At 72.5% G+C, this 56,952-nt stretch carries 50 protein-coding genes (1 of these 50 cut by a window edge); 21 read left to right on the top strand and 29 right to left on the bottom strand.

Translation table 11 applies throughout. From position 1 onward, the window contains the following. A protein-coding gene (locus ACZ7H1_RS16555) for a protein kinase domain-containing protein (RefSeq protein WP_470787284.1) crosses the window boundary here: on the top strand, positions 1–583 show its 3' portion. It extends 1,583 nt beyond the left edge of the window; the window shows 583 of its 2,166 coding nt (coding positions 1,584–2,166); the start codon falls outside the window, past its left edge; its stop codon occupies positions 581–583. Between the two features lie 103 nt (positions 584–686). On the opposite strand, the gene ilvD is transcribed toward ACZ7H1_RS16555, so the two are convergent. The 4 genes from ilvD to ACZ7H1_RS16535 all read right to left on the bottom strand — a co-directional run bounded on the left by ilvD (position 687) and on the right by ACZ7H1_RS16535 (position 6,051). Then, positions 687–2,537 (bottom strand): dihydroxy-acid dehydratase, encoded by a 1,851-nt coding sequence (gene ilvD, locus ACZ7H1_RS16550; protein WP_470787282.1) that lies wholly within the window; start codon positions 2,535–2,537, stop codon positions 687–689. Positions 2,538–2,633: 96 nt separating this feature from the next. Then, complete coding sequence (locus ACZ7H1_RS16545; protein ID WP_470787280.1) at positions 2,634–3,248, bottom strand: TetR/AcrR family transcriptional regulator; 615 nt, start codon at positions 3,246–3,248, stop codon at positions 2,634–2,636. Next, positions 3,245–4,078 carry a sugar phosphate isomerase/epimerase family protein gene (locus tag ACZ7H1_RS16540; protein ID WP_470787279.1) on the bottom strand — a complete coding sequence of 278 codons (834 nt, stop codon included), beginning with the start codon at positions 4,076–4,078 and terminating at the stop codon, positions 3,245–3,247. The genes ACZ7H1_RS16545 and ACZ7H1_RS16540 overlap by 4 nt, the downstream gene beginning before the upstream one ends. 1,043 nt (positions 4,079–5,121) lie before the next feature. Continuing rightward, on the bottom strand, positions 5,122–6,051 hold the full coding sequence (locus ACZ7H1_RS16535; protein WP_470787278.1) for a Ppx/GppA family phosphatase: 930 nt from the start codon (positions 6,049–6,051) through the stop codon (positions 5,122–5,124). A gap of 152 nt (positions 6,052–6,203) precedes the next feature. Here ACZ7H1_RS16535 and ACZ7H1_RS16530 point away from each other — a divergent pair, with 152 nt between their 5' ends. Then, on the top strand, positions 6,204–6,998 hold the full coding sequence (locus tag ACZ7H1_RS16530) for a DUF3109 family protein (RefSeq protein WP_470787322.1): 795 nt from the start codon (positions 6,204–6,206) through the stop codon (positions 6,996–6,998). 161 nt (positions 6,999–7,159) lie between these two features. On the opposite strand, the gene ACZ7H1_RS16525 is transcribed toward ACZ7H1_RS16530, so the two are convergent. Continuing rightward, a complete protein-coding gene (locus ACZ7H1_RS16525; RefSeq protein ID WP_470787276.1) occupies positions 7,160–9,007 on the bottom strand; it encodes an RNA polymerase sigma factor in 1,848 nt (615 codons plus the stop codon). A gap of 217 nt (positions 9,008–9,224) precedes the next feature. On the opposite strand from ACZ7H1_RS16525, the gene radA reads away from it, so the two are divergent. Next, a complete protein-coding gene (radA, locus tag ACZ7H1_RS16520) occupies positions 9,225–10,679 on the top strand; it encodes a DNA repair protein RadA (RefSeq protein ID WP_470787275.1) in 1,455 nt (484 codons plus the stop codon). A 112-nt stretch (positions 10,680–10,791) separates the two neighbouring features. Beyond that, the gene (gene disA, locus ACZ7H1_RS16515) at positions 10,792–11,916 is read left to right on the top strand and encodes a DNA integrity scanning diadenylate cyclase DisA (RefSeq protein WP_470787273.1); all 1,125 of its coding nucleotides are present in this window, start codon (positions 10,792–10,794) and stop codon (positions 11,914–11,916) included. 93 nt (positions 11,917–12,009) lie between these two features. Here disA and ACZ7H1_RS16510 read toward each other — a convergent pair whose 3' ends face one another. Then, positions 12,010–12,867 carry a hypothetical protein gene (locus ACZ7H1_RS16510; RefSeq protein WP_470787272.1) on the bottom strand — a complete coding sequence of 286 codons (858 nt, stop codon included), beginning with the start codon at positions 12,865–12,867 and terminating at the stop codon, positions 12,010–12,012. A 167-nt stretch (positions 12,868–13,034) separates the two neighbouring features. Here ACZ7H1_RS16510 and ACZ7H1_RS16505 point away from each other — a divergent pair, with 167 nt between their 5' ends. The 6 genes from ACZ7H1_RS16505 to cseC all read left to right on the top strand — a co-directional run bounded on the left by ACZ7H1_RS16505 (position 13,035) and on the right by cseC (position 18,069). Beyond that, the gene (locus ACZ7H1_RS16505; RefSeq protein ID WP_470787271.1) at positions 13,035–13,646 is read left to right on the top strand and encodes a phosphatase PAP2 family protein; all 612 of its coding nucleotides are present in this window, start codon (positions 13,035–13,037) and stop codon (positions 13,644–13,646) included. A gap of 31 nt (positions 13,647–13,677) precedes the next feature. After that, on the top strand, positions 13,678–14,667 hold the full coding sequence (locus tag ACZ7H1_RS16500) for an HhH-GPD family protein (protein WP_470787321.1): 990 nt from the start codon (positions 13,678–13,680) through the stop codon (positions 14,665–14,667). Between the two features lie 173 nt (positions 14,668–14,840). Further along, the gene (locus ACZ7H1_RS16495; protein WP_470787270.1) at positions 14,841–15,401 is read left to right on the top strand and encodes a SigE family RNA polymerase sigma factor; all 561 of its coding nucleotides are present in this window, start codon (positions 14,841–14,843) and stop codon (positions 15,399–15,401) included. Positions 15,402–15,436: 35 nt separating this feature from the next. Next, positions 15,437–16,048: a hypothetical protein gene (locus tag ACZ7H1_RS16490; RefSeq protein ID WP_470787268.1), complete on the top strand. Its 612-nt coding sequence runs from the start codon at positions 15,437–15,439 to the stop codon at positions 16,046–16,048. A gap of 9 nt (positions 16,049–16,057) precedes the next feature. Further along, entirely contained in the window at positions 16,058–16,759 is a 702-nt protein-coding gene (gene cseB / locus ACZ7H1_RS16485) for a two-component system response regulator CseB (protein WP_470787266.1), read from the top strand. After that, positions 16,756–18,069: a two-component system sensor histidine kinase CseC gene (gene cseC / locus ACZ7H1_RS16480; RefSeq protein ID WP_470787265.1), complete on the top strand. Its 1,314-nt coding sequence runs from the start codon at positions 16,756–16,758 to the stop codon at positions 18,067–18,069. Before cseB ends, cseC begins: the two co-directional genes overlap by 4 nt. A gap of 839 nt (positions 18,070–18,908) precedes the next feature. Here the strand turns inward: cseC and ACZ7H1_RS16475 are convergent. After that, entirely contained in the window at positions 18,909–20,381 is a 1,473-nt protein-coding gene (locus ACZ7H1_RS16475) for an MDR family MFS transporter (RefSeq protein ID WP_470787319.1), read from the bottom strand. A 192-nt stretch (positions 20,382–20,573) separates the two neighbouring features. Here ACZ7H1_RS16475 and ACZ7H1_RS16470 point away from each other — a divergent pair, with 192 nt between their 5' ends. Continuing rightward, on the top strand, positions 20,574–21,155 hold the full coding sequence (locus tag ACZ7H1_RS16470; protein ID WP_470787263.1) for a TetR/AcrR family transcriptional regulator: 582 nt from the start codon (positions 20,574–20,576) through the stop codon (positions 21,153–21,155). A 2-nt stretch (positions 21,156–21,157) separates the two neighbouring features. Here ACZ7H1_RS16470 and ACZ7H1_RS16465 read toward each other — a convergent pair whose 3' ends face one another. Then, positions 21,158–21,760, bottom strand: a complete 603-nt coding sequence (locus ACZ7H1_RS16465) for a M23 family metallopeptidase (RefSeq protein WP_470787261.1) — start codon at positions 21,758–21,760, stop codon at positions 21,158–21,160. Positions 21,761–22,089: 329 nt separating this feature from the next. On the opposite strand from ACZ7H1_RS16465, the gene ACZ7H1_RS16460 reads away from it, so the two are divergent. Beyond that, a complete protein-coding gene (locus tag ACZ7H1_RS16460; protein WP_470787259.1) occupies positions 22,090–25,179 on the top strand; it encodes an NACHT domain-containing protein in 3,090 nt (1,029 codons plus the stop codon). Between the two features lie 79 nt (positions 25,180–25,258). Here the strand turns inward: ACZ7H1_RS16460 and ACZ7H1_RS16455 are convergent, their stop codons facing one another. Beyond that, positions 25,259–27,778 carry an ATP-dependent Clp protease ATP-binding subunit gene (locus ACZ7H1_RS16455; RefSeq protein WP_470787257.1) on the bottom strand — a complete coding sequence of 840 codons (2,520 nt, stop codon included), beginning with the start codon at positions 27,776–27,778 and terminating at the stop codon, positions 25,259–25,261. A gap of 449 nt (positions 27,779–28,227) precedes the next feature. Between ACZ7H1_RS16455 and ACZ7H1_RS16450 the strand changes: the two genes are divergently transcribed. Continuing rightward, positions 28,228–28,875 carry an SCO3374 family protein gene (locus ACZ7H1_RS16450; RefSeq protein WP_470787256.1) on the top strand — a complete coding sequence of 216 codons (648 nt, stop codon included), beginning with the start codon at positions 28,228–28,230 and terminating at the stop codon, positions 28,873–28,875. On the opposite strand, the gene ACZ7H1_RS16445 is transcribed toward ACZ7H1_RS16450, so the two are convergent. From ACZ7H1_RS16445 to ACZ7H1_RS16400, 10 genes are all read right to left on the bottom strand, one after another. Then, the gene (locus ACZ7H1_RS16445) at positions 28,851–29,192 is read right to left on the bottom strand and encodes a histone-like nucleoid-structuring protein Lsr2 (RefSeq protein WP_470787254.1); all 342 of its coding nucleotides are present in this window, start codon (positions 29,190–29,192) and stop codon (positions 28,851–28,853) included. The two genes, ACZ7H1_RS16450 and ACZ7H1_RS16445, sit on opposite strands and share 25 nt — an antisense overlap. Positions 29,193–29,355: 163 nt before the next feature. Then, entirely contained in the window at positions 29,356–29,925 is a 570-nt protein-coding gene (locus ACZ7H1_RS16440; RefSeq protein WP_470787253.1) for an amino-acid N-acetyltransferase, read from the bottom strand. Positions 29,926–29,934: 9 nt separating this feature from the next. Further along, positions 29,935–30,480 (bottom strand): BlaI/MecI/CopY family transcriptional regulator, encoded by a 546-nt coding sequence (locus ACZ7H1_RS16435; protein WP_470787252.1) that lies wholly within the window; start codon positions 30,478–30,480, stop codon positions 29,935–29,937. 107 nt (positions 30,481–30,587) lie between these two features. After that, positions 30,588–30,767, bottom strand: coding sequence for a hypothetical protein (locus ACZ7H1_RS16430; RefSeq protein WP_470787251.1), 180 nt, complete (start codon positions 30,765–30,767; stop codon positions 30,588–30,590). A gap of 14 nt (positions 30,768–30,781) precedes the next feature. Next, positions 30,782–31,399 carry a hypothetical protein gene (locus ACZ7H1_RS16425; protein WP_470787249.1) on the bottom strand — a complete coding sequence of 206 codons (618 nt, stop codon included), beginning with the start codon at positions 31,397–31,399 and terminating at the stop codon, positions 30,782–30,784. Between the two features lie 92 nt (positions 31,400–31,491). Beyond that, entirely contained in the window at positions 31,492–32,301 is an 810-nt protein-coding gene (locus tag ACZ7H1_RS16420; RefSeq protein ID WP_470787247.1) for a type III pantothenate kinase, read from the bottom strand. Then, a complete protein-coding gene (gene nadC, locus ACZ7H1_RS16415; protein ID WP_470787246.1) occupies positions 32,301–33,284 on the bottom strand; it encodes a carboxylating nicotinate-nucleotide diphosphorylase in 984 nt (327 codons plus the stop codon). Before nadC ends, ACZ7H1_RS16420 begins: the two co-directional genes overlap by 1 nt. 2 nt (positions 33,285–33,286) lie before the next feature. Continuing rightward, the gene (locus ACZ7H1_RS16410; protein ID WP_470787244.1) at positions 33,287–34,990 is read right to left on the bottom strand and encodes an L-aspartate oxidase; all 1,704 of its coding nucleotides are present in this window, start codon (positions 34,988–34,990) and stop codon (positions 33,287–33,289) included. After that, positions 34,987–35,994, bottom strand: a complete 1,008-nt coding sequence (panC, locus tag ACZ7H1_RS16405; protein WP_470787242.1) for a pantoate--beta-alanine ligase — start codon at positions 35,992–35,994, stop codon at positions 34,987–34,989. The genes ACZ7H1_RS16410 and panC overlap by 4 nt, the downstream gene beginning before the upstream one ends. Next, positions 35,991–36,941: a Rossmann-like and DUF2520 domain-containing protein gene (locus ACZ7H1_RS16400; protein ID WP_470787240.1), complete on the bottom strand. Its 951-nt coding sequence runs from the start codon at positions 36,939–36,941 to the stop codon at positions 35,991–35,993. Before ACZ7H1_RS16400 ends, panC begins: the two co-directional genes overlap by 4 nt. Positions 36,942–37,053: 112 nt before the next feature. Here ACZ7H1_RS16400 and ACZ7H1_RS16395 point away from each other — a divergent pair, with 112 nt between their 5' ends. Continuing rightward, positions 37,054–38,259: a threonine aldolase family protein gene (locus tag ACZ7H1_RS16395; protein ID WP_470787239.1), complete on the top strand. Its 1,206-nt coding sequence runs from the start codon at positions 37,054–37,056 to the stop codon at positions 38,257–38,259. A gap of 320 nt (positions 38,260–38,579) precedes the next feature. Then, positions 38,580–40,136 (top strand): M28 family metallopeptidase, encoded by a 1,557-nt coding sequence (locus tag ACZ7H1_RS16390; RefSeq protein ID WP_470787237.1) that lies wholly within the window; start codon positions 38,580–38,582, stop codon positions 40,134–40,136. A gap of 84 nt (positions 40,137–40,220) precedes the next feature. Here the strand turns inward: ACZ7H1_RS16390 and ACZ7H1_RS16385 are convergent, their stop codons facing one another. Beyond that, positions 40,221–41,225: an SAM-dependent methyltransferase gene (locus ACZ7H1_RS16385; protein WP_470787235.1), complete on the bottom strand. Its 1,005-nt coding sequence runs from the start codon at positions 41,223–41,225 to the stop codon at positions 40,221–40,223. A gap of 107 nt (positions 41,226–41,332) precedes the next feature. Between ACZ7H1_RS16385 and ACZ7H1_RS16380 the strand changes: the two genes are divergently transcribed. Then, positions 41,333–42,535 (top strand): sensor histidine kinase, encoded by a 1,203-nt coding sequence (locus ACZ7H1_RS16380; protein WP_470787234.1) that lies wholly within the window; start codon positions 41,333–41,335, stop codon positions 42,533–42,535. A gap of 3 nt (positions 42,536–42,538) precedes the next feature. Beyond that, positions 42,539–43,216, top strand: coding sequence for a response regulator transcription factor (locus ACZ7H1_RS16375; RefSeq protein ID WP_470787233.1), 678 nt, complete (start codon positions 42,539–42,541; stop codon positions 43,214–43,216). A 57-nt stretch (positions 43,217–43,273) separates the two neighbouring features. Here the strand turns inward: ACZ7H1_RS16375 and ACZ7H1_RS16370 are convergent, their stop codons facing one another. Further along, positions 43,274–44,656 carry a PH domain-containing protein gene (locus tag ACZ7H1_RS16370; protein ID WP_470787231.1) on the bottom strand — a complete coding sequence of 461 codons (1,383 nt, stop codon included), beginning with the start codon at positions 44,654–44,656 and terminating at the stop codon, positions 43,274–43,276. Continuing rightward, positions 44,653–45,144: a PH domain-containing protein gene (locus ACZ7H1_RS16365; RefSeq protein WP_470787229.1), complete on the bottom strand. Its 492-nt coding sequence runs from the start codon at positions 45,142–45,144 to the stop codon at positions 44,653–44,655. Before ACZ7H1_RS16365 ends, ACZ7H1_RS16370 begins: the two co-directional genes overlap by 4 nt. Before the next feature lie 31 nt (positions 45,145–45,175). On the opposite strand from ACZ7H1_RS16365, the gene ACZ7H1_RS16360 reads away from it, so the two are divergent. Next, the gene (locus ACZ7H1_RS16360; RefSeq protein ID WP_470787228.1) at positions 45,176–46,318 is read left to right on the top strand and encodes an NADH-quinone oxidoreductase subunit D; all 1,143 of its coding nucleotides are present in this window, start codon (positions 45,176–45,178) and stop codon (positions 46,316–46,318) included. A 34-nt stretch (positions 46,319–46,352) separates the two neighbouring features. Next, positions 46,353–46,562, top strand: a complete 210-nt coding sequence (locus tag ACZ7H1_RS16355) for a hypothetical protein (protein WP_470787227.1) — start codon at positions 46,353–46,355, stop codon at positions 46,560–46,562. Between the two features lie 33 nt (positions 46,563–46,595). Here the strand turns inward: ACZ7H1_RS16355 and ACZ7H1_RS16350 are convergent, their stop codons facing one another. Next, positions 46,596–47,504: an NAD(P)-dependent oxidoreductase gene (locus tag ACZ7H1_RS16350; RefSeq protein ID WP_470787226.1), complete on the bottom strand. Its 909-nt coding sequence runs from the start codon at positions 47,502–47,504 to the stop codon at positions 46,596–46,598. A gap of 120 nt (positions 47,505–47,624) precedes the next feature. On the opposite strand from ACZ7H1_RS16350, the gene ACZ7H1_RS16345 reads away from it, so the two are divergent. Next, positions 47,625–48,245, top strand: coding sequence for a TetR/AcrR family transcriptional regulator (locus ACZ7H1_RS16345; protein ID WP_470787224.1), 621 nt, complete (start codon positions 47,625–47,627; stop codon positions 48,243–48,245). A 56-nt stretch (positions 48,246–48,301) separates the two neighbouring features. Here ACZ7H1_RS16345 and ACZ7H1_RS16340 read toward each other — a convergent pair whose 3' ends face one another. The 5 genes from ACZ7H1_RS16340 to ACZ7H1_RS16320 form a co-directional block, all read right to left on the bottom strand. After that, the gene (locus ACZ7H1_RS16340) at positions 48,302–48,793 is read right to left on the bottom strand and encodes a peptidylprolyl isomerase (RefSeq protein WP_470787222.1); all 492 of its coding nucleotides are present in this window, start codon (positions 48,791–48,793) and stop codon (positions 48,302–48,304) included. A 115-nt stretch (positions 48,794–48,908) separates the two neighbouring features. Next, positions 48,909–49,952 carry a hypothetical protein gene (locus ACZ7H1_RS16335; protein WP_470787221.1) on the bottom strand — a complete coding sequence of 348 codons (1,044 nt, stop codon included), beginning with the start codon at positions 49,950–49,952 and terminating at the stop codon, positions 48,909–48,911. Positions 49,953–50,047: 95 nt separating this feature from the next. Then, entirely contained in the window at positions 50,048–51,028 is a 981-nt protein-coding gene (locus ACZ7H1_RS16330; RefSeq protein WP_470787220.1) for an ABC transporter substrate-binding protein, read from the bottom strand. A gap of 47 nt (positions 51,029–51,075) precedes the next feature. Beyond that, positions 51,076–51,738: an ABC transporter permease gene (locus ACZ7H1_RS16325; RefSeq protein WP_470787218.1), complete on the bottom strand. Its 663-nt coding sequence runs from the start codon at positions 51,736–51,738 to the stop codon at positions 51,076–51,078. A gap of 3 nt (positions 51,739–51,741) precedes the next feature. Continuing rightward, on the bottom strand, positions 51,742–52,425 hold the full coding sequence (locus ACZ7H1_RS16320) for an ABC transporter permease (protein WP_470787317.1): 684 nt from the start codon (positions 52,423–52,425) through the stop codon (positions 51,742–51,744). A 145-nt stretch (positions 52,426–52,570) separates the two neighbouring features. On the opposite strand from ACZ7H1_RS16320, the gene ACZ7H1_RS16315 reads away from it, so the two are divergent. After that, positions 52,571–53,548 (top strand): ABC transporter ATP-binding protein, encoded by a 978-nt coding sequence (locus tag ACZ7H1_RS16315; protein WP_470787216.1) that lies wholly within the window; start codon positions 52,571–52,573, stop codon positions 53,546–53,548. Positions 53,549–53,624: 76 nt separating this feature from the next. Here ACZ7H1_RS16315 and ACZ7H1_RS16310 read toward each other — a convergent pair whose 3' ends face one another. Further along, positions 53,625–56,915 (bottom strand): S8 family peptidase, encoded by a 3,291-nt coding sequence (locus ACZ7H1_RS16310; protein WP_470787215.1) that lies wholly within the window; start codon positions 56,913–56,915, stop codon positions 53,625–53,627. Between the last annotated feature and the right edge of the window lie 37 nt (positions 56,916–56,952).

Genomic DNA, 56,952 nt, shown 5'->3' with positions numbered 1-56,952 from the left:
GGCGAACGGCACGTCCACGCAGGTCCGGGCCGTGGACACGGCGACCGGCTCGGTCCGCTGGCACCTGCGGATCCCCGGGACGCTCACCCCGATCGGCACCGGCGACGGCGCCCTCTTCCTCCAGCGGACCGACCTGGACGAGCTCACCGACGCCGTGGTGCGCCTGGACCTGGGATCCCGCCGGGTCCGCCAGGTGGTCCTGCCGCTCAAGCTCGACCAGGCGCAGGCGACGACCGGCCCGGACGGGACGGTGTACCTCTTCGCCGCCGGGGGCGCGCTGGTCGCCGTACGGACGGACGGCGCGCCCGCGGAGCGGTGGCGGCTGGAGACGTCGGTGGCCCGCGGCTCCCGGCCGGTCTTCGCGGACGGGCGGGTGTACCTGACCGCCGCCGACGGGAGGCTGCTCGCGGTGGACGCGACGGCCGGCAGGCTGCTCGGGCAGACCGGACCGCGGATGGACGGCGGCCGCTACACCTTCACCGCGATGGTGCCGGCGCCGCTGCCCGCGGCCGGCCGGGTCTTCGCCGGCGCCCCCGACGGATCGGTCTTCGCGGTGGCCGGCCGGGACCCGGCGGCCTGGTAGCACGAAGGAGCCGGCCCCATTGGGACCGGCCCCTCCCCCGACTACGGGCGCCCGGCTACGTGCGTCCGGCGCAAACGATCAAGGGCAACCCAACGCTCGTGCTTCAGCCGAGCAGGGAGACGTCCCGCACGGCGCCCCGGTCCGCGCTCGTCGCCATCGCCGCGTACGCGCGCAGCGCCGCCGAGACCGTACGTACCCGGTCCTTCGGCGCGTACACGCCGCCCAGCGCCTCCCGCCGCGCCGCCAGCGTCTCGTCGTCGACGAGCAGCTCGATGGAGCGCTTCGGGATGTCGATGCGGATCCGGTCGCCGTTCTCGACGAGCGCGATCGTGCCGCCCGAGGCCGCCTCCGGGGAGGCGTGGCCGATGGACAGGCCGGACGTACCGCCGGAGAAGCGGCCGTCCGTCACCAGCGCGCAGGTCTTGCCGAGGCCGCGGCCCTTGAGGAACGACGTCGGGTACAGCATCTCCTGCATGCCGGGGCCGCCCTTGGGGCCCTCGTAGCGGATGACGACCACGTCGCCCGCGGTGATCTGCTTGGAGAGGATCTTCTCGACGGCCTCGTCCTGGGACTCGCAGACGACGGCCGGGCCCTCGAAGGTCCAGATGGACTCGTCGACGCCGGCGGTCTTCACGACGCAGCCGTCCTCGGCGAGGTTGCCGCGCAGGACCGCGAGGCCGCCGTCCTTCGAGTACGCGTGCTCGACCGAGCGGATGCAGCCGCCCGCGGCGTCGAGGTCGAGGGTGTCCCAGCGCTCGGACTGGGAGAAGGCGGTCGCGGAGCGCTTGCAGCCGGGGGCCGCGTGCCACAGCTCCATGGCCTCGGCCGAGGCGGTGCCGGAGCGGGCGTCCCACTCGGCGAGCCAGTCGTCGAGGTTGTCGGAGTGGACGGAGGTGACGTCCTTGTTGAGGAGCCCGCCGCGGTGCAGCTCGCCCAGGATGGCGGGGATGCCGCCGGCCCGGTGGACGTCCTCCATGTAGTACGTACCGCCGGGGGCGACGTTCGGGGCGACCTTGGCGAGGCACGGCACGCGGCGCGAGACCTCGTCGATGTCCTTGAGGTCGTAGTCGAGTCCGGCTTCCTGGGCGGCGGCCAGCAGGTGCAGGATCGTGTTCGTCGAGCCGCCCATCGCGATGTCGAGGGCCATGGCGTTCTCGAAGGCCGCGCGGGAGGCGATGTTGCGCGGCAGGACGGACTCGTCGCCGCCCTCGTAGTACCGCTTGGTGATCTCCACGACCGTACGGCCGGCGTCTTCGTACAGCGCGCGGCGGGCGGTGTGGGTGGCGAGGACGGAGCCGTTGCCGGGCAGCGCCAGGCCGATGGCCTCGGCCAGGCAGTTCATCGAGTTGGCGGTGAACATGCCGGAACACGAACCGCAGGTCGGACAGGCGTTCTCCTCGATACGGAGGATGTCCTCGTCCGAGACGTTCTCGTTGACGGCGTCGACGATGGCGTTGACCAGGTCGAGCTTGCGGACGGTGCCGTCGACGAGGGTGGCCTGGCCGGCCTCCATCGGGCCGCCGGAGACGAAGACCACCGGGATGTTGAGGCGCATCGCGGCCATCAGCATGCCCGGGGTGATCTTGTCGCAGTTGGAGATGCAGATCAGCGCGTCGGCGCAGTGGGCTTCCACCATGTACTCGACGCTGTCCGCGATCAGGTCGCGCGAGGGCAGCGAGTAGAGCATGCCCGCGTGGCCCATCGCGATGCCGTCGTCGACCGCGATGGTGTTGAACTCGCGCGGGATCGCGCCCGCCTCGCGGATCGCGTCGGAGACGATCCGGCCGACGGGGGCGAGGTGCGTGTGCCCGGGCACGAACTCGGTGAAGGAGTTGGCGACCGCGATGATCGGCTTGCCGATGTCCTCGCTCGCTACGCCCGAGGCGCGCATAAGGGCGCGCGCGCCCGCCATGTTGCGGCCGTGGGTGACGGTGCGGGACCGGAGCTCGGGCATCGGGTTCACTCCCCATGAGACACGGATCTGACGCTTACGAGCCTACGCTCACCCTCCAAGATCTGGACAGCCCGTCCGGATGCCGGGACGGAGGGATCACCCTTCGGTCAGGTACCGCTGGAGCGTCGGGGCGACCATGGCGACGATCTCCTCCGGGTCGGCGGAGGCGAGCGGCTCGACCTGGACGACGTACCGCAGGATCGCGATCCCGACCATGTGCGAGGCGGCGAGCTCGGCCCGGAAGGTGGGGTCGGGTACGTCGAGGTCCTGCGCCACCCGCTCCAGCAGCCGGCGCAGCACCAGGCGGCGCAGCACCTTCGCGGCCGCCTCGTGCGTGAGCGCCGAGCGGATCACGGCGAGGAGCGGGGCGCGGGTGGCCGGGTTCTCCCAGACGCCCAGGAAATAGCGGGCCAGCCGCTCGCCGATGCCGTCGGGCCCTTCGCCCAGGAGCGCGGGGACGAGCAGGGCGGGCTCCATGCTCATCTCGACGGCGGCCTCGAAGACCTCTTCCTTGGTGCCGAAGTAGTGGTGCACGAGGGCCGGGTCCACTCCGGCTGCCTTCGCGATGCCGCGTACGGACGTCTTGTCGTAGCCGCGCTCGGCGAACTCGTCGCGGGCGGCGAGACGGATGCGCTCCTGCAGGCCGCCGGGGGCGCTCTCGGCCTCGGCGCGCGAGGGACGGCCGCGGCCGCGGCGGGGCTGGGCGGTCACGGGCGGGGCACCCGGGGGGTGCGCAGCGCCGACGCGAGGTGGAGCCGGGTGAAGGCCAGGGCCTCGGCGAGATCGGCTTCGCGCTCGGCGGCGGACATCGCGCGGCGGGTGTTGACCTCGATCACGATGTGCCCGTCGAACCCGCCCAGCGCAAGGCGCTCCAGCAGCTCCGCGCAGGGCTGCGTGCCGCGGCCGGGCACCAGGTGCTCGTCCTTGGCGGAGCCGTTGCCGTCGGCGAGGTGGACGTGCGCGAGGCGGTCGCCCATCCGGTCGATCATCGCGGTCGCGTCGACGCGCGAGGTCGCGGTGTGCGAGAGGTCGACGGTGAAGTGGCGGTAGTCGTCCTTGGTGACGTCCCAGTCGGGCGCGTACGCGAGCATCTCGCGGTCGCGGTACCGCCACGGGTACATGTTCTCCACGGCGAACCGCACGTCGGTCTCGTCGGCCATCCGCCAGATGCCCTGCACGAAGTCGCGGGAGTACTGCCGCTGCCACCGGAACGGCGGGTGCACGACCACGGTGGACGCACCGAGCTTCTCGGCGGCCGCCTGCGCCCGCTGGAGCTTGGTCCACGGGTCGGTGGACCAGACCCGCTGCGTGATCAGGAGGCAGGGGGCGTGGATCGCGAGGATCGGGACCTGGTGGTAGTCGGAGAGCCTCCGCAGGGCCTCGATGTCCTGGCTGACGGGGTCCGTCCAGACCATGACCTCGACGCCGTCGTAGCCGAGGCGCGCGGCGATCTCGAAGGCCGTCGCCGTCGACTCCGGGTAGACCGAGGCCGTGGAGAGGGCGACCTTCGCATCGGGGATGCGCACGACTCGTTCTGCCACGCAGACAGGGTACGGGCCCCCGCCGCCCCCCTGCGCTCGCCCTCCCACCGGTCCGCTGCGCTCGGCTCGGGCGGGCGTCATCGGCCCGGCCGCGGGCCGCCGGGGCTGCGCCCGCGCTCCGCGCGGGCCGGGATACCCACCCGCACCACCCGTGCGGCCGAGTGGGCACGGCTGAGGTCCCGCAGTGGGAGGCCACCCACCGCCGCCGACTTCCCCGCCGTGCACCCGACCACCCTGCGGCCTGACGACCGCCCCACCGAGCTCTACTGCTGACAAGCGCCCGCCGCCGGACGACCACGGCTGTCCAGCGGCCGCTGCCGGCCTATGCCCGGCCACAAACAGCCCGGCCGCCGCCGAAACGAGAAGAGCGCGTAGCGATCGATGGCGGCCTATGCCCAACCACGGCCGGTCCGGAGGCCGCCGATCGGCCGCGGCCGTGTAGCGATCTGCCGCGTGCCCTTCCGCCCGAAGGGCGGGCCGCGCCCCCGACCCCGCTCCACGGGCCCAGGGGGACCGGCACCGGGCCCCGTCCCCCCTGCCGTCCCTCCCCCTCCGGGGGATGCTCGCAAGTCTGTGGACTTCCGGGACGGGACGGGCGGTCAAGGGTGGAGCGAAGCGGAATCGCGAAGCGACGCGACGACGAGGAACGAGGAGGAGCGCCCTTGAGGGCACGGCCCGGCACGGACGGACACTCAGACATGCGGGCAGACCACGGAGAACCCCGCCACCCCGACCCACCGCAAACCCGCCCCCGCCACCGCCCAGCCGTCACGCTGACCGCAGCACACCTCGGCTCCGCCGAGTGCCGATGCCCCGGACCCGCCTCCGGGGACCGTCAGGAGCCGGCGCGGCACCGACCCCCGACTGGCCATCGTGCCGGCTGCCGGTCGGGCCGGACCCGCCGAGGGGCCAGTGCCCCACCACCGGCAGACAGCAGCCCGCGCGCGGGAGAGGCCGGCCCGACAAGCCCTGCCTCCCCTGCCTCCCCTGCCTCCCCGGCTCCCCCTGCCTCCCCCGTCTCCCCCTGCCTCCCCCGTCTCCCCCTACTCCGGCAAGTGGTCCAGCCTCCGGAGGATGAGGCCCTCGCGGAGGGCCCACGGGCAGATTTCCAGTTCGTCGACCTGGAAGAGGTCCATCGCCGCCTCCGCCACCAGCGCACCCGCCAGCAGCTGCCCCGCGCGCCCTTCCGAGACCCCCGGCAGGGCCGACCGCTGGGCCACCGTCATCGCCGCCAGCCGCGGCACCCACTCCTCCAGGGCCTTGCGGCTCAGCTCCCGCTGTACGTACAGCCCCTCCGCCGAGCGGGCCGCGCCCGCGATGCGGGCGAGCTGCTTGAACGTCTTCGAGGTGGCCACGACGTGGTCCGGCGACCCGAAGCGCGCGAATTCGCCGACCGTACGGGCGATCTGCGCCCGCGCGTGCCGCCGCAGGGCCTTCACGTCGGCGGGGTCCGCCGGGTCGCCCGGCAGCCAGCCCGCGGTGAGCCGGCCCGCGCCCAGCGGCAGGGAGACCGCCGCGTCCGGCTCCTCGTCGATGCCGAACGCGATCTCCAGCGAGCCCCCGCCGATGTCGAGCACCAGCAGCCGCCCCGCGGACCAGCCGAACCAGCGGCGTACGGCCAGGAAGGTCAGCCGGGCCTCCTCCGGACCGCTGAGGACCTGGAGGTCGACGCCCGTCTCCTCGCGTACGCGGGCCAGCACCTCGTCGGCGTTCGTGGCCTCCCGTACCGCGGAGGTCGCGAAGGGCAGGACCTCTTCGCAGCCCTTGTCCTCGGCCGCCTGCACGGCTCCCGCGATCACCCCGACGAGCTTGTCGATGCCGTCGGGACCGATGGCGCCGTTCCCGTCGAGCAGCTCGGCGAGACGCAAATCCGCCTTGTGCGAGTGCGCGGGCAGGGGGCGCGCGCCGGGGTGCGCATCCACCGCCAGCAAGTGAATCGTGTTCGAACCCACATCAAGGACACCGAGTCTCATAGACGGAAACGCTACTGCGACTCGGTACGGACGCCCGCCACTCGGGGGGTATGGATGCCGTAAGGCCCGCTTAGGCTTGTGTTGTGCCAAATACGAAGAAGGCCAAGCAGCCGAAGTCGGCCAAGCCCTCGAAGCAGAAGGGCGACGCCGAGGTGTCCAAGGCGTCCAAGGCGTCCAAGGCGGGCAAACAGTCCACCGTGAGCGACGAGGTGGAGATCGACTTCCCCCGCGCGTGGGTGGAGTTCCCTGATCCGGGCGACGACGAGCAGGTCTTCCGGTGTGACCTGACCTGGCTGACCTCCCGCTGGACCTGCATCTTCGGCAGCGGCTGCCAGGGCATCCAGGCCGGCCGGGCCGCCGACGGCTGCTGCACGCTCGGCGCGCACTTCTCCGACGAGGACGACGAGAAGCGGGTCGCCGAGAACGTGGCCCGCCTCACGCCCGAGCTGTGGCAGTTCCACGACGTCGGCACCGACACCGGCTGGGTGCAGAAGGACGACGACGGCGAGCGGCAGACCCGGCGCTGGGAGGGCTCGTGCATCTTCCAGAACCGCCCCGGCTTCGCCGGCGGCGCCGGCTGCTCGCTGCACATCCTGGCCCTCCGCGAAGGCCGTGAGCCGCTGGAGACGAAGCCCGACGTGTGCTGGCAGCTCCCGATCCGGCGTACGTACGACTGGATCGACCGGCCGGACGACACCCGCGTGCTGCAGGTGTCGATCGGCGAGTACGACCGGCGGGGCTGGGGTCCGGGCGGTCACGACCTGCACTGGTGGTGCACGTCGGCCACGTCGGCGCACGGAGCGGGCGACCCGGTCTACGTCTCGTACCGTCCCGAGCTCACCGAGCTGATGGGCAAGGCGGCCTACGACAAACTCGTCGAGCTGTGCGAGCAGCGCCTGGCCTCGCTGCTGCCGATGGCCCCGCACCCGGCGGATCCGCGCGACTGAACCCGCACCACCGGCGCCGGGGGGCGCCCCCCCCCCCCCCCCCCCCCCCCCCCCCCCCCCCCCCCCCCCCGTGCCCCCCCCCCCCCCCCCCCCCCCCCCCCCCCCCCACCGGCACCGGCACCGGCAGCCCGCACCGCCCCACCCCGCCACCCAGCCCCTCCCTACGGCGTCCCCCCGGGCGGGGTCCCGTCCGAGGGGGAAACCGTTCCTTCTGTGGCCGTGGGTGTGGGCGTCGGAGTCGGCGTCGGCCCGCCCGTCGGGGTCGGCGTGGGCGTCGGCGTGGGAGTGGGCGTCGGGGTCGGCGTGGGGGTCGGAGTCGGCGTCGGCCGGTAGGTCGGCCGGTCCGTGGGCGGGTTCGGCGGGCGGGGCGGGGTCGCGCCGCGGCCCTCCACCGAGATCACCGCACCGCCCGGGTCCACCCCGACCCTCGCGCTCCAGGGCCCGGCCGGTTCGGCCGTGTGATCGACGGTGATGCGTACGGTGAACGTTTCGCCAGGCCGGAGCACCCCCGAGGAACGGCTCGCCCACAGCCAGGGCGCGTCCGACCACAGGTGCCAGGAAACGGGCGACCCGCCGGAGGCGCTGAGCACGACCAGCGTGGTGCCGCCGTCGGAGAGCGCGTCGACGGTGAGCCGCCCGGGGCCGCGGCTGCCCGGGGGCGCGGGCTCGGCGGGCGCGCCGGTGCTGATCACTTCGACGGACACGTCGGGACTCCGGCCGACGCCGGTGAAGCGGGGGTCGGGGCGGGTGCGGGCATTGCCCGCGTTCTCGTAGGCCTCGTACGGTCCGCCCGCCGCGCGGGGGTGCCCCTCGCTCTCGCTCGCGGAGATCCGGGTGGTGCCCGGACCGCTCTCGCCGGTCACGGGGGCTGCCCGGTACGCGGCCCACAGCGCCAGGACCGGCGCGGCGACGACGGTCGCGACCACGGTCGTCGTGACCGCCCGGGCCCGCAGCCGGTCGCGGCGGGCGGCCCGGTCCCGGGGGTCCACGGGGAAGCCGGTGCGGTCGAACCGGGGGCCCGCTCCGCGCGAGCGCGGGACCCGCAGCCGGGCGAGGTGCACGGCCGACCGGGGCGCGGGGACGAGCGGCAGCGAGGCCGTACTGAGTCCGCCGGAACCCGGCCAGGGGCCGCCCGCGCCGACGCGCTCGGCCACGCGGCGGCAGCGCGGGCAGTCGTCGACGTGCCGGACCAGTTCGGCGCGCAGGGCGGTGGACAGGAGGAGCTGGCTGTCGCCGGTGAGCCGGGAGACCTGGGGGCAGCTGCCGGTTTCGACGACGGCGAGGGCTGCGCGGGTGCGTTCCACTTCGCAGGCGGCGCCCGCGAGGAGGTCGCGGGCGGCGGCGGAGGTCAGCCCGAGGACGGCGGCGACCTCGGGAACGGCGAGGCGGTGGCGGACGGCGAGCTCGAGGGCCTCGCGCTGCTCGGGGGTGGTGCCGGCGGCCTCGGGCCAGGCGAGCCGGGCCAGTTCCGCCTGCCGGACCCCGGGCCCGGCTGCGGCTCCCGCCCCGCTCCCCGCGCTCGAACCAGCCGAACCAGCCGAACCAGCCGAGCGGGCATCAACCGCACCCGAATCTCCCGAACCGCCCGGATCACCCGCCGAGGGCCGTGGGGGCGCCTGTGCAGGCGCATGGGCCGAGACCGGGGTGCGGGCGTGCTCCCGGGTGCGCTCCGGCGCACGCCGGGCGCCATGCGCCCCCGGCCGGGTCCGCCGCTGCTCCGCGAGCTGCCGCAGGCAGGCCCAGCGGGCCAGCGCGTACAGCCAGGCACGGTGGCCGCCCGCGTCTTCCGGGCAGCGTCCGGCCTGCCGTTCGGCCACGGCCAGGACGTCCGCCAGGGCGTCGGTGGCCACGTCGTGGTCGCACAGCACCGACAGGCAGTACGTGAACAGACCATCCAGATACGGCTCGTGGCGGGAAGGGGGCGGCTGATCCGCGCCGCGGGGCGCAGGCCCGTGCGCCCGGTGTGCGCCGGTGCTCGGCGCGGGGTGCCTCTGGCTGCTGCTTGTCACTCGGTGACCGTAGGTGCCGCGCAAGGGACACCCCGGAAGCCTTCAGCACTTTTAATTCTTACGGGTGAACAGATCGCACAAAAGAGGGCACGGCTCGTTGACACCTTCACCGCGGCCCCCCCCTCCGAGCGACCGCGGCCCCCCTCCAAGCAGCCGCGGCGCCCCCTCCGGACGCCGGGCCGGCCGCGCTGTCAGCCCCGCCCGCTACGGTTGCGGCATGGCTGCCCGTACATCCCGTTCATCCGCCAAGGACCGGCCGTCCTACCGCTGCACCGAGTGCGGCTGGACCACGGCCAAGTGGCTCGGCCGCTGCCCCGAGTGCCAGGCCTGGGGGACGGTCGAGGAGCAGGGCGTGGCCGCCGTGCGCACGACCGCGGCCGGCCGGGTCTCCACCGCCGCCGTGCCCATCGGCCAGGTCGACGGGCGGCAGGCCACGGCCCGCAGCACCGGCGTCGACGAGCTGGACCGGGTGCTGGGCGGCGGGCTGGTGCCCGGGGCGGTCGTACTGCTCGCGGGCGAGCCGGGCGTCGGCAAGTCCACGCTGCTGCTCGACGTGGCGGCGAAGGCCGCCAGTGACGCGCACCGCACGCTCTACATCACGGGCGAGGAGTCCGCGAGCCAGGTCCGGCTGCGCGCCGATCGCATCAAGGCCCTGAGCGACCACCTCTACCTCGCCGCCGAGACCGACCTGTCGGCCGTCCTCGGGCACCTCGACGCGGTGAAGCCGTCCCTGCTGATCCTCGACTCCGTGCAGACGGTGGCCTCCCCCGAGATCGACGGCGCCCCCGGAGGCATGGCCCAGGTCCGCGAGGTCGCGGGCGCCCTGATCCGCGCGTCCAAGGAGCGCGGCATGTCGACGCTCCTGGTCGGCCACGTCACCAAGGACGGGGCGATCGCCGGTCCGCGTCTGCTGGAGCACCTGGTCGACGTCGTCCTGTCCTTCGAGGGCGACCGGCACGCCCGGCTGCGCCTGGTCCGCGGCGTCAAGAACCGGTACGGCGCGACGGACGAGGTCGGCTGCTTCGAGCTGCACGACGAGGGCATCACGGGGCTGGCGGATCCGAGCGGCCTGTTCCTGACCCGGCGGGCCGAGGCGGTGCCCGGCACGTGCCTGACGGTGACGCTGGAGGGCCGCCGCCCGCTGGTCGCGGAGGTGCAGGCGCTGACCGTCGACTCGCAGATCCCCTCGCCCCGGCGCACCACCTCGGGACTGGAGACCTCCCGGGTCTCGATGATGCTGGCCGTGCTGGAGCAGCGCGGCCGGATCAGTGCGCTGGGCAAGCGGGACATCTACAGCGCGACGGTCGGCGGCGTGAAGCTCTCGGAGCCCGCCGCCGACCTGGCCATCGCCCTGGCACTGGCCTCGGCGGCGAGCGACACCCCGCTGCCGAAGAACCTCGTCGCGATCGGCGAGGTGGGCCTCGCGGGCGAGGTCCGCCGGGTGACGGGGGTGCAGCGCAGACTGGCGGAGGCGCACCGGCTGGGCTTCACGCACGCACTGGTTCCGGGCGATCCGGGCAAGGTCCCTGCGGGCATGAAGGTCGTCGAAGTGGCCGACATGGGAGACGCCCTGCGGGTGCTTCCGCGCAGGCCGGCCCGCGGAAGGAGTGCCTCCGCGGAAGGGGGCGGCGGAGGGTCCGCGGAGGGTTCCGCGCGGGCCGACCACCGGTAGCCACCACGGGGGCACAGTGGGCGCCGGTAGACTTTGTGCTGGTCCGCCCGCCCGTACGCACGTCCTGGTGCCCCCGGTGCCGGGCGGCGACACCCGCGACCGGAGGAGTGCAGTGGCAGCCAAGGACGGGGCAGCAGCATCCGGGAAGTCCGGCGCGAGCTCCAGACACGAGGCGCTGATGCGTGCCTCCCTGAGCGCGGTCGCCCCTGGTCAGGCCCTGCGTGACGGCCTGGAGCGGATCGTCCGGGGGAACACCGGCGGCCTGATCGTCCTGGGGATGGACAAGGCGGTCGAGTCGATGTGCACCGGCGGTTTCGTCCTCGACGTGGAGTTCACCGCGACCCGGCTGCGGGAGCTGTGCAAGCTCGACGGCGCGCTCATCCTCGACAAGGACATCACCAAGATCCTCCGGGCCGGTGTGCAGCTGGTCCCGGACGCGTCGATCCCCACCGAGGAGACCGGCACCCGGCACCGTACCGCCGACCGCGTCTCCAAGCAGTGCGGCTTCCCGGTCGTCTCCGTGTCCCAGTCGATGCGTCTGATCGCCCTGTACGTGGACGGCGAGCGCCGGGTCCTGGAGGAGTCCGGGGCGATCCTGTCCCGCGCCAACCAGGCCCTGGCCACCCTGGAGCGGTACAAGCTGCGCCTGGACGAGGTGGCGGGCACCCTGTCGGCGCTGGAGATCGAGGACCTGGTGACGGTCCGCGACGTGACGGCGGTCGCGCAGCGGCTGGAGATGGTCCGCCGGATCGCGACCGAGATCGCCGAGTACGTCGTCGAGCTGGGCACGGACGGCCGGCTGCTGTCCCTGCAGCTCGACGAGCTGACGGTCGGCATCGAGCAGGAGCGCGAGCTCGTGATCCGGGACTACGTGCCCGAGCCGACGGCAAAGCGTTCCCGCACCGTCGACGAGGCGCTGGCCGAGCTGGACTCCCTGACCCACGCCGAGCTGCTGGAACTGCCCATCGTGGCGCGGGCCCTGGGGTACACGGGCTCGCCCGAGACCCTCGACTCCGCCGTCTCGCCGCGCGGGTACCGGCTGCTGGCGAAGGTGCCGCGGCTGCCGGGCGCCATCATCGAGCGGCTGGTCGAGCACTTCGGCGGACTGCAGAAGCTGCTCGCGGCGAGCGTGGACGACCTGCAGACGGTGGACGGCGTCGGCGAGGCCCGCGCGCGCAGCGTGCGCGAGGGCCTCTCCCGGCTGGCCGAGTCCTCGATCCTGGAGCGGTACGTCTAAGGGCTGTCCCGTGCAGCACGTCCCGCGTCCCGCGATAGCCGAGCGGTGGGGCCGGCGACGGCCGAGGGCCGGCGAGGGTCCCGCCCGGCCGCGTCAGTCCTTCTCCAGCCGGAAGGACACCGTCAGGTCCTTCATGCCCGGCGCCTTCACCTCGACGATGTACGTGCCCGGCTGGGCCGCGCCCGGCGGCGGGGTGGCGCACCGGGCGGCGCTGGCCTTGCGGTTCCACTCCACGGCGTGCGTGACCGAGGACTTCGACGGCACGCGCAGGAAGACGTTGCCGGCGCCCGCGGGGCAGTCTGCGGAGGACCACATCGGCGCGTCCGCGCCCGCCCTGGTGATCGTCAGCACCGCCGTCTTCGGACCGAGGTCCATCTTGCAGGTGGAGACGGAGTTGTTGCTCGCGATGATGTCGAAGCGCGGCAGGTCGGTGAGCTCGTAGTCGTTCTTCGCGCTCTCGATCCGCCACTCCACCGCACCGGGCGCGCAGTTGGGCACCGGGGAGTTCGCGGGGACCTGGGCGCCGCCGTCCGAGCCGCTCGATCCGCCGGAGGCGCCGGCGGGCGTGCCGCCCGGGTCGCCGTTCTTGCCGGTGCCCGTGCCGGCATCGGCGCCGCCGTCCGCGCCCGTGCCCGCCGCGCCGCCGGTCCCGGCGTCCGTGCCGCCGTGGTCGCCGCCGCTGCCTCCGGAGCCCGTACCGCCCGACTCGTCGCGCCCACCCGGGTACCGACTGATCGCCGAACCGGAGGGGTTGGGACCGGGGCCGATCGAGCCGCCCGATTCCCGACCGGGGTTGGTCCCCTTGGCGTCCGTACTGCCCGTTCCGCCACTGGAACTGACGGCCCATACGGCGAGCAGCGCGAGCAGCGCCATGACGGACGCGAGGACGGCCCTCCGGCGCCAGTAGATGGAGGAGGGGAGCGGTCCGACCGGATTACGCAGAGATCCCACGGAGGGAACTTTACGAGAGATCAGGTGCCGATCCGCGCCCCACCCGCCGCGCGGTGGCCATGTTTTGCCGGTTTGCCGATCATCATCCCGCGACCGGGCCCCTGAGCGGCGGGAATACACCTGGGGTTGGATGCAAGGCTTAAACATATTTACGTAGGGTCTACCTGGTGAACACCTCGGACCTGTACCGCGACGTGACGGATTTCGCCCACTCCACCCCGGGCTGGGTGCAAGCGGCCGTCGAGATATGGACCGAGGCCGGCATCGTGCTCTTCGGCCTCCTCTTCATCGCCGTGTGGTGGCGGGCCCGCCGCCTGGACGACCAGACGCTGGCCCTCGCGGTCCTCGCCCCGCTCGCGACGGCCTTCGGATACGTCGTCTCCGAACTGCTGAAGTCCGCCGTGCAGGAGGAGCGTCCGTGCCGCGCGGTGGCGGGGGCGCTCACCTCACTGGCCACCTGCCCGCCTTACGGCGACTGGTCCTTCCCGAGCAACCACTCCGCCATCGCGGGCGCCTCCGCGATCGCCCTGGCCATGGCGGTGCCCCGGCTCACCCTGCTGACCGTCCCCATGGCGCTGCTCCTGGCCTTCTCCCGCGTCTTCCTCGGCGTGCACTACCCGCACGACGTCGCGGTCGGCCTGCTGCTCGGCGGCGCGGTCACCGCCCTCGCCGTCGTGGCCCTGACCGGCCCCGCCGGTACGATCGTCCGCTCGGTCCGCGCGAGCGGGGTGTCCGGGGCCGTGTGGTTCACCGGTCCGGGGCCCGCGCGCCAGGGGTGAAACGTGCCAGGATGCGTCTGTCATGACTGCGATGCCTGCCACCCCCGCCACCGTCAGCTCCCACGCCTCCGCCGGCTCCTCCGCACCAGCAGCACCGGGGACACCTGCAACACCGGGAACACCAGCAGTACCGGGCGTGCCCGCCGACCCCGCCGTCCTGCACGAACCCGTCGTCGCCTGGTTCGACGAGCACGCCCGGGACCTGCCCTGGCGCCGCCCGGAGGCCGGGCCCTGGGGTGTCATGGTCAGCGAGTTCATGCTCCAGCAGACTCCCGTCGCCCGCGTCCTCCCCGTGTACGAGCAGTGGCTGGCCCGCTGGCCGCGCCCCGCCGACCTGGCCGCCGAACCCCCCGGTGAGGCGGTACGGGCCTGGGGCCGGCTCGGCTACCCGCGGCGCGCGCTGCGGCTGCACGGCGCGGCCGTCGCCATAACGGAACGCCACGGCGGCGACGTCCCGCGCGACCACTCCCAGCTGATCTCCCTGCCCGGCATCGGCGAGTACACGGCCGCCGCGGTCGCGTCGTTCGCGTACGGGCAGCGGCATGCGGTGCTGGACACGAACGTCCGCCGCGTCTTCGCCCGCGTGGCCTCCGGGACGGAGTACCCGCCGAACGCCACCACCGCGGCCGAACGGCGGCTGGCCCGGGCGCTGCTGCCCGAGGACGAGGAGACCGCGGCCCGCTGGGCGGCCGCCTCCATGGAACTCGGCGCGCTGGTGTGCACCGCCAAGAACCCGGACTGCGCCCGCTGCCCGGTCGCGGGCCGCTGCGCCTGGCTGCTCGCGGGCAAGCCCGCGCACGACGGACCGCCGCGGCGCGGGCAGACGTACGCCGGCACGGACCGCCAGGTGCGCGGCAAACTCCTCGCCGTACTGCGGGAGGCCCTCGGGCCGGTGCCGCAGTCCGTCCTCGACACCGTCTGGGACGAGCGGGTGCAGCGGGCCCGGGCGCTGGACGGGCTGGTCGCGGACGGGCTCGTGGAGCCGCTCGCCGGGGGGATGTACCGGCTGCCGCTCGGCTGACGGTCCCGTACCGTGACCGGCCTGCTACCCGGCTCCGACCGGGCTGTTACACAACCTATGGCCGTCCGTGCGCACTCCGACGTCTGGCTCGCACAGCCTCGTGACAACGCCTCCGTACCTTCGAATCCGTGAGCAGCGGAACGGATGCGGTAACGGAACGGAGGCGGTCTGAGATGGCGCACGGCGAGGTGCTCGAGTTCGAAGAGTACGTCCGCACCCGTCAGGATGCGCTGCTGCGCAGCGCCCGGCGCCTGGTTCCGGACCCGGTGGACGCACAGGACCTCCTGCAGACCGCGCTGGCCCGCACGTACGGCCGCTGGGACGGCATCGCCGACAAGTCCCTGGCCGACGCCTACCTCCGCCGCGTCATGATCAACACGCGCACCGAGTGGTGGCGCGCCCGCAAGCTCGAAGAGGTCCCGACCGAGCAGCTCCCCGACGCGAGCGTCGAGGACGGTGCCGACCAGCGCGCCGACCGCGCCCTGCTGATGGACATCCTCGGAGTTCTCGCTCCCAAGCAGCGCAGCGTGGTCGTGCTGCGACACTGGGAGCAGATGAGCACCGAGGAGACGGCCGCGGCGCTCGGAATGTCGGCAGGTACCGTGAAGAGCACGCTGCACAGGGCACTGGCCCGGCTCCGCCAGGAGCTGGAGAGCCGGAACCTCGACATGCGTGCCCTGGAGCGCGGAGACCACAACGTTCATCACGAGGGGCGGGAGCGGTGCGCGGCCTGAGCGGCAGACGCCTCGGCGGAGGCTCTCTGACAGTCATGTCGGCGGGGACGGTCGTCCTCGCCGGCACTGTGCTGTTCACGGTCGCCTGTTCTTCGGGGGGTGCGGGCCTCAAGGACGAGGGACCCGCCCGTTCGGAGCAGGCGGCGAAGTCGGTGCCGACGCCGGGCATTTCGCGCCCCCCTGCCTTCAAGAAGGTGGACGCGGTGGCGCTGGTCAAGGCGGACCCGAAGGTGAGCACCGAGGTCAAGCGCGACCTGAAGCCGTGCGTGGGCACGGAGTACCCGGTCGACGTGACGTACGGGAAGGTCACCGCGAACTCCGCCGAGGACGTGGTCGTCAACGTGCTGTCGTGCGCGGACGCCGTCGGGGTGGGCTCGTACGTGTATCGCAAGACCGGAAGTTCGTACGAGAATGTGTTCGCGGACGAACAGCCTCCGGTCTATGCCGAGATCGACCGGGGCGATCTCGTGGTGACCAAGCCCGTGTACGGGAAGAGCGACGCGCTCGCCTACCCGTCGGGGGAGGACGTGATCACGTACCGCTGGGCAGGGGACAGGTTCATCGAGCACGACCGCGTGCACACGGACTACAGCAACACGGCCGACGGCGGGGGCCAGCCCGCCCCGGCCGTCACACCGAAGAACTGAGGCAGTCGGATGGCCGAGACCCATGTGCTGTTTGTGGAGGACGACGACGTCATCCGCGAGGCCACGACCCTCGCGCTGGAGCGCGACGGGTTCCTGGTCACCGCGATGCCCGACGGACTCTCAGGGCTCGAGTCCTTCCGCGCCGACCGCCCCGACATCGCGCTCCTGGACGTGATGGTCCCCGGTATGGACGGCGTGAGCCTGTGCCGCCGCATCCGTGACGAGTCCACCGTTCCCGTGATCATGCTGTCGGCGCGCGCGGACTCCATCGACGTCGTCCTCGGCCTGGAGGCCGGTGCGGACGACTACGTCACCAAGCCGTTCGACGGGTCGGTCCTCGTGGCCCGGATCCGCGCGGTGCTGCGACGCTTCGGCCACGCCGGTTCGGCCGGACAGGCGGCCGACGACGAGCTGGCCGGCGAGCGGGGGGTGCTGACCTTCGGGGACCTCGAGGTCGACACCGAGGGCATGGAGGTGCGGAAGGGCGGGGCGCCCGTCGCGCTCACGCCGACCGAGATGCGCCTGCTGCTGGAGTTCTCCTCGGCGCCCGGCACGGTCCTCTCCCGCGACCGGCTGCTGGAACGCGTCTGGGACTACGACTGGGGCGGCGACACCCGCGTGGTGGACGTCCACGTCCAGCGCCTGCGCACCAAGATCGGGCAGGACCGCATCGAGACGGTCCGCGGCTTCGGATACAAGCTCAAGGCATGAGGCGGATCACCCTCCGCACGGGAATCCGCTGGAAGATCAGTTTCGCCATCGCCGCGGTCGGCGCGCTGATCGCGACGGCACTGAGCCTGGTGGTGCACAACGCCGCCCGGGTCTCCATGCTGGAAAGCGCCCGTGAAGTGCAGATGGAGCGCGTGCAGTTCATCTCGCGCAGTGCCGAGGTCACCAAGAAGCCCCCGCTGTGGGCCAAGGTCAACGACCCCGACCTGCCGCGCGAACTCCGGGACAAGGCCCGCTCGGGCCGCCGCGGCTCGTACGTGCAGGAGCACAAGAACGCCGCGCCCGAGGTCTGGGCGGCGGTGCCGGTGGGCAACGGCCAGATCCTGTCCGTGCACACCAGCTTCGTCGTGAACGCCAACATGATGCGGGACCTCGACCAGGCCCTGATCGCGGGCTCGCTGGCCGTGGTCATCGCCGGGTCCGCCATCGGCGTGCTCATCGGCGGGCAGATCTCCCGCCGGCTGCGCAAGGCGGCCGTGGCCGCGGGCAAGGTGGCGCAGGGCAACACCGACGTGCGGGTACGGGAGGCCGTCGGCGGGGTCGTACGCGACGAGACCGACGACCTGGCGCGCGCGGTCGACGCCATGGCCGCTGCGCTCCAGCAGCGGCTGGAGGCGGAGCGGCGGGTCACCGCGGACATCGCGCACGAGCTGCGGACGCCGGTCACCGGGCTGCTCACGGCCGCGGAACTGCTGCCGCCGGGCCGGCCGACCGAACTGGTCCGGGACCGGGCCCAGGCGATGCGGGCGCTGGTCGAGGACGTCCTGGAGGTCGCCCGGCTCGACAGCGCGTCCGAGCGGGCGGAGCTCCAGGACATCGCGCTCGGCGAGTTCGTCTCGCGGCGGGTGGCCGCGCTGATGCCGGACGCGGTCGTACGGATCGTCGCGGACGAGATCGTCTCGACGGACCCGCGCCGCCTGGAGCGCATCCTCGGCAACCTGCTCGCGAACGCGACGCGTTACGGCAAGCCGCCGGTGGAGGTCGACGTCGAGGGCCGGGTGGTCCGGGTCCGCGACCACGGCCCGGGGTTCCCGGAGGCCCTGCTCAAGGAGGGGCCGAGCCGCTTCCGAACGGGGTCCTCGGACCGGGCGGGTGTGGGGCACGGGCTGGGCCTGACCATCGCGGCGGGCCAGGCCCGGGTACTGGGCGCGCGGCTCACGTTCCGCAACGTGGCCGCGCCGGGCGGCACCGAACGCGCGGGCGCGTCGGCGGGCGCGGTGGCCGTCCTCTGGCTCCCGGAACACGCCCCGACGACGACGGGCAGCTTCCCGATCATCCAGCTGGCGGAGTAGGGCGGGGTCGGGGCCCCGCTGGGTCCGCCCTTCTCCCCCGAGCGGGCTGCTGTCTGCCGGTGTTTGCCCGCCCGCCTCCCCGGGCGGTCTGGCTTGTACGGCAGTCGGCTCGACGGTGGGGCGGGGTCGGTGCCGCGCCGGCTCCTGACGGTCCCCGCAGGCGGGTCCGGCGCATCGGCACTCGGCGGAGCCGAGGTGTGCTGCGGTCGGCGTGACGGCTGGGCGGTGATGGGGGCGGGTTTGCGGTGGGTCGGGGTGGCGGGGTTCTCCGTGGCCTGCCCGCATGTCTGAGTGTCCGTCCGTGCCGGGCCGTGCCCTCAAGGGCGCTCCCTTCGGTCGCGTCGCTTCGCGATTCCGCTTCGCTCCACCCTTGACCGCCCGTCCCGTCCCGGAAGTCCACAGACTTGCGAGCATCCCCCGGAGGGGGAGGGACGGCAGGGGGGACGGGGCCCAGAGCTGGTCCCCCTGGGCCCGCGCAGCGGGGACGGGGGCGCGGGGTGCCGCCCTCCGGGCGGAAAGGCACGCGACAGATCGCTACACAGCCGCGGCCGACTGGCGGCGGCCGGGCTGTCTGTGGCCGGGGAGCCTGGGCTGGCCGGCGGCGGACGCTTGTCGGCAGCAGAGCTCGGTGGGGCGGCCGTCAGGCCGCATGAAAGAGGGCTGGACGGCGCGAAAGCCGCCGACGGCGGGCGACCGCCCACTGGGAGACCTCAGCGTTGCCCTCCCGGCCGCACGGGTGGTGCGGGTGGGTATCCCCAGCCCGCGCGGAGCGCGGGCGCAGCCCCCACCGGCCCCGGCCGGACCGGTACCGCACCCCACCCTCCAGGCCAAGCGCAGCGCTACGGCGCGTCCGGCGTCGGTGTCGCGCCTCGGAGGGGGACCTCCTTGACGAACCAGGCTGCGGCGAAGCCGAGGACCGCGATCGCCGCGCCCAGGAGGAACGCCGCGTGCGTGCCCGAGGCGACGGCGTACTGGTACGCCTCGCGGACCGCCTCCGGCAGTTTCGCCAGGCTCGCCGCGTCCAGCTGCGCCGAGCCGCCCGTGGCGCCTGCGCCCGCGGTGCCGAGCCGCTCGGTCATGGCGTCCTGGACCCGCGTCGTGAAGAGCGAGCCCATCAGGGCCACGCCGAAGGAGCCGCCGAGGGTGCGGAAGAGGGTCGCCGAGGAGGACGCGACGCCCATGTCCTTCATCTCGACGCTGTTCTGCGCGACGAGCATCGTGATCTGCATCAGGAAGCCGAGCCCCGCGCCCAGTACGGCCATGTAGAGGCCGGAGACCAGGCGGGTGGTGCCGGTGTCCATGCCGGCGAGCAGGTAGAGGCCGATCACCATGAGCGCGCCGCCGGCGATCGGGAAGACCTTGTACTTGCCGCTGTTGGTCGTGACGCGGCCCGCGATCAGCGAGACGGCCATCATCGACAGCAGCAGCGGGAGCAGCAGCAGGCCCGAGTTGGTGGCCGAGGCGCCCTGGACGGACTGCTGGAACAGCGGCAGGTAGAGCACGCCGCCGAACATCGCGAAGCCGGTCAGGAAACCGATCACGGACATCAGGGTGAAGTTGCGGCTGCGGAAGATGTGCAGCGGGAGCACCGGGTCGGCGGCCCGGCGTTCCGCGAACAGGAACGCGACGAGGGAGACGACGCCGACGGCGACGAGTCCGAGGACCTGCGCGGAGCCCCAGGCGTACTCCGTACCGCCCCAAGTGGTGACGAGCACGGTGGAGGTGATGGCGACGGTCAGCAGTGCCGCGCCCAGGTAGTCGATCCTGCCCTTGCCGGCTTCCTTCTTCGGCAGGTGCAGCACCGCCGAGACCATCGCGAGGGCGACGGCGCCCAGCGGCAGGTTGATGTAGAAGGACCAGCGCCAGCCCATGTGGTCGGTGATGGTGCCGCCGACGAGCGGGCCGCCGATCATGGCGAGGGCCATGACGCCGGCCATCATGCCCTGGTACTTGCCGCGTTCCCGCGGCGGGATCAGGTCGCCGATGATCGCCATGACGCCGACCATCAGACCGCCGGCGCCCAGGCCCTGGACCGCGCGGAAGCCGATGAGCTGACCCATGTCCTGGGCCATGCCGCTGAGGGCCGAGCCGATCAGGAAGATCACGATGGAGGCGAGGAAGGCGCCCTTGCGGCCGTACATGTCGCCGACCTTGCCCCAGATGGGGGTCGAGGCGGCCGTGGCCAGGGTGTAGGCGGTGACCACCCAGGACAGGTGCGCGAGGCCGCCCAGTTCGCCGACGATCGTCGGCATCGCCGTGCCGATGATCATGTTGTCCAGCATGGCGAGGAGCATGGCGATCATGAGTGCCATCAGCACGACGCGGACGCTGCGGGGCTGGGCGGCCCCCTCGCCCGCTTCGGCTTTCGCGTGCTGTTCCGTCCCGGTGACGCTCAACGTTCCCACTCCCCTGGCACTTACTTGCCGCCCGGCTAGTTCACTACACTGGGGAAGGTAGACGCCCTACTAGCCGGGCGTCAAGTAAGTTTCCGACTCGGGAGAGCCATGCCCAGCAGCACGCCGCAGCCGCGCCGCGGGAACACCCGCCAGCGCATTCAGGACGTCGCCCTGGAGCTCTTCGCCGAGCAGGGGTACGAGAAGACTTCGCTGCGCGAGATAGCGGAACGGCTGGAGGTCACGAAGGCGGCGCTCTACTACCACTTCAAGACCAAGGAAGAGATCCTGATCAGCATCTTCGAGGACAAGACCCGTCCCATCGACGAGCTGATCGCCTGGGCCGGGGGCCAGCCGCGCACCCTGGAGACCAAGCAGGAGATCGTGCGCCGCTACCACGCCGCACTGATGGGGGCGTCGGACCTCTTCCGGTTCATGCAGGAGAACCAGGCCACGGTCCGCGAGCTGAGCATCGGCGAGAGCTTCAAGGAGCGGGTGGTCGGCCTCATCAAGCTGATCCAGGAGCCGGACTTCGCGATGACCGACCGGGTCCGCTGCGTGAGCGCGCTGTTCACGATGCACGCGGGCGTGTTCTTCATGCAGAACGTCGAAGGCGACCCGGAGGAGAAGCGTGCCGCTGTCCTCGAGGTCGCCATCGACATGGTGACGCAGGCCCATCACGGGCGTGCGTAGCGTCAGAACTTCACGCCTTCGGCGCGCAGGAAGCTCATCGGGTTGACGGCAGAGCCGTAGTTCGGAGTGGTCCGGATCTCGAAGTGGAGGTGCGGGCCGCTGGAGTTGCCGGTGTTGCCCGAGAGGCCGATCCGCTGGTCGGTGGTGACCTTCTGTCCGATCCGGACCTGGACCTTCGACAGGTGCGCGTACTGCGAGTACGTGTTGTTGCCGTGCTTGATCACGATGGCGTTGCCGTAGGCCGGGCCGTCGCCGGCGCCGTTCGGGCCCGCCTTGACCACGACACCGCTGTGCACGGCCTTGACCGGGGTGCCGACCGGCACCGCGAAGTCCTGGCCGGAGTGCTTGTGGGCCCACATGCTGCCGCCCTTGCCGAAGGTCGCGGAGAGCACGTAGCGGTCGACCGGGTCGGCCCACGCGGGCGCCTTCGCGGCCTTGGCCGGCTGAGCGGCTGCGGCGGGCTTGGCGGCTGCGGCGGATTCCGCGGCGAAGGCGTGACCGGCGCCGAGCGCCATCACGGCCCCGAGCCCGGCGGCCACGACGGCGGTGCGGGTACGGAGGGCGGAGGCGGGACGACGGGCACCGGTACGGACGCTCTTCGACATGCGGAAACCAATCACGAGGCAACAGGGGCAGGCATCAGCCCGGCACGATGGCGCACTGTTCGGCGCGGATGCCGGGCTGGCTCATCCTTGGTAACCCGCACTCCCCGGACTTCCCAAACGTCCCATTTACTACGGAAGGCCGTAGATGCCTCCGGGGAATTCAGCCCTGTTGACGGCCTCCTTGCGGGGTGACAGGACCCCCTCCACCCCCGCGCGGATCTACTAAAATAGGTAGTACGTCCGATTTGCCCTGTGCGGCTTGTCACCGCTCCCGGACCGGGCTGTCCGTTTCGGAAGCAGCGAAATGTGACCGTCGCTACGCTCCCGTCGTGGACCCCGCGCAGATCGGCATCCGGCTCGCATCGAGCGTCATGGCCCCCCTGATCAAAGGGCTGTTCCGTACCGAGGGCGCGGGCGCGGGGCTGGTGGACCGCCCCGTGCGCATCTCCTCGTACCTCTCCCTCCGCGAGAAGCGCACCCTCACCGAGGAGGACCTGCGTCGGCTCTCCCGCGAGCTGGTCGGGCGCGCGCTGCGCGCCCCCGGCGAGCGCCCGTTGCCCGCGGGCGAGGAGGCCGGGGTCGCCGAGGCCCTCACCCAGACCCTGCACGCGCTCGGCGACCTGACCCTGACGGACGCGGAGGCGGTCGAGCTCGGCCACCGGGCCCTCGCCGCCCGGCTGCGCGCGGCCGCCCCCGACCCGGGCCTGTCCCGGGACGCCGGGTACTTCTTCGAGCGCCTGCTCGACACCACCTGTCTGCACGTCCTGCACTTCTTCACGCAGCGCTCGGCGTTCGTGGCCTCCAGCCTGGTCCACCAGACCCGCCGCCAGGCCGAGCTGATCGACAAGGTCGACCAGCTGATCGCCCGCGTCCCCCGCCAGGACGCCCGCGACGCGGACTTCGAGCGCCGGTACCTCGCCTACGTCGTCCGCCGCCACAGCAGCCTGACCATCTTCGGCATCGACCTCGCGCCCGGCTCGGCACGCTGGCCCCTGGACGCCGCCTACATGAGCCTGGAGGCCACCCCCCGGCCCCCGCGGCAGCTGCGCGGGCTCGCGGACCACTGGCCGGAGGGCGACCAGGCCCGCTTCTCCCCCGCCCGCCCGGCACCCCGCCCCGCCGACCTGGCCCTCGCCGAGCACGAACGGGTGCTGCTGCGCGGCGACGCCGGCTCCGGGAAGACCACGCTCATCCAGTGGCTGGCCGTCTGCGCCGGCCGCCCCGCGACCGGCGACCGGATGGGGTACGTACGCGACCGGATCCCCTACGTCCTGCCGCTGCGCACCCTGACCCGGCACGGCGAGCGGCTGCCGGCCCCGCGCGCCTTCCTGAGCGCCGTGGGCTGCTCCCTCGCCGGCGACCAGCCCGAGGGCTGGGAGGCCCGGGTGCTGGCGGCCGGCCGCGGGCTGATCCTGATCGACGGGATCGACGAGATCCCCGAAGCGGAACGGGCCGCCACGCGCGACTGGCTGACCGACCTCACCGCCACCTACCCGGGCAACCGCTGGCTGGTGACCTCGCGCCCGTCGGCCGTACGGGAGGACTGGCTGCAGGACGAGTCCTTCGCGGAGCTGACGCTCTCCCCGATGACGCTCGCGAACGTCCAGGACTTCATCGAGCGGTGGCACGCGGCGGCCGCCACCGGAGACGGGGACGGGGACGACGGCGAGCTGACCGGTTACGAGACCCAGCTCAAGGAAGCCGTACGGACCAAGCCGGACCTCGGCCGACTCGCCACCAACCCGCTCATGTGCGGGCTGATCTGCGCCCTGCACCGGGACCGGCGCGGCTTCCTGCCGCTGGGCCGCATGGACCTGTACACCGCCGCGCTGTCGATGCTGCTGGCCCGGCGGGACCGGGAACGCCGCGTCCACGCGGCGGAGCTGCGCGAGGAGCCGCAGCTGCAGCTGCTCCAGCGGCTGGCCTACTGGCTGATCCGCAACGGCCGTACCGAGATGGACCGGTCACGGGCCGAGGCCCTGATCGCCGAGGCCCTGCCCGCGGTACGCGAGGCCGCGGACGCCCTCGGGGACGCCCGCGGGGTGTACGCCCACTTCCTGGCCCGCAGCGGCCTGCTGCGGGAGCCCGTGCCGGGCACGGTGGAGTTCGTCCACCGCACCTTCCAGGACTTCCTGGGGGCGCGCGCGGCGGTCGACGAGGGCGGGTTCGGGGAGCTGGCCGGGCACGTCGGCGACGACCAGTGGGAGGACGTGATCCGCATGGCGGTGGCCCAGGCACGGCCGCGCGAGCGGGCGGACCTCTTCCGGGCCCTGCTGGCGGACCCGGGCGACCGGGCGGCCCTGCTGGCGTTCTCCTGCCTGGAGCACGCGGCCGAGCTGGACCCGGCGGTCCGGGCGGAGGTGGAACGGCGCGCCCGCGCGCTGCTGCCGCCGGCGAGCCCCGAGCGCGCCGAGGAACTCGCCAAGGTGGGCCCGCTGCTGCTGGACCTGCTGCCGGGCCCGGACTGGCTGAGCGCTTTCGATGCCGAGAACGTGGTCGTCGCCGCCTCTCACGTCGTCTCCGAGCGCACGCCGCCCTTCCTGGCCCGCTTCTGCACCCACCCCGCCGTGGGGGTCCGGAACCGGCTCGTAGAGGCGTGGGGCCGCTTCGACGTCCAGGAGTACGCGCGGGAGGTCATCGCGCGGATCGACCCCGAGGACGTGACCTTCACCGTCGGCTCGGACGAGCAGTTGGCTGCCCTGATCGCGCTCGGCCCCGGAGGACTGGACGCCCTGGACGCCCATGGGCCGATCTCCCCGCGCCTGTTGGCCGAGTACACCGGCATCACGCCCCTGCGGGAAGTGTGCCTGCGGAGCAACAGCCTTCTGACGGACCTGTCGTTCCTGCGGGGCCAGAGCACACTGGCCGAACTGGAGATCACCGATTGCGATGCGCTGCGTGACCTGACACCGCTGGCAGGTCTGCCGCTCGAAACCGTCTACTTCAACGTCGACCGCCCCGATCTGGCCGTACTGGCCGCATTGCCGAGACTGCGGCGGCTCGCACTCAGCCTGGCGGGAGTGGAGTGGTCGCTGAACGCACTCGCGGACACCGCCTCACTGCGCACCCTCACCCTCAGCGGGGTGGGCCTGACGGACGGCCTGGCGGGTGTCTCCCGGCACTCGCACCTCGCGGTCGTACACCTGGGCCGCCGGTCGAGCCCACGAGACGCCTGCGACTGGGAGCGGCTGGCCGGGCTGCCGGCGCTGGAGCAGCTCGACGTCACGACTGACTCCCTGCTCTGCGCGCCACCCGGTCTGGCCCTGGGCGTCAGCAAGCTGTTCCTGACGTACCCGACGGACGACGAGGCAGCCCTCGCCCGGGTCCCGGCGCTGTTCCCGCGCCTTGCGCACCTGTGGGTGGCCGGGCAGCAGGAGCTCGGCGACCTGCCGGACTCCGTCACCGTCCGCCGGTTCTGACCCTCCGGGGACGGGAAAGGGGCGGCCCCGGAACCTTTCGGTCCCGGGGCCGCCCCTTTGCCCAGCGCCTGGCGCGTGGTCACGCGCCCTTGCTCAGGTCCGGGCCGGAGCCCGTCGCCTCGATCGGGGGGACGTCCGGCAGAGCGGACTTCTCCTCGCCGCGGAAGGTGAACTTGGCGGATTCGCCCTCACCCTCCGTGCCGACGACCACGATGTGACCGGGGCGCAGCTCACCGAAGAGGATCTTCTCGGAGAGGATGTCCTCGATCTCGCGCTGGATCGTGCGGCGCAGCGGACGCGCACCCAGGATCGGGTCGTAGCCGCGCTTCGCGAGCAGCAGCTTCGCCTCGCCGCTGAGCTCGATGCCCATGTCGCGGTCCTTGAGGCGCTCGTCCACCTTGGCGATCATCAGGTCGACGATCTGGATGATGTCTTCCTGGCTGAGCTGGTGGAAGACGACCGTGTCGTCGACACGGTTGAGGAACTCGGGCCGGAAGTGCTGCTTGAGCTCCTCGTTGACCTTCGCCTTCATCCGGTCGTATCCCGTCTTGACGTCGCCCTGGGCGGCGAAGCCCAGGTTGAAGCCCTTCGAGATGTCCCGCGTACCCAGGTTCGTCGTCATGATGATGACGGTGTTCTTGAAGTCCACCACGCGGCCCTGGGAGTCGGTCAGGCGGCCGTCTTCCAGGATCTGCAGCAGGGAATTGAAGATATCCGGGTGCGCCTTCTCGACCTCGTCGAAGAGGACGACGGAGAACGGCTTCCGGCGGACCTTCTCGGTCAGCTGGCCGCCCTCTTCGTAGCCCACGTAACCGGGGGGCGAACCGAAGAGACGGGAAACCGTGTGCTTCTCGCTGAACTCCGACATGTCGAGGGAGATCAGCGCGTCCTCGTCGCCGAAGAGGAATTCGGCGAGGGTCTTGGACAGCTCGGTCTTACCGACACCGGACGGGCCGGCGAAGATGAACGAGCCGCCGGGGCGCTTCGGGTCCTTCAGACCCGCACGCGTACGCCGGATCGCCTGGGAAAGCGCCTTGATGGCGTCCTTCTGGCCGATGACGCGCTTGTGGAGCTCGTCCTCCATGCGCAGCAGCCGGGAGGACTCCTCCTCGGTGAGCTTGAAGACGGGAATGCCGGTCGCGGTCGCGAGGACCTCGGCGATCAGATCGCCGTCGACCTCGGCGACGACGTCCATGTCGCCGGCCTTCCACTCCTTCTCCCGCTTGGTCTTCGCCGCCAGCAGCTGCTTCTCCTTGTCGCGGAGCGAAGCTGCCTTCTCGAAGTCCTGGGAGTCGATGGCCGACTCCTTGTCGCGGCGGACGCCGGCGATCTTCTCGTCGAACTCGCGGAGGTCCGGCGGCGCGGTCATCCGGCGGATGCGCATCCGGGAGCCGGCCTCGTCGATCAGGTCGATCGCCTTGTCCGGGAGGAAGCGGTCCGAGATGTACCGGTCGGCCAGCGTGGCCGCCTGGACGAGGGCCTCGTCCGTGATGGAGACACGGTGGTGGGCCTCGTAGCGGTCGCGCAGACCCTTGAGGATCTCGATGGTGTGCGGCAGCGAGGGCTCGGCGACCTGGATGGGCTGGAAGCGGCGCTCGAGGGCCGCGTCCTTCTCCAGGTGCTTGCGGTACTCGTCGAGCGTGGTCGCACCGATGGTCTGGAGCTCGCCGCGGGCCAGCATCGGCTTCAGGATCGAGGCCGCGTCGATGGCGCCTTCCGCGGCACCCGCACCGACGAGCGTGTGGAGCTCGTCGATGAACAGGATGATGTCGCCGCGGGTGCGGATCTCCTTGAGGACCTTCTTCAGGCGCTCCTCGAAGTCACCGCGGTAGCGGGAGCCGGCGACGAGCGCACCGAGGTCGAGGGTGTAGAGGTGCTTGTCCTTGAGGGTCTCGGGCACCTCGCCCTTGACGATGGCCTGGGCCAGGCCCTCGACGACCGCCGTCTTGCCGACGCCGGGCTCGCCGATGAGGACCGGGTTGTTCTTCGTACGGCGGGACAGCACCTGCATGACCCGCTCGATCTCCTTCTCGCGCCCGATGACCGGGTCGAGCTTGGATTCGCGGGCCGCCTGGGTGAGGTTGCGGCCGAACTGGTCGAGGACGAGCGAGGTCGAGGGGGTGCCCTCGGCCGGGCCGCCTGCCGTGGCCGTTTCCTTGCCCTGGTAGCCGGAGAGCAGCTGGATGACCTGCTGCCGGACTCGGTTGAGATCGGCGCCCAGCTTCACGAGGACCTGGGCGGCCACGCCCTCGCCCTCGCGGATCAGGCCGAGCAGGATGTGCTCGGTGCCGATGTAGTTGTGGCCGAGCTGAAGAGCCTCGCGGAGCGAGAGCTCCAGGACCTTCTTCGCCCGCGGGGTGAAGGGGATGTGCCCGGACGGGGCCTGCTGGCCCTGGCCGATGATCTCCTCGACCTGCTGGCGAACAGCCTCGAGCGAAATCCCGAGGCTCTCCAGGGCCTTAGCGGCGACACCCTCACCCTCGTGGATCAAGCCCAGGAGGATGTGCTCGGTGCCGATGTAGTTGTGGTTGAGCATCCGGGCTTCTTCCTGAGCCAGGACGACAACCCGCCGCGCGCGGTCGGTGAACCTCTCGAACATCGTTATTCGCTCCTCAGAGCGGTCGGGCAGTTCGGGGTCGGTCCCCGCCCTGTCCTTCCGCATGCTAGTCCCGCGGGGCGGGACAGCTCATTCCAACTGCCGACATCCGTCCCCGGCTCACCCCACTCGGTGGGGTAAATCCGCGTTGCACAGCCGACAACTGCTCCAACCCGATGGTGCGAGACGATGTTCCCGCAGGCCAGACAGATACCCGTCCCATCACTACGCCGATGGCGAACGGGAGCCGGTCAAATCAGCGTGTCGCCCCGATCCACTAGGAATGTCTTACCCGTAAGCACTGACAGTCCATGCCCCCCGCACCGGTCTCCTCCGCTACGGGCGAACACGCTTGCGCCCCGAATGCGTCCCTCCGCTCGGCGGAGGTTTACGCTCCGCATTGATGCGGGGACGGTGCGTAACTCCAGCCGGTTTCGAGAGTTTCTCCGGTCATGGCGCTGACCGTCCCGCTCCTGAGGGCTCCGCAGGACCCGTCCGATCCGGCCGGGGAGTCCGGGGAGTCCGGGGAGTCCGGGGCCGGTGGTTCCGGTCCGCTCGATCCGGTGGCGCGCTGGTACGCGCACCGGCTCGGCTGGCCCGTCACTGCGGGTACGCCGGTGCAGCTGGTGACCGGCGTGCGGTTCGACGTGCTGGAGCTGCCTGCCTCGGCCGGCCTCGCGGTGCTGCGTCGCGGGGTGGCGACCGGACCCGTCGCGCTCATGGGGCGCCGGATGCGGATCCTGCTGGCCGCGGGCGCCGCGGACGAGCTGGAGGGGCTGCTCGACTGGCTGGAGTGGGGCGGGGTGGCCCTCGACCTGACCGCCCTGGGTGCGGGCGGGCGGATCACCGCTCCGGCACCTCCCGGCGCCCCGGAGCGGGCCGGGGACGGTTCTCAGGGGGCCGCCGTGTGGCTGCGGCCCCCCGAGCCGGGGTGTGAGGCACTGCTGCCGGCCCTGACCGCCCTGGGGCGGCCGCCCGGCGCCGGGTCTCCCTCGGGAGCACCCGATCTCGTACGGCTGGTCGGCGCGGCGGCGACGGAGTGCCACCGGGCCCGGCTGCTGCGTACGCGGCTGGATCAGCCCTTGGGCCTGTTCTCGTAGGCCTCGCGAATCTCGGCGGGCACGCGGCCGCGGTCGTTCACGTTGAAACCGTTGGCCTTCGCCCAGGCGCGGATCTCGGCAGTGTCCGAGCTTCCGCCGACGGCGACGCGCCCCTTCGCGGCACGACCGGTCGCGGCACGGCCACCGGTGCGGCGCCCGCTCTTGGTGTACGGCTCGAGCAGGCCGCGGAGCTTGTCCGCGTTGGCGGTGGTGAGGTCGATCTCGTAGGTCTTGCCATCCAGAGCGAACGTCACGGTCTCGTCCGCCTCGCCACCGTCGAGGTCGTCGACAAGAAGGACCTGAACCTTCTGTGCCACCGGATTTCCTTTCATCGAAAATGCAGTACGCGGAAAGGAAACCGCTTTTGCTGGAAAAACACAAACCCCCGAGAGAGGTTCAGGGCCTCAACGGGACGGGAAACGTACGCGATTCGGACATAGGCCACAGGCGGGTCCGGCGCCGAAATAACGGGCCGAACGATCAGAGGTGCAGAAGCATCCGGCTGTTGCCCAGGGTGTTCGGCTTCACTCGTTCGAGACCCAGGAACTCTGCGACGCCCTCGTCATAGGAACGCAGGAGCTCGCTGTAGACATCGTGGCCGACCGGGGTCTCACCGATCTCGACGAAGCCGTGCTTCGCGAAGAAGTCGACTTCGAAGGTGAGGCAGAATACCCGGCTCACCCCGAGCTCGCGGGCGGTCTCCACCAACTTGCCGAGGAGCCGGTGCCCCACTCCGGCGCCCTTCAACTCGCGGTCGACGGCGAGAGTGCGGACTTCGGCGAGGTCTTCCCACATCACGTGGAGAGCCCCGCAGCCGACCACGCGGCCGTCATCCCCGGCTTCCGCGACCCAGAACTCCTGGATGTCCTCGTAAAGGGTCACGGGTGCTTTGTCGAGCAGGATCCGCTCGTGAACGTACTGATCGAGGAGCCGGCGCACCGCGGCCACATCACTGGTGCGCGCCCGGCGGATCGTCACTGCTTTTGCATTTGCACCGGGAAACCGGCGCGGAAGCGAATCGTCTTGGGGGTTCGGATGCTGTGCGGCCATGAACGGACGCTATCGCCCCGCAGGCCTCGGGCCCTCATCGGCATCCCCCTTCGGGGGCCCGGCCCGGCCGGGCTTCGGGGCGTCCCCTGCGGGAGCCTGCGGGGCGGGCCCCGGGGCGGGTTCCGGAGAAGCTTCCGATGCGGGTTCCGGTACGGGTTCCGGTGCAGGTTCCGGCGAACGTTCCGGTGCGGGCTCCTGCGGCTGAACGATTCGCACGGCATCCCGGAGGGCTTCGCGCTGTTCCGCCGACATCATCCCGAAGAAGGCGACCAGGGCAGCGGCCGGGTTGTCGCTCGTGGCCCAGGCTTCGTTCATCAGTGCGGCCGAGTAGGCGGCGCGGGTGGAGACCGCCGTATATCGATAGGCGCGGCCTTCCGCTTCCCTGCGGACCCAGCCCTTCTGATGAAGATTGTCCATAACGGTCATGACCGTGGTGTACGCGATGGACCGTTCCTGCTGGAGGTCTTCCAGCACTTCCCGGACAGTCACCGGGCGGTTCCACTGCCACACCCGGGTCATGACGGCGTCTTCGAGTTCTCCCAAGGGGCGAGGCACACCAGCACAATAGTGTGAGATGTCCTAAATCGCCCGGCTATTCGCGCGTCTCCCCGCAAAAAACGGGCGCACGGCCCGAAAGGAGCCGCACGCCCGGGGGCACTGCTTCAGGAAGTGCTGTTATTGGAGGCCTGCCGGGCCGACTCGGCACGGGCGAGCACGGCGTCGACCGCCGCGTCCTCCTTGGCCTTGTTCGAGCCGCCCTGGCTCTTCACGATCGTCACGACAAGTGCGATGAACAGAACGGCCATCATCACGGGGGGCACGAGCGCGGAAACGTAGTCCATGCCCTTCAGCCTAGCTACCCGGCCGCACGCGTGGACGGCGGGGGCGTGGGCTTGCGGCGCGGCGGGAAGACCTCGCCGGGGGTCGGGATCGGGCGGTCCGGCCGGTCGGGGCGCGGCGCCGCCGGCTCCTGCGGTGCGGGCTTGGCGGGCGCGGGCCGGTCCGCCTCGCCCTCGCGTCCCCCGCGCAGGGCCAGCAGGCGGGTCCGGGGCGCCGGGGCGGTCGGTCCCGGCCGGGTGCGCAGGGAGCGCTCGGCGAGGCTCTGGCAGCGCTCCAGGAGGGCCGCGGCGACGGGGTTGCCGCGCAGGGCGCGCAGGGCGGCGAGGTCGTCGGGTGCGGGCTGGTAGCCGGCCGCGAGCGCGTCCTGGAGCAGTTCCAGGTATCCGTGGAGGCTGCCGGGGAGGGCGTCGCGGTAGCGTCCGAGGTCCGCGAGCAGGAATTCTCTGAGGCGCCCGGCCTCCCGGACCGCTTCGTCGACGGACTGTGCCAGGCGCAGGCAGTCCTGGACCTCTCTGGCCGTGAGGGCCGCCCGGTCGGTGTCGGAGTGGAGAGCGTGGGCGAGGGAACGCCGAAGCACGTGCAGCTCAGCAGCGCTGAACGCCATGCCGCCGCGGGATCCGTAGGGCGTGGGCATGGCCAGAAGATACGCGCTAATCGGACAAAATCCCCTGATGTGACCCTCGACCGGCGCGCCGCCGGACCGGGGCCCGGCGGCGCGCGTACGTCCTACGAGAACGACGGGACGTTGCGTTCGTAGACCAGGCGCAGGCCGATGAGGGTGAGCCAGGGTTCGTGGTCGTCGATGGTCGCGGCCTCGCCGAGGACTACCGGTGCCAGGCCGCCCGTCGCGATCACGCGGACGTCGGAGGGGTCGCCGTCCGGCCCGGCCAGCTCGCGCCGCATCCGGGTCACGACCCCGTCGACCTGCCCTGCGAACCCGTACACGACTCCGGACTGCATGGCCTCGACCGTGCTCTTGCCGATGACGTTGCGCGGGCGGGCCAGCTCGATCTTGCGGAGCATGGCACCGCGGGCGCCGAGGGCCTCCATCGAGATCTCGATGCCCGGGGAGATCACTCCGCCCGTGTACTCGCCGCGCGAGGAGACCGCGTCGAAGGTGGTGGCCGTGCCGAAGTCGACGACGATCGCGGGGCCGCCGTAGAGCTCGACGGCCGCGACGGCGTTGATGATGCGGTCGGCGCCGACTTCCTTCGGGTTGTCCATGAGGATCGGCACGCCCGTCTTGATGCCGGGCTCGACGAGCACGGACGGCACGTCGCCGTAGTAGCGGCGGGTGACCTCGCGCAGTTCGTGGAGCACCGACGGGACCGTCGAGCAGATGGCGATGCCGTGGACGCCGTCGCCCAGCTCGTCGCCCAGCAGCGGGTGCATGCCCATCAGGCCCTGCATCAGCACGGCCAGTTCGTCGGCCGTGCGCCGCGGGTCGGTGGAGATGCGCCAGTGCTCGACGATCTCGTCCCCGTCGAACAGGCCGAGCACCGTGTGGGAGTTGCCCGCGTCGATGGTCAGCAGCATCAGCGTGCCGCCTCGCGCAGGTCCAGGCCGATGTCCAGGATCGGGGAGGAGTGCGTGAGGCCGCCGACGGCCAGGTAGTCCACGCCCGTCTCGGCGTACGCGCGCGCGTTCTCCAGGGTGAGGCGGCCGGAGGACTCCAGGACGGCGCGGCCCTTGTTGTGCCCGCGGTTGAGGGTCACCGCCTCCTCGGTCTCCAGCGGGGTGAAGTTGTCGAGGAGGATCAGGTCGGCGCCGGCGTCCATGACCTCGCGGGCCTGGTGGAGGGTGTCGACCTCGACCTCGACGGGCAGTTCCGGGAACAGCTCGCGCACGGCCTTGAAGGCCTGGGCGACGCCGCCCGCGGCGACCACGTGGTTGTCCTTGACCAGGGCCGCGTCCGACAGGGACATGCGGTGGTTGACGCCGCCGCCGCAGCGGACCGCGTACTTCTCCAGCGAGCGCAGGCCGGGGGTGGTCTTGCGGGTGTCGCGGACCTTGGCGCCGGTGCCCTCCAGGGCGTCCGCCCAGGCGCGGGTGGCGGTGGCGATGCCGGAGAGGCGGCACAGGATGTTCAGCGCGCTGCGCTCGCCGGTCAGCAGGTCGCGGGTGCGGGCGGTGACCGAGAGGAGGACCTGGTCCTTCTCCACGCGGTCGCCGTCCTCGGCGAGCCGCTCGACCTCGAAGGCGTCCTCGCAGACGACGGAGAGGACGGCCTCGGCGATCCGCAGGCCGGCGACGACGCCCGCCTGGCGGGCGGTGAAGTCCGCGGTGGCGACGGCGTCTTCGGGAACGGTGGCGACCGTGGTCACGTCCACGCCGCCGTCGAGGTCCTCGGAGATCGCCATGTGCGCGATGTCCTCGACCTCGATGGGGTCCAGGCCGGCGTCGGCCAGCAGCTGGGCGAGGGCGGGGTCGAGGCCGCACTCCGCGGGCTCGCAGGCGCAGTCGTCGCCGCAGCCGTCGGCGGAGTCGCTGGGGATGAGGGGGAGTTCGGGGGTGGTCACGGTCACTGCTCCTGGCTCAGGGGGTGGCGTACGGGCGGGAAGTCCGCGGAGTCGGTCGTGGTCACGACCAGGGCGCGCTTCTCGGTGGCGGAGAGGCGGACGACGAGGTGGCGCCGCCAGTTCGCGTCGTCGCGGTCCGGGTGGTCCTCGCGCCAGTGGCAGCCGCGGGTCTCGGTGCGGCGGCGGGCGGCGGCGACCAGGACGCGGGCCACGCACAGCAGGTTGGTGGCCTCCCAGCTGTCGGTGCCGGGCTCGGCGGTCTTGCCGTGGGTCTCGAGCCGGCCGAGGGCCTCGCCGTAGAGGGCTTCGAGGGAGTCGGCGGCGGCGGCCAGGGATCCGGCCGACCGCAGGACGCCCGCGCCCTCGGTCATGATCCGCTGGATCTCGAAGCGGGTCTCGCCGCCGAGCAGCGGTCCGGTGGCGGGTACGGGTATGCCGGGGCCGGCCGGGACGGGGGCGGAGGCCGCGATGTCGTCGGCGATGCGCTCGGCGAAGACCAGCCCCTCCAGCAGGGAGTTGGAGGCGAGCCGGTTGGCGCCGTGCACTCCGGTGCAGGCGACCTCGCCGCACGCGTACAGGCCGGGGACGGTGGTGCGGCCGCGCAGGTCGGTGCGGACGCCGCCGCTGGCGTAGTGGGCGGCGGGTGCGACCGGGATGGGCTGGGTCACGGGGTCGATGCCGTGGGCGCGGCAGGCGGCGAGGATGGTGGGGAAGCGCTGTTCCCACATCCGCGCCCCGAAGTGGCGGGCGTCCAAGTACATGTGCCGGGCGCCCTGTTCCTGCATGCGGCGCATGATGCCCTTGGCGACGATGTCGCGCGGGGCGAGTTCGGCCAGTTCGTGCTGTCCGAGCATGAAGCGGACGCCGTCGGCGTCGACGAGGTGGGCGCCTTCGCCGCGTACCGCTTCGGAGACCAGCGGCTGCTGGCCTTCGGCGTCGGGGCCGAGGAAGAGCACGGTGGGGTGGAACTGCACGAATTCGAGGTCGGAGACCTCGGCGCCGGCGCGCAGGGCGAGCGCGACGCCGTCGCCGGTGGAGACGGCGGGGTTGGTGGTGGCGGAGAAGACCTGGCCCATGCCGCCGGTGGCGAGGATGACGGCGGGGGCGTGGACGGCGCCGACGCCGTCGTGCTGGCCTTCGCCCATGACGTGGAGGGTGACTCCGGCGGTGCGGCCTTCGGCGTCCTGGAGGAGGTCGAGGACGAGGGCGTTCTCGACGGTCTCGATGCCGGCGTTGTGGACGGCGGCGACCAGGGCGCGGGAGATCTCGGCGCCGGTGGCGTCGCCTCCTGCGTGGGCGATCCGGCGGCGGTGGTGGCCGCCTTCCCGGGTCAGCTCGATCTCGCCGGTGGCTTCGGAGGTGTCGAACACGGCGCCGGTCTCGATCAACCGCCGTACGGCGTCGGGGCCTTCGGTGACGAGCAGGCGTACGGCGGTCTCGTCGCAGAGGTCCGCGCCGGCGACGAGGGTGTCGTCGAGGTGCTGTTCGGGGGTGTCGCCCTCGCCGAGGGCGGCGGCGATGCCGCCCTGGGCCCAGCGGGTGGAGCCGTCGTCGAGCCGGGCCTTGGTGACGACGACGGTACGGCGGCCCGCGGCGGCGCAGCGCAGTGCGGCGGTGAGGCCGGCGACCCCGGAGCCGACGACCACGACGTCGGCCTCGATCGCCCAGCCGGGGGCGGGGGCGTGCAGTCGTATGCCAGTGGTCACTTGTGCGCTCCGAACTCCATAGGGCCGAACTCCACGGGGATGTTGTCGATGAGGCGGGTCGTGCCGACCTTGGCGGCGACGGCGAGGACGGCCTCGCCCGCGAAGCCGTCGGAGACCTCGGTGAAGTCGGCGGGGTCGACGAGGGCCACGTAGTCGAGGAGGAGCGGCGGCTGGGCGCGGGCGGCCTCGTGGAGTACGGAGCGGGCTGCGGACCGTACGGCGTCGGGGAGTCCGTGTGCGGCGGCCGAGACGGCGTGGGCGTCGGCGGAGGCGCGGGCCTCGCCGAGCCGGGCGAGGGCGGAGGCGCGTTCGTCGGTGGCGGGGGCGGCTTCGGCGCGGGCGCACAGGGCGGCCTGGGCGGCGAGCCGGTCGCGGCCGGCGAACAGGGCGCGGGACAGGGCCAGCGCGGTGGCCCGCTCGGCGGCGGAGAGGAAGCGGTTGCGGCTGGACAGGGCCAGTCCGTCGGCCTCGCGGACGGTCGGGACGCCGATGATCTCGACGGGGAAGTTGAGGTCCCGGGCCATGCGGCGGATCAGGGCGAGCTGCTGGGCGTCCTTCTGGCCGAAGAGGGCGAGGTCGGGCGCGGTGAGGTGGAGCAGTTTGGCGACGACGGTGAGCATGCCGTCGAAGTGGCCGGGGCGGGTGGCGCCTTCGAGGCGGGTGCCCATGGGGCCGGCGGAGAGCCGGACCTGCGGTTCGCCGCCGGGGTACACCTCGTCGACGGACGGGGCGAAGACGGCGTCGGCGCCGGACAGTCCGGCGAGTTCGACGTCGGCGGCGAGGGTGCGGGGGTAGCGGTCGAGGTCTTCGTTCGCCCCGAACTGCAGCGGGTTGACGAAGACGGTGACGACGACCTGGCCGGCCGGTCCGACGGTCTCGCGGGCGGTGCGTACGAGGGTGGCGTGGCCTTCGTGGAGGGCGCCCATCGTCATGACGACGGCGCGGCGGCCGGTGCGCGGCAGGGCGTGCAGTTCGGCGGCGGTGTGGAGCAGCGCGGGGGTCATCGCCGGCCTCCCTGGGGGTCCTGGGGGCCTTGGGAGCCTTCGGAGAGCACGCCGAGCAGGTCCTCGGCGAGTTCGGGCTTGAGGAGGCCGTGGGCGAGGGCCCGGTCGGCGGTGGAGCGGGCCATCGCGAGGTATCCGGCGACGGTCTGCGGGGCGTGCTTGCGCAGTTCGGCGACGTGGGCGGCGACGGTGCCGGCGTCGCCGCGGGCGACGGGGCCGGTGAGGGCGGCGTCGCCGGAGCGCAGGGCGTTGTCGAGGGCGGCGCCGAGGAGGGGGCCGAGCATCCGGTCGGGGCGGGAGACGCCCGCGGTGCGGAGCAGCTCCATCGACTGCGCCACCAGGGTGACCAGGTGGTTCGCGCCGAGTGCGAGGGCGGCGTGGTAGAGCGGGCGGGCCTCTTCGGCGATCCACTCGGGCTCGCCGCCCATTTCGATGACGAGGGCTTCGGCGGCCAGTCGCAGTTCGTCGGGGGCGGTGACGCCGAACGAGCAGCCCGCGAGGCGCTGGACGTCGACGGCGGTCCCGGTGAAGGTCATGGCGGGGTGCAGGGCGAGCGGCAGGGCGCCGGCCCGGCGGGCGGGGTCGAGCACGGCGGTGCCGTACCGGCCGGAGGTGTGGACGATGAGCTGTCCGGGGCGGACGGCGCCGGTCTCGGCGAGCCCTTCGACCAGGCCGGGCAGGGTGTCGTCGGGCACGGTCAGCAGTACCAGGTCGGCGCGCTCGAGGACCTGCGCAGGCGGTACGAGCGGGACGTCGGGCAGCATCTCGACGGCCCGGCGGCGGGACGCGTCGGAGACGCCGGAGACGGCGACCGGGTGGTGTCCGGCGAGCTGGAGCGCGGCGGCGAGCGCGGGGCCGACGCGGCCTGCTCCGACGACGCCGACGGTGAGCCGGGCGGGGCGGGGCGGGGCCGCGGGATGCGGTGCCGGGGGCGGTGATGCGTTCACGCGGGGAGGGCCTTCCGTTCCAGTCCGCGGGGGGTACCGGACGTTACGTCGCCATGCTAGCCGTTGCATTTGACGTGGCCAGGCGGGCCGGTCGCGGGTCATGATCGGCCGTATGAGCGATGAGACGGCGGCCCTTGCGGCGGACCTGACGGAGGCCCCTGCGGCGGACGGTACGGCGGTGGACCCGGAGGATCCCGGGGACCGCGAGGAGCGGCGGCTGGCGGCCTGGCGGGGGGCGGCCCGCAGGCTCACCCGGGGCACCGCCGAGCCCACCCTGCGCGAGCACCTGGCGTGGCTGACCGAGCACGCCGGGTCCGTGTGCGACCTCGACGGCCCCGCCGACATGTACGGCAACGGCGTCGTGGCGGAGCTGGAGCGGCGGGTCGCGGAGCTGCTGGGCACGGAGGCCGCGGCGTTCTTCCCGTCCGGGACGATGGCCCAGCAGGTGGCCCTGCGCTGCTGGGCGGGCCGCACCGGGAGCCCGGTGGTGGCCATGCACCCGCTGGCGCACCCCGAGGTGCACGAGGGCGGGGCGCTGTCGGCGGTGAGCGGGCTGCGCGTGGTGCACACGACGGCGGAGCGCCGCCAGCCCACGGCGGACGAGATCCGCGAGCTGCCGGAGCCCTTCGGCACGCTGATGCTGGAGCTGCCGCTGCGGGACGCCGGCTTCCTGCTGCCCGGCTGGGAGGAGCTGACCGCGCTGGTGGAGGCGGCGCGGGAGCGGGATGCGGTGGTGCATTTCGACGGGGCGCGGCTGTGGGAGGCCACGGCGCACTTCGGGCGGCCGCTGGCGGAGATCGCCGGGCTCGCGGACAGCGTGTACGTGTCGTTCTACAAGTCGCTGGGCGGCCATTCGGGGGCGGCGCTGGCGGGGGCGGCGGAGCTGGTCGCGGAGGCGCGGGTGTGGCGCCACCGGTACGGCGGCCAGGTGTTCCGGCAGTTCCCGGCGGCCCTGTCGGCGCTGATCGGGCTGGAGCGGGAGCTTCCGCTGCTGCCGTCGTACGTGGCGCACGCGCGGGTGGTCGCGGAGGGGCTGCGGGAGGGGTTCGCGGCGGCGGGCGTGCCGTGGTTCCGGGTGCATCCCGAGGTGCCGCACACGCACCAGTTCCAGGTGTGGCTGCCGTACGACGCGGAGGCGCTGACGGACGCGGGGGTGCGGCAGGCCGAGGAGGAGGGCGTCGCGCTGTTCCGCCGGTGGTTCTCGGACGGTCCGCCGGGGCTGTCGGTCGCGGAGATGACGGTGGCGGCGGAGGCCCTGGAGTGGACCGCAGAGGAGGTGCGGGAGGCGGTACGGGGGCTCGTGGCGCGCGTGACGTGAGAGACGGGGTCAGTCTGGAGGTATGACCGCGGTGGACCGGTACTCCCACGGCACCCCCCACGGCGTGCGGCGGGCGGCTGGTACGGCCGCCGGTTCCGTGCTGCTCCGGGGAGGTTCCGCGGCCGGTAGGGGTGTTATGTCCGGGGCCAGTTGGCGTACGTCCGAAATGCGATGCCATGTCGACGTACCGATATATGGAATTCATAAACCGGAATCAGTGAAAACTCTGGCCAGAGTGGCTTCCTGGTGTCTAACGTGCGTGCACCACTCCACCACTTCGCCACAGAGCGCGCGCTCCTGCCTGCCGTGAAAGGACCTCAATGCCCTCACGCCGTATAGCCGCAGCCACCGCCACACTGGCCGCCGCGGCCCTCGTCTCGCCGCTTCTTCTCGCGGGACCCGCCGGCGCCACCAGCCCGGCGAGTGACGCCGCTCGGGGCAACGCACTGGCCCGGAAGCTGGTCAAGGACGCAACGGCCAAGAACGCGTTCAAGCACCTCAAAGTCTTCCAGGCGATAGCCGACTACAACAACAACACGCGCGTCGCGGGCTCCAAGGGGCACGAGCAGTCGGCGAAGTACATCGAGGCCGTGACGCGGGCGGCCGGATTCAAGGTCTCCCGCCACGAGTTCGAGTTCGTCTACACGGAGACGCTCGCCGAGAGCCTGCACGTCAACGCGCCCGTGGAGCGCGACGTCGAGGTCAACCTCATGACGTACACGGCCAACAGCCCCGAGGGCGGCGTCACCGCGAACCTCGCCGTGGCTCCCGTGGACGCGGACGGCACCCACGGCTGCGAGCCCGGCGACTTCGCCTCGGGCACCTTCACCGGCAAGATCGCCCTGGTCAAGCGGGGCGGCTGCACCTTCGCCGCCAAGCAGGCCAACGCGCACGCGGCCGGCGCGGTCGGCGCGGTCATCTTCAACAACACCGCGGGCGCCCTCAACGGCACCATCGGCGACCCCACTTCCGGCAGGATCCCGACCGGTGGCATCACCCAGGCCGACGGCGAGGCGCTCGCCGCCGAGGCCGCGCAGGGCCCGGTCTCGGTCACGCTCGACATCCGCGAGCTGCGCGAGACCCGCAAGACCTTCAACGTCATCGCCGAGACCAAGGGCGGCGACCCGGACAACACCGTATTCCTCGGCTCGCACCTCGACTCCGTCGCGGCCGGCCCCGGCATCAACGACAACGGCTCCGGCTCGGCGGGCATCCTCCAGGCCGCCATCGAGCTGGCGAAGTCGAAGGCCAAGGTCAAGAACAAGGTGAAGTTCGCCTGGTGGTCGGCCGAGGAGTTCGGCCTGCTCGGCTCCGAGGCGTACGTCGCCTCGCTGACCGAGGAGCAGAAGAAGCAGATCAAGCTGTACCTGAACTTCGACATGATCGCTTCGCCGAACGCCGCCTACTTCGTCTACGACGGCGACGACTCGGACGGCGTCGGCGCGGGCCCGGGCCCGGAGGGCTCCGCCCAGCTGGAGCGCGGCATCACGGACTTCCTCGACTCGAAGAACATCCCGCACGAGGGCACCGACTTCACCGGCCGCTCCGACTACGGACCGTTCATCGAGGTCGGCATCCCGTCGGGCGGCACCTTCACCGGCGCCGAGGGCATCAAGACCGAGGCCCAGGCCGCGAAGTACGGCGGCCAGGCCGGCGTGGCGTACGACGTGAACTACCACGCCGCGGGTGACGACATCAACAACATCGACAAGAAGGCCCTCGACATCAACCTCGACGTCATCGCCGACGCCGTGGGCCACTACGCCTTCGACCTGGCTCCGCTGTCGAAGCCGGTCGTCTCGCAGCCGACCGACGGCTCCGAGGGCAGCGGCGGCGGCCTGCACGACGGCCACGACGACCACGGCGTGACCGAGTAACCAGCACGGTCCGGCAGCAGGAAATCGGGACGGCGAGGGGCCGGGCGCGCACTGCGCCCGGCCCCTCGCGCACGTGCGGGCGGCTCACAGCACGGGCGGGATGCCTTTCGCCCGCACCAGCCAGCCGAAGTCGCCCAGGCCGCCGCGCGCGGTGAGCTCCGCCGCCTCGCCCGCGCCGGCGAGCGCGCGGACGTACCCGGCGGGATCGCTCGACGCCAGGGCCAGCGGCGGCCGGGCCCCCGAGACGCCGAGCCCGGCCAGCGCCTCCCGCTGGGTCAGCAGCACCGCCCCGGGCCCGGCGCAGGCGTCCAGCGCCACGTGCGCGGTCACGTCGCAGCTGCCGTCCGGGACCGGGCGCACCTCGCGCCCCTCCCGGAATCCGGCCAGGGTCCCGTACGGGGGCCGGTCGGCGCGGGTGTGGCCGTAGTCGACGGCGACGGCGAGACCGCGGTCCACGGTGGCGACGGCCGCGGCCCAGGCCTCGTCCCGGGACCGGCCGATCTCGGCCCGGCCGCCGTCCGGCCACCAGCGCTCCACCCAGTCGCGGTCCGCGGCGGCCAGCGGCCCGCCCGCGCTCTCCGTGCCGTCCCGGTCGACCAGGACGTACCGGCCGTCCTCCGCGACGTCGAGGGGGACGTTGTCGAGCCATTCGTTGGCGAAGAGCAGGCCCGTGGTGCCCGCGGGCGGCTCGGGCAGCCAGCCGATCCGGGGGTCGAGGCCCGCGGGCCGGGGGGCGCGCTCCACGGCGTACGGGCGGACGCGGGCGGCCGTCGGCGCGGGCAGGGCAGCCAGCACGCCCGACACCAGCTCGCCGCGGCCGGCCGCCATGTCGACGAAGTCGAGCGCGGCGGGCCGCCCCAGCGCCTCGTCCACCCGCTCCAGCAGCCGCGCGACCGCGCCCGCGAACAGCGCGGAGGCGTGCACGGAGGTGCGGAAGTGCCCCGCGGGACCCGGGCCGCCGGGGCGGACGTAGAAGCCGTCCGGGCCGTAGAGGGCCTCCTCCATGGCCTTGTGCCAGGTCAGGGGCCCGCGCTGGGGCCCGCGCAGCGGCCCGCCCGCCGGCTCTGCTGCTTCGTGCTGAGTGCTCATCACACAAAGGCTAGGTCGACTCTCCACCTTGGGGAGTACACGTCCAGGGCAGGGATCGCTCCTCCGGTTGACTCGGGCACCTGTCCCCTTTCCCTACTCTGGGTTACGTGCAACGGCTCTACGACTTCCTCCGCAGACACCCGACGGGCGTCGACAGCTTCTGGGCTGTCGTGCTCCTCGGGCTGACGATGGCGGACCTCACCGAGCCGCACGTGTCCACCGGCACCCGGCTGCTGGCGCTGCCGGCCGTGCTCGCCCTGAGCACGGTGACGGCCCTGCGCCGCAAGATGCCGACGAAGATGCTGTGGCTGACGATCGGGACCGGCCTGTACCAGCTGGCCGTGGGGTCCGAACCGGGCCCGGCCAATCTGGCGATGCTGGCCATCCTCTACACGGTCGCGGCGAGCGACGTGCCGCGCTGGGTGTCGCGTACGGCGCTGGGCTGGGGCCTGCTCGCCACGCCGCTGGCGGCGCTGCGCTGGCAGTTCGACAAGGGCGTCACCGAGGACACGCTCAAGTTCGTGCTCTTCGTCTCCGTGCCGTTCGCCCTGGCGTGGGTGCTCGGCGACTCGGTGCGCACCCGCCGGGCGTACTACGCCCAGCTGGTGGAGCGCAACGAACGCCTGGAGAAGGAGCGGGAGGCGCAGGGCAAGGCGGCGGTGGCCGCCGAGCGGGCCCGGATCGCCCGCGAGCTGCACGACGTGGTCGCGCACAACGTCTCCGTGATGGTGGTGCAGGCCGACGGCGCCGCGTACGTGATGGACGCGGCACCCGAGCAGGCCAAGGAGGCCCTGCAGACCATCTCGGGGACGGGCCGGCAGGCCCTGGCCGAGATGCGCCGGCTGCTGGGCATCCTGCGCACGGGCGAGCCGCAGGAGTCCGAGGACTACGTGCCCCAGCCGGACGTCGAGCAGATCGAGGTCCTGGTCGAGCAGGTGCGGACGGCGGGGCTGGACGTGGACTTCCGGGTCGAGGGCGCGCCGCGGCCGCTGCCCAGCGGCGTCGAGCTCACGGCGTACCGGATCGTGCAGGAGGCGCTGACGAACACCCGCAAGCACGGGGGTCCGGAGGCGTCGGCGAGCGTGCGGCTGGTGTACTTCGACGACGGGCTGGGCCTGCTCGTGGAGGACGACGGGCGCGGCGCCGCCCAGGAGATGTACCGGGACGGCGGCGCGGACGGCGCCGGTCACGGGCTGATCGGCATGCGGGAACGGGTCGGCATGGTCGGCGGCACCCTGGACGCGGGCCCGCGTCCGGGCGGCGGATTCCGCATCAGCGCGCTTCTGCCTCTTAAAGGAAAGGGATCTTGAGAGATGTCCATACGCGTGATGCTGGTCGACGACCAGATGCTCCTGCGTACCGGCTTCCGCATGGTGCTGGCGGCACAGCCGGACATGGAGGTCGTCGCCGAGGCGGGTGACGGGCTGGAGGCGCTGGAGGTCCTGCGGGCGACGGCCGTGGACGTGGTCCTGATGGACGTCCGCATGCCGAAGCTCGACGGCGTCGAGGCCACCCGCCGCATCTGCGAGCCGGAGACGCATCCGAAGGTGATCATCCTGACCACCTTCGACCTGGACGAATACGCGTTCTCCGGGCTGAAGGCGGGCGCGAGCGGCTTCATGCTCAAGGACGTGCCGCCGTCCGAGCTGCTGGCGGCGATCCGCTCGGTGCACAGCGGGGACGCGGTGGTGGCGCCGTCGACGACGCGGCGGCTGCTGGACCGGTTCGCCCCGATGCTGCCGACGACGACCGCGGAGCCGCAGCACAAGGAGCTGGAGCGGCTGACGGACCGGGAGCGCGAGGTCATGCTGCTGGTGGCCCAGGGCCTGTCGAACGGCGAGATCGCGGCCCGGCTGGTGCTGTCCGAGGCGACGGTGAAGACGCACGTGGGCCGGATCCTGACCAAGCTGAACCTCCGCGACCGCGTGCAGGTCGTGGTCCTGGCGTACGAAACCGGCCTGGTCCGCGCGGGCGGCGGCAGCCCGGCCTGAGTGCGCCCCGGCGCAGCGGGCGGGTGAGTCCGCCGCCGAAGCGGCGGACTCACGCCCTCAGGTCATCCAGCGGTCGGGGCGGGAGGTGGCGCGGCCCGTGCGGGAGCGGTCCGCCTGGGACCACAGCAGGGCGGCAGCCTCGTCCGCGGCCCGCAGCCGGGCCGTGACGGTGGCGTCGGCGCCGGTGTCCACGTGGACGTCGGCGAGGCCGCGGGCCCGCTCCCAGGGGCCCTGAGTCAGGCGGACGCTCTGCACCTTCGCGTGCGGCACGATGTCCGTACGGCGGCACAGCCGTCCGTACCGTGCCGCGAAGACCTCGTCGGACAGGGCCAGGCCGTACCCCTTCCACCACACCGGCACCACCCAGCGGGAGCCGCGCCCCGGCGAGGGGGCGAAGGAGAGGGCCGCCGGGTCGACCCCGGGCAGCACCCGGGCGATGATCACCGCGGCCGCCTCCCGGGAGGCGACCGGCACCAGGACGTCGTTCGACGATCCGGCCACCTTCAGCTCCACCCGGACCCAGCCGCGCCGCCGCCACAGCAGTGGTTCGACGATCCGGACCGTCTGGACCCGGCCCGGCGGCACCGTCTCGTGCGCCCGGTCCAGCAGCCCGTGGTCCAGCCGCAGCCCGTCGGGGGACTCGGCGACCGTCCAGTCGTACTCGGCCAGGAAGCGTCCGACGCTGCCGGCCCAGACCCCGCCCAGGATCGGCAGCAGGGTGACCGCGGCCGCCCACAGGCTGTCGCTGATCCACCAGACGACCACCGGCGCGACGACGCCGGCGGCCAGCGCCGCCCACACGCCCAGGCTCAGCAGCAGCGAGACCGCCAGCTGCCGGGGCTGGACCCGCAGCAGCTCCCGGACCGGTGCCTCGCCGACGCCGGCCGCTTCCTCGGGCGCGAATCCGGCCGCGCGCGCCAGCAGCTCGGCGCGCAGCGCGCCGGCCTCCTTGTCGCTCAGGTAGGCCAGCTCGTCCTTGTCCTCCGTGCCGATCACGTCGAGCTTGAGCTTGGCGACCCCGACGACGCGGGCCAGCAGCGGCCGGGTCACGTCCACGGCCTGGAGCCGTTCGAGCCGGATGTGCGCGGTGCGCCGGAACAGCAGTCCGGTCCGGATCCGCAGCTCCGTGTCCGTCACGGAGTAGTGGGTGTACCACCAGCTCAGGAACCCGTAGAGGCCGGCCAGCACCAGTACGCCCGCGAAGATCAGCACCCCGATGCCGGTGGACAGGTCGTCGGTCCACTCCCGGGCGCGGTCCGGCTGGTTGAAGATCAGTCCGGTGAGCAGGGCTATCGGCGCCCACGCCCGGCGCAGGGGCGTGACCGGATGCAGCCGCCGCTCGCCCGGCCCCTGCGGCGTGTGCGACTCCCGGCGGCGCGGCGCCTGCGGCTCATGTTCTTGTTCCTGCGGTCCGTGCGGCACTTCCGTCGCTTCCGTCACAGCCCCGCCGACCTCGCCTCGCCCAGCGCGGTCAGCCGGTCCCGCAGCCGCTCGGCCTCGGCGGGCACCAGCCCCGGGATCTTGGCGTCCGTCACGGCGGCGGCCGTGTGCAGCTGGACGGAGGCGAGGCCGAAGCGCCGCTCCAGCGGGCCGGAGCTGACCTCGACCAGCTGCATCCGCCCGTACGGGACCACCGTCTCCTCGCGCCACAGCACCCCGCGGCTGATCAGCAGGTCGTCGGCCCGCTCGGCGTACCGCCAGGACCGCCAGTTGCGGCCCAGCATGACCCATCCCCAGCCGAGCAGCGCGAGCGGCAGCGCCGCGAAGGCCGCCCACGCCGGGCCGGCCAGTACCCCCGCCAGTACGCCCGCCGCCACCGCCGCCGTGCCCAGCCAGAGCACCAGCAGCAGCCTGCGCAGCGTGAGCAGCCCGCCGGGCAGCGCGGTCCAGTGCGGCTCGGCCCGCTCCTCAATCGTCCCCGTATCCATGTCTCAACCCTAGGGCTGAGACACTGTGCCCATGACGGAGACGACGGTCGGCATCGGCGGCGCGGCGGAGAGCACCGACATGGTGCTCAACATCGGGCCCCAGCACCCTTCCACGCACGGCGTCCTGCGCCTGCGGCTCGTACTGGACGGCGAGCGCATCGTGAGCGCCGAGCCCGTCGTCGGCTACATGCACCGCGGCGCCGAGAAGCTCTTCGAGGCGCGCGACTACCGCCAGATCATCATGCTCGCGAACCGCCACGACTGGCTGTCCGCCTTCTCCAACGAACTCGGCGTGGTCATGGCCGTCGAGCGGATGCTGGGCATGGAGGTCCCCGAGCGGGCCGTCTGGATGCGCACGCTGCTGGCCGAGCTGAACCGCGTCCTCAACCACCTGATGTTCCTGGGGTCGTACCCCCTCGAACTGGGCGGAATCACCCCGATCTTCCACGCGTTCCGCGAGCGCGAGGAGCTCCAGGCGGTCATGGAGGAGATCTCCGGCGGCCGCATGCACTACATGTTCAACCGGGTCGGCGGCCTCAAGGAGGACCTCCCGCTGGGCTGGCTCGACCGGGCGCGCGCGGCGGTGGCCGACGTGAACACGCGCATGGACGTGTACGACAACCTCGTCCTCGGCAACGAGATCTTCCGGGGCCGCACCCGCGGCGTCGGCGTGCTCTCCGCCGAGGCCGTGCACGCGTACGGCGTCAGCGGCCCGATCGCCCGCGCGTCCGGCGTCGACTTCGACCTGCGCCGCGACGAGCCGTACCTCGCGTACGGGGAGCTCCAGGACACCCTCAAGGTCGTCACCCGGCAGGAGGGCGACTGCCTCGCCCGCTTCGAGTGCCTGCTGGAGCAGACCCACAACGCCCTGGACCTGGCGGTGGCCTGCCTCGACCGGCTCGCCGAGCTGCCGCCCGGCCCGGTCAACCAGCGGCTCCCCAAGGTGCTGAAGGCCCCGGAGGGCCACACGTACGCCTGGACCGAGAACCCGCTCGGCATCAACGGCTACTACCTCGTCTCGAAGGGCGAGAAGACGCCCTACCGCCTCAAGCTCCGCTCGGCCTCGTACAACAACATCCAGGCCCTGGCCGTCCTGCTGCCGGGCACGCTGGTCGCCGACATGGTCGCCATCCTCGGTTCGCTCTTCTTCGTCGTGGGCGACATCGACAAGTAGCGCCGGCGACAGGGCGCACTGAGACACTGGGGCCATGTCCTCTTCTCCCCGCCGCGCCTGCCCGAGCTGCGGGCGCGACTGCGCCGTCACCGCCGGGCGGATCGCCCGGCACGATCCGCCGTCCCACCGGGGGGAGATGGTCTCCTGCCCCGGCTCGCGGGCGCGGGTGGTGCTGGGTGCGTCGGCGCCGGTGCTGGACGGGTTCACGCTGCCCGGCCTGCCGGGCCAGCTCCCGCTGTTCTGAAGGCGGGCCCGGCGCAGCTCCCCTGAGCCGGGGTCAGTCCGCGGGGACGGGCCGCGGGGCGTCCGGGGCGCCGCGCAGGACGTCCACCAGGCTGGAGGTGCTGTCCGCGCCCCGCCCCTGGGCCACCGCACGCCGGAACAGCTCCGCGTGCGCCGCCATCACGCCCGTGTCGACGCCCGCGGCAGCGAGCGTGTGCCGGATGTGCTCGACGCTCTCCAGGCACATCGTCAGCCGGTCTACGTCCCCGACGTGTTCGCCGGCGTCGACCCGCGGCGCGTAGAACTCCTGGAAGCCGCGCATGCTGTCGGCCGTGTACGTGGCGTACGGCAGGAAGTCCGCGGCGGAGAGGCCGTTGGCCTTGGCCAGCGCCGCCGCCTGCCAGTAGCCGGTCATCGAGGTCCAGAACACCACCATGTTGATCTGGTAGTAGAGCGCCGCGATGCCCGGGTCCTCGCCCCGGAAGTCCGTACCCGTCAGCACGGAGAGCAGCTCCCGCTGCTCGTCGAAGAGCTCACGGGGCCCGCTGTAGAAGCCGGACGACTCCGGCTTGCCGATGCCGGAGGGCGGGACGTTCATCATGCCGACCAGATAGGCCGCCCCGCGCTCCCCGGCCCAGCGGGCGGCGTCGCGCACCTTGTCCGGCACGTCGGCGGACAGGTTGACCACCACCCGGCCGCGCAGGGCGGCCTGCGCCTCCGGCTCGGCGAACGTCGCGTACATCGCGGCCGTGTCGATCAGGCTCAGCACCACCGGACCGTCGGCGGCCAGGGCCTGCGCCACGCTCCCGGCCCGCCGCGCACCCCGCCCGACGAGGGCGTCCGCCCTGCTCGCGGTGCGGTTCCAGACGGTGACCTCGTACCCGGCGTCCAGGTACGCGCCGGCCATGGCCTGCCCCATCGGCCCCAGCCCGATCACCGTCACTGCCTTCGCGCCCTTGCTCATGCCCGTACCTCTCCCCTGACACAGTGGACTAGAACGAACGCTCTATCCAGCGCTCGGTGCGACCGTAGCACGAGAGCTAGAGCGAACGCTCTATTTAGCAGAAGGGGTACGATCGGCCGCATGCCAACGACCTCCGCCACGCCGCCGCAGCCGGTGCACGGCACCCGGGAACGCCTCGTCAGGACCGCCTCCCGGCTGCTCCAGCACCAGGGGTACGAGAACGCGCCGATCAAGCAGATCGTGCGCGAGGCGGAGGCGACGCTCGGCTCGCTCTACCACTTCTTCCCCGGCGGGAAGCAGGAACTGGCAGTGGCCGCGATCCACTTCGGCAACGAGGAGTTCGCGCTCCTGCTGAAGGAGGGACTCGACTCGCGCGAGGACGCGGCGGAGGCGGTGGAGGCGGTGGCGGTGCTCCTCGCGGAGGCCCTGCACACCTCTCAGTGGGCGGACGGCTGCCCGGTGACGGTCACGGCGCTGGAGACCCTGGGCCGGCTCCCGGACGTCCAGGCGGCCTGCGCGGAGGCCTTCCGCGCCTGGCAGGACCTCGTGGCACAGAGGCTGCTCGCCGCGGGCATCGCGGAATCCGAGGCCCGCGACCTCGCCATGACGGTGATCAACACGCTGGAGGGTGCCGAGATGACGGCCCAGGTCACGCAGAGCGAAGCGCCGCTGCGGACCGCGGGCCGCCATCTCTCCCGGCTGGTGGCCGGCTCGCTGCCCCGCGGGGCAGCGTCGGTCTGACAGGTGGGTCGGACCTGTGTGTCAGACAGGTGGGTCGGACCGGTGGGTCAGACCGCTCAGACGGTGCCGCAGTCCGAGATGACGATCTTCTTGGCGGTGGAGCCGGAACGGCTGCCGAGCGCCTCGATCGCCTTCACGACCTCCATGCCCGAGACGACCTCGCCGAAGACGACGTGCTTGCCGTCCAGCCAGTCGGTCACGATGGTGGTGATGAAGAACTGCGAGCCGTTGGTGTTCTTGCCCGCGTTGGCCATGGACAGCAGGCCCGGCTTGGTGTGCTTGAGCTGGAAGTTCTCGTCGGCGAACTTCTCGCCGTAGATGCTCTTGCCGCCCGTGCCGTTCTGGTTGGTGAAGTCACCGCCCTGGAGCATGAAGTCCGGGATGACGCGGTGGAACGGCGAGCCCTTGTAACCGAAGCCGTTCTGGCCGGTGGCCAGCTCGCGGAAGTTCTGGGCCGTCTTCGGAACGACGTCGTCGTACAGCTTGAACTCGATACGGCCGAGCGGCTCGCCGTTCGCGGTCACCTCGAAGAAGACGTTCTGGCTCATTGCTCTGCTCCTCTGGATTCGAATGGTCGCACCCGAGCATAGGAGACATCCGCGACCTGCCACGGCACCGGAGGACACTCCGGGGCCACCGTGGCGGTCGGGCTGCAGGTCGCTCCTAGGAGATGGCCGTGCGCAGCAGGGCCACGTCGATCGGTTCCGTCTCGTCGTGTTCCGTCAGGTCGATGACCTGGCCGATCGCCTGGTGGCCTTCGGCGCGTGGCTTGAATTCGGGGTCCGGGGACTCGGCCTTGTGAGCGGCGAGGACCTCCGCGCCCACGACGTCCGCAAGATCTTCGTTCTGCACGGCCTCGATGGCCGCCTTCGCCTGCGCCGCGGTCTTCGTTCCGAAGAAGTCGAACCCGCCCTCGACGCGCGACGCCGTGCGGCGGGCGGGGACGTACGGCTCGACGGACGTGGCCGCGGGGGCGGTCCGCCGCGCGGGAAGCGGCGCCGCGGGCGGGGCGGGGGCGGGGGCCGGGAGTGCCGCGCGGGCGGCCGCCGGGCGGGTGTGCTCCTGCGGCTTCGCCTTCCCCTGCGCCTTCTCCTGGGCCCTCTCCTGGCCCTTCTCCTGGGCCTCTTCCTGCGCCGTGCGGGCGAGTGCCGCCAGGGCCGCATTGGCCCGTGCATAGCCGACGGGGGTGGGCGCGCCGCTGCCGGTGCGCTCCTCCGAGACGGCGGGCAGTTCCCTGGCCCCTGCCGGCGCGGTGGACTCCATGGCCAGCAGGCGGCGGCGTTCGAGAGCGCTCGCGCGCTCGGTCTCCGCCGTCGCGTACCGGCGCAGCAGCTCGGCGTGCTCGCCGCGCAGGCCTGCCAGTTCGACGCGCTTGGCCCGCAGCTTGCGGTCCAGCTTGGCGCGCAGCTTGCGGGACTCCTCCAGGTCGGTTTCCAGTTCCGCGATGCGGTCTTCGGTACGCCACTCGTCGCGGACCCGCTCCCGCGCCAGCTCGGCCACGCGCCGGCCCGCCGCCCGGTCCCAGCCGCGCATGACGACGGCCCCGGTGAGCCCGGCGGCCGCGGTGAGCGCGACCAGCAGCCGCAGCGCCAGGGGTTCCGCGAGCAGCCAGGCGGCCGCGGCACTGACGACCGAGACGGCGGCTATCGCCGACGGGGTCAGCAGCCTGTGCAGGGGAGGTGATTGGCGGTGGCGTCCACGTGGCATGGCCTGAAATTTACAGTGCGTAGACCACGCGTGGGGCAACCGCCCGGCAATCTGTTTCCAGGCGGTTACCCCACAAGTTCGTCACAATCGGGCGGCTACTTCTTCAGCAGGCCCTTCGACTCCAGATACGCCTTCGCGACATCGGCCGGCTTGGCGCGTTCCGCATCCACCTTCCGGTTCAGCTCCACGAGATCGGCGGTCGTCAGCACCTTGGTGATCCTGTCGAGAGCCGCCGCGATCTCCGGGCTTCCGGCGTCCTTCGCATTCACGACGGGGAGGACGTTGTCGGCATTCTGGAGCTTCTTGTCGTCCTCGAGCAGGACGAGACCGAAGCTGTCCAGCGTCGCGTCCGTGGTGGTGGTCAGGACGAGCTGGTCGACCCCGTCCTTGACGGCCTGCTTGGACTGCGGGGTACCGACTCCCTTGGGGTCAATACCGGAAACGTCGATTCCGTATGTCGACTTGAGACCCACGGCGCAGAACGGACGCACGGCGCATTCGTCACCCGCCGCGATCTTCACCTTCAGCTTGGACTTGCTCAGGTCCGAAAGGGTCTTCAGGTTGCTCTTCTGCGCGAAGTCCTTGCTGACCGCGAAGGCGTTCTGGTCGACCGCCTCGCCCGCGGGCAACGCCTTCAGTCCGAGCGGCCCCGCGAGTTTCTCCAGCGCCGCGACCGTCGCCGCGGCGTCGCTCGACGCGACCGGCTTCTGCTCGGGCGCCTTCGGCCCGTTCACCTTGGCGTTGAGGAATTCCGCGAGCGTCGCCGCGTACTCCGGTACGACGTCGATCTCGCCCTTCTCCAGCGCCGGTTCGTACAGTTCCCGGTTGGCGACGGTCGTTATGGACGTGTCGTAGCCGGCGTCCTCCAGCACCTGCGCGTACAGCTCGGCCAGGACGTTCGACTCGGTGAAGCCGGCCGACCCGATGACCAGCGAGCCCTTCTCGCCGGCGTCCGCCTGCGTGCTGGTGCCGCCGTCCTTCGTCTTCTCCAGGCTGTCGCCGCCGCACGCGGCGAGCGAGCCGGTCAGCGCCAGCACACCCAGGGCCGCGCCGAGGACACGCGAAGTCTTGCTCATCGGAACTCCGTTCGGGGAAGGGGCAACAAATGTCCGGGGGGCAGGGGTCAGCGGCGCGCCGGGGCGAGCAGCCGGTCCGCGGCCACCAGCGCGCCCTCCACCAGCAGCGCCAGCAGGGCCACCAGCAGCGCGCCCGCGACCACCTGCGGGGTGTTGTACGTGTTGAAGCCTGCCGTGATGATCCGGCCCAGGCCGCCCTGACCGACCATCGCGGCGATCGTGGCCGTCGCGATCACCTGGACTGCGGCCGAGCGCAGGCCCGTCATCACCAGCGGCCGGGCCAGGGGCAGTTCCACCTGGCGCAGCAGCTGCCCGCCCGACATGCCCATGCCGCGCGCCGCCTCGACGACCGACCGGTCGACCTCGCGCATGCCCACGTAGGCGTTCGTCAGCAGCGGCGGTACGGCGAACAGCACGAGCGCCGTCACCGTGGGAACGTACCCGGCGCTGCGCAGCGGCGAGACCATGAACAGCGCCAGGACCGCGAAGACCGGCACGGCCCGGCCCACGTTGGAGATGTTGACCGCGAGGGCTCCGCCCTTGCCGAGGTGGCCGAGCCAGAGGCCGACCGGCAGGGCCACGGCGCACGCGATCAGCAGGGCCAGCCCGCTGACGTACGCGTGCTCGGCGAGCCGGTGCCACACCCCGTTCTCCCCCGACCAGTTCGCCCCGTCGGCCAGCCAGTCCCCGGCCTGTCCCAGCACGCCCACCGCTCAGTCCCCCTTCGCCGCGGAGACCCGCGTCCACGGTGTGACCAGCCGCTGGAAGCCGAGCAGCAGCAGGTCGGCGACGACGGCCAGCAGCACGCACAGCACGGAGGCCGTCAGCACCTGGGCCTTGAACGAGCTGTTCACCGCGGGCGCGATCAGGTTCCCGAGCCCGCCCTTGCCGACGATCGAGCCGACCGTGGTCAGTGCGACCGTGGAGACGGTGACGATCCGGACGCCGGCGAGCAGCGCGGGCAGCGCGAGCGGGAGTTCCACCTGCCACAGCAGCCGCCCGGGTCCGTACCCCATGCCGCGCGCGGCTTCCCGTACGTCCTCCGGTACGGCTTCCAGGCCCGCGAGCACGTTGCGGACGAGGATGGTCAGCGAGTAGAGGACCAGGCCGGTCACCACGAGCGCCGCCGACAGGCCGAACACCGGCAGCAGCAGGGAGAACATGGCCAGCGAGGGGATCGTGTAGAGCAGGGTGGTCAGGCCCAGCACGGGCGCGGCCCAGCGGCGCCCGCGGCGGGCGAGCAGTGCGAGGGGCACGGACACGGCGATGCCGATGAACACCGAGACCGCGGTGATCCACATGTGTTCGACGGTGGCGTCGGTGAGCTCCTGGCTGCGCGAGGTGACGTACTCCCAGCAGATCCAGTCGTTCGCCACCAGGCAGTTCTGCCCGGCCATGCCGTCACCCCCGTCACGCACGCGTGGTCCACACCAGCGAGTCGTGATCGACCATAACCCCCGGCACGGCCTTTGACGTCGATCCTTCGCACGGGGGCAACATGCCCTTCACACATCCCGGCGGGCCCTGCGCAAAGATGGGGGTGTGATCCGATTCGAGCATGTGACCAAGCGCTACCCGGACGGGACCACCGCCGTCGAAGACCTGTCCTTCGAGGTGGCGGAGGGCGAACTGGTCACGCTCGTCGGCCCTTCGGGCTGCGGCAAGACGACCACGATGAAGATGGTCAACCGGCTCATCGAACCCACCGGCGGCCGCATCCTGCTGGCCGGCGAGGACATCGCCGCCGCGGACCCGGTCGAGCTGCGACGCCGGATCGGATACGTCATCCAGCAGGTCGGCCTGTTCCCGCACAAGACCGTGCTGGAGAACACCGCGACCGTCCCCCAACTGCTCGGCACCGGCCGGGCCGAGGCGCGGGCTCGCGCCGCCGAGCTGCTCGATCTGGTGGGACTGGACCCCGAGGTGTACGGGAAGCGTTATCCGGAGCAGCTCTCGGGCGGGCAGCGGCAGCGGGTGGGCGTGGCCCGCGCGCTGGCGGCCGATCCGCCGGTGCTGCTGATGGACGAGCCGTTCGGCGCGGTCGACCCGGTGGTGCGCGAGCACCTGCAGAACGAGTTCCTGGCGCTGCAGAAGTCCGTCCGCAAAACGATCCTGCTGGTGACGCACGACCTGGAGGAGGCGGTCCGCCTCGGTGACCGGATCGCCGTCTACGGGCAGGGAACCATCGAGCAGTTCGCACCCCCGGCCCAGGTGCTGAGCACGCCCGCCACTCCGTACGTGGCGTCCTTCGTCGGCTCGGACCGCGGTCTGAAGCGGCTCGCGGTGACGGCGGTGGCGAAGGAGGACCTGGAGCCGGCGGCGGACGGCGCGGGATCCCTGCCGTCGGTGGAGCTCGGCGTCTCGCTGCGGCAGGCGCTGGCGCTGCTGCTCCAGGAGGACTCGGGGCGGATCGCGGTGACGGACCCGGATTCGGGGGAGCGGCTCGGCGTGCTCACGCCGGAGGCGGTCCACCGGGCCCTGCGCCGGGCGGGTGCGGGGGACGGCACCTCCTCCGTCTGACGCCGGGCTCGACGGGCGACGCCCCGGACGGCAGTGCCGTCCGGGGCGTCGCGCGTGGACCGCGGTCCGGTGCCGGTCAGGGTGCCAGACGGTAGGCGTGCGTGATCGCCTCGGTCACGGTGTTGCCGTCGGTGTCCCGCAGGGCCACCTTGAACGACGCCGACGTGGCGCCCGCCGGGTGGCTGACGCGGACCGAGCGGACGCCCTTCGCATCGGTGGTCACCGGGAGCTTCACCCAGGTCGCGCCGTTGTCGAAGGTGACCTGCGCGGCGAGCGCGGCCAGCTTGCCGGCGGCGGCGGCCGCCCCGCTGACGACGAGCGGCACGGTGAGGGCCGTACCCGTCTTCACGGTGCCGTTCAGCGGGACCGCGGGGGCCAGCCGTACGGTCGAGAGCGGCAGCGCCTGCAGGCGCCCGTCCGCCGGGCGGGCGGAGCCGAACGTCCAGGCAACGGCCACCTTGCTGCTGGTGACCGTGTCCTTCGCGGACCGGGTGGCCTCCATGTACAGCGTGTACGGGGCCTTCCCGGCCGGGACCTCGGCGGTGAGCACGCCCGGCTTGCCCTGGGCGATCACGGTGCTGCCGCTGGTCAGACGCGAGAAGCCGCCGGTGACGACGGGACGGCTGCGGTGCCCGGCGCCGTCGGCGAACATCGGCACCGACACCTCGATGGAGTCGTACGAACGGCGCGCTCCGGTGCCGCCCTGCCCGCTGAGGTCGGGGCCGACGACGGCCCCGCCGACGGTGGTGGCGTGGCGGCTGCCCGCCGCGTACGTCTGCGGCCCCAGGGTGTGGCCCAGCCGCTCCTCGCCCTCGGGTCCGAGCTGGCTCACGCGCCAGGTCCAGCGCTGCCCGGCGGTGGTGACGTACTGCCGTGCCGTGGCCGGGAGGGCGTACACCGTCTCCAGCTGGTACCCGGCGGTCCAGCCGTCCTCGGCGGCCTCGGGGCGGCCGGATACCGCGGCCTTGACGCCCCGTGCCGAGGCGGCCAGGCCGAGGTTCACCTCGGCGAGCTCCTTCTGCGCGACGGCACGGGTCAGGCCGGTGAAGAAGCGTCCGGTCTGCGGGAAGAACATCCGGTACTCCGCGCTGCGGCCCTCCTTGCCCGGGACCTGCCACAGACCGCTGAACTGCGTGTGGAACGACGGGGCCTCGGGGCCGAGGTGGGCCGTGAGCAGGTAGGAGGCGTCACCGACGGACCAGGACGTCGACAGGTTGCCCAGGAAGTCCTGGTAGCTGATGGCCGCCTCGGTCAGCTTGGCGGCCGGGTCGGGGGCGGTGACCTTGAACGGCTTGGCCTGGCGCGCGTCCACCACGATCGTGGTGTCGGCGTTCAGGTTCACGGTGGGCTGGACGAAGCTGGCGTACTTCCCGCCGTGCTCGACCGTGGACTCCAGCGTGTACCGGCCGCGCGGCAGCCGCGTGGTCACGCTGGCGCCGTTCGGGTTCACCAGCGTACGCCGCGACAAGTCGGTGTGCATGAGGACGGAAGTGGAATATGCCTTCGACTCCTTTCCGTCCAGGCCGATGTGCTTGACCGTCAGGTTGTAGCCCGGCCCTTCGCGGTAGACCACGAAGGCCGTCCGCACCGACCGGCCGCCCCCCGCCGCGACCACGGCGCCGCCGTAGCCGCCATCGAGGGAGCCGAGGCGGGTGTTGACGGTGACCTTGGTGCTGGCGGTGCCGCCCGCGGGCACGGTGAGCTTGGTGTCCTTGAGGGTGACCATCCCCGCCGGCGCCGCCTTGCCCGCCGGATCGGCGGCCGCGGTGGTCAGGTTCAGCGTGACGGCTGCCGTGCCGAGGTTGCGGTAGGCCACGGTCCGGGTGACCGGGGCGTCGTCGCCGTGGGGGTACAGGGCGGTGCCGAAGTCCAGGGTGCCGGACTCGGGGACCACGGAGGTCTTGACGGCGCGCGCGAGGTCCACGCGGCCGGATCCCATCCGGTACGGGCGCACGTCGGACGCCGCCGAGGCCGACCCGGTCAGGGCCGCCTTGAGGCGGGCACCGGTCCAGGTGGGGTGCTGCTGCTTCAGGAGGGCGGCCGCGCCCGCGACGTGCGGGGTGGCCATCGAGGTGCCGCTCTTGGTGGTGTAGCCGCTCGCCGGGGGCGCGGCCAGGGCCGTGGAGGCGGCGGCGAGGATGCCCACGCCGGTGGCGCTGACGTCCGGCTTGGCGAGGCCGGCAGCCGTGGGGCCGACGCTGCTGTTGGAGGCGCGCAGGCCCTGCTTGTCCGACGAGGCGACCGTCAGGGCGGCCTCGGCGGAGCCGGGCGAGGTGATCGTGCCCTCGCCCCCCTTGCCTTCGTTCCCCGCGGCGACGACGAACAGGGCCTTGGAGGAGAGGCTTGCGATGGCGGCCTCCATCGGGTCCTCCCCCTGGGCGTCCGGCCCGCAAATGCTCATGTTGACGACCGTGGCGCCCTGGTCGACGGCCCACTGCATGCCCGCGATGATCCCCGACGAGGTTCCGGGCCCCTGGTCGCCGAGCACCTTGGCGTCGATGATCTTTACGCCGGGGGCGACTCCCTTGAGCCGGCCGGCGGACCGGGCCCCTGAGCCGCCCAGGATGGAGGCCACGTGGGTGCCGTGGCCGTGCCGGTCCTTGGTGTCGGGCGAGGCCGTGAAGTTCTTCTCCACGATCTCCACGCCCTTGAGGTCCGGATGGGTCTGGTCGACGCCGGTGTCGAGGACCGCGACCTTGACGCCCTTGCCGGTGTACCCGGCCTGCCAGGCGGCCTTCGTGCCGATCTGCGGGACGCTGACGTCCAGCGCGGGCCGCATCACCGCGTCGAGCCAGACCCGGCTGATCTCCGGCGCCGCGGCGGCGAATCCGGTCGCGGGACGCCCCGTACCGGAGCCCGTGCCCGTGCCCGCGGTGACGGCCGACCAGAGCTGCCGGGCGTTGCCCTTCGGCGTGCTGAACGCCTCTCCGGAGACGGCCGGCAGAGTGCGCCGCTCGCGGGCGAGCCCCGCGAACCGGTCCGGGCCCGCGGCCATGCCCTGGGCCCCGCGGTAGCCGACGATCAGCGGCAGCGAGCTGCGGCGCGCGTCGTCGTAGCCGTCCGCGATCAGACGGGTGACGTCGAAGAGGGCCCGGTCCAGAACGCCCCGGTCCACGAGCCGCTGCGCGTCCAGCGGGACGACGTACGTGTGTCCGGCCTCGCGCCGGACCGCGATCGGCGTCTTCTCGCGGCCCTCGCCGCGGACCAGCCGGACGACCGAGCCGTCCGCGGCGACGACCACGCGGTCGCCGGTGATCAGCGTGACGGTCGCCGTGCGGCCCTGCGGTGCCGCCGGGGCCCGCCCGGCGGCGGGCCGCTTCTCCCGCGCCGCTCCCCCGGGGGTGCCCCCCCACAACGTTCCAGCCACGGGGGAGGGCACAAAAGGCGACCCCGGTCTTCACACT

It is taken from the genome of Streptomyces sp. NPDC037401, assembly GCF_055602345.1.
This window is presented reverse-complemented; position numbering and strand designations above follow the sequence as displayed.

Coding starts and splice junctions, on each gene's coding strand:
- ilvD (WP_470787282.1), bottom strand. CDS start 2,537: ATGCCCGAGCTCCGGTCCCGCACCGTCACCCACGGCCGCAACATGGCG.
- ACZ7H1_RS16535 (WP_470787278.1), bottom strand. CDS start 6,051: ATGAGACTCGGTGTCCTTGATGTGGGTTCGAACACGATTCACTTGCTG.
- radA (WP_470787275.1), top strand. CDS start 9,225: ATGGCTGCCCGTACATCCCGTTCATCCGCCAAGGACCGGCCGTCCTAC.
- ACZ7H1_RS16500 (WP_470787321.1), top strand. CDS start 13,678: ATGCCTGCCACCCCCGCCACCGTCAGCTCCCACGCCTCCGCCGGCTCC.
- ACZ7H1_RS16495 (WP_470787270.1), top strand. CDS start 14,841: ATGGCGCACGGCGAGGTGCTCGAGTTCGAAGAGTACGTCCGCACCCGT.
- ACZ7H1_RS16490 (WP_470787268.1), top strand. CDS start 15,437: ATGTCGGCGGGGACGGTCGTCCTCGCCGGCACTGTGCTGTTCACGGTC.
- cseB (WP_470787266.1), top strand. CDS start 16,058: ATGGCCGAGACCCATGTGCTGTTTGTGGAGGACGACGACGTCATCCGC.
- cseC (WP_470787265.1), top strand. CDS start 16,756: ATGAGGCGGATCACCCTCCGCACGGGAATCCGCTGGAAGATCAGTTTC.
- ACZ7H1_RS16475 (WP_470787319.1), bottom strand. CDS start 20,381: ATGGCACTCATGATCGCCATGCTCCTCGCCATGCTGGACAACATGATC.
- ACZ7H1_RS16470 (WP_470787263.1), top strand. CDS start 20,574: ATGCCCAGCAGCACGCCGCAGCCGCGCCGCGGGAACACCCGCCAGCGC.
- ACZ7H1_RS16465 (WP_470787261.1), bottom strand. CDS start 21,760: ATGTCGAAGAGCGTCCGTACCGGTGCCCGTCGTCCCGCCTCCGCCCTC.
- ACZ7H1_RS16455 (WP_470787257.1), bottom strand. CDS start 27,778: ATGTTCGAGAGGTTCACCGACCGCGCGCGGCGGGTTGTCGTCCTGGCT.
- ACZ7H1_RS16450 (WP_470787256.1), top strand. CDS start 28,228: ATGGCGCTGACCGTCCCGCTCCTGAGGGCTCCGCAGGACCCGTCCGAT.
- ACZ7H1_RS16440 (WP_470787253.1), bottom strand. CDS start 29,925: ATGGCCGCACAGCATCCGAACCCCCAAGACGATTCGCTTCCGCGCCGG.
- ACZ7H1_RS16430 (WP_470787251.1), bottom strand. CDS start 30,767: ATGGACTACGTTTCCGCGCTCGTGCCCCCCGTGATGATGGCCGTTCTG.
- ACZ7H1_RS16425 (WP_470787249.1), bottom strand. CDS start 31,399: ATGCCCACGCCCTACGGATCCCGCGGCGGCATGGCGTTCAGCGCTGCT.
- ACZ7H1_RS16420 (WP_470787247.1), bottom strand. CDS start 32,301: ATGCTGCTGACCATCGACGCGGGCAACTCCCACACGGTGCTCGGCCTG.
- panC (WP_470787242.1), bottom strand. CDS start 35,994: ATGACCCCCGCGCTGCTCCACACCGCCGCCGAACTGCACGCCCTGCCG.
- ACZ7H1_RS16395 (WP_470787239.1), top strand. CDS start 37,054: ATGAGCGATGAGACGGCGGCCCTTGCGGCGGACCTGACGGAGGCCCCT.
- ACZ7H1_RS16390 (WP_470787237.1), top strand. CDS start 38,580: ATGCCCTCACGCCGTATAGCCGCAGCCACCGCCACACTGGCCGCCGCG.
- ACZ7H1_RS16385 (WP_470787235.1), bottom strand. CDS start 41,225: ATGAGCACTCAGCACGAAGCAGCAGAGCCGGCGGGCGGGCCGCTGCGC.
- ACZ7H1_RS16375 (WP_470787233.1), top strand. CDS start 42,539: ATGTCCATACGCGTGATGCTGGTCGACGACCAGATGCTCCTGCGTACC.
- ACZ7H1_RS16365 (WP_470787229.1), bottom strand. CDS start 45,144: ATGGATACGGGGACGATTGAGGAGCGGGCCGAGCCGCACTGGACCGCG.
- ACZ7H1_RS16360 (WP_470787228.1), top strand. CDS start 45,176: ATGACGGAGACGACGGTCGGCATCGGCGGCGCGGCGGAGAGCACCGAC.
- ACZ7H1_RS16355 (WP_470787227.1), top strand. CDS start 46,353: ATGTCCTCTTCTCCCCGCCGCGCCTGCCCGAGCTGCGGGCGCGACTGC.
- ACZ7H1_RS16350 (WP_470787226.1), bottom strand. CDS start 47,504: ATGAGCAAGGGCGCGAAGGCAGTGACGGTGATCGGGCTGGGGCCGATG.
- ACZ7H1_RS16345 (WP_470787224.1), top strand. CDS start 47,625: ATGCCAACGACCTCCGCCACGCCGCCGCAGCCGGTGCACGGCACCCGG.
- ACZ7H1_RS16340 (WP_470787222.1), bottom strand. CDS start 48,793: ATGAGCCAGAACGTCTTCTTCGAGGTGACCGCGAACGGCGAGCCGCTC.
- ACZ7H1_RS16335 (WP_470787221.1), bottom strand. CDS start 49,952: ATGCCACGTGGACGCCACCGCCAATCACCTCCCCTGCACAGGCTGCTG.
- ACZ7H1_RS16330 (WP_470787220.1), bottom strand. CDS start 51,028: ATGAGCAAGACTTCGCGTGTCCTCGGCGCGGCCCTGGGTGTGCTGGCG.
- ACZ7H1_RS16320 (WP_470787317.1), bottom strand. CDS start 52,425: ATGGCCGGGCAGAACTGCCTGGTGGCGAACGACTGGATCTGCTGGGAG.